Origin of the sequence: Alicyclobacillus sp. SP_1 (genome assembly GCF_024706985.1) — a bacterium.
Lineage (GTDB): Bacteria > Bacillota > Bacilli > Alicyclobacillales > Alicyclobacillaceae > Alicyclobacillus_I.
This window is the reverse complement of sequence record NZ_JAMCCX010000028.1, coordinates 115,343-173,013: the sequence shown is the minus strand read 5'-3', so window position 1 is coordinate 173,013 and position 57,671 is coordinate 115,343. Positions and strand designations below refer to the sequence as shown.

The 57,671-nt window shown below is 53.1% G+C and carries 46 protein-coding genes, 16 tRNA genes and 1 riboswitch (2 of these 63 running past the window's edge); of the genes, 14 read left to right on the top strand and 48 right to left on the bottom strand.

The window, feature by feature from the left end; translation table 11 throughout:
- From M4I36_RS09100 to M4I36_RS09075, 6 genes are all read right to left on the bottom strand, one after another.
- Positions 1-1,114: the 5' portion of an NAD(P)/FAD-dependent oxidoreductase gene (locus M4I36_RS09100; protein WP_258111402.1), read on the bottom strand. The gene continues 101 nt to the left of window position 1, outside the view; only the first 1,114 of its 1,215 coding nucleotides appear in the window; it begins with the start codon at positions 1,112-1,114; its stop codon lies beyond the left edge, outside the window.
- The gene (locus M4I36_RS09095; RefSeq protein ID WP_258111401.1) at positions 1,107-1,451 is read right to left on the bottom strand and encodes a Rieske (2Fe-2S) protein; all 345 of its coding nucleotides are present in this window, start codon (positions 1,449-1,451) and stop codon (positions 1,107-1,109) included. Before M4I36_RS09095 ends, M4I36_RS09100 begins: the two co-directional genes overlap by 8 nt.
- A 76-nt stretch (positions 1,452-1,527) precedes the next feature.
- Entirely contained in the window at positions 1,528-3,579 is a 2,052-nt protein-coding gene (locus tag M4I36_RS09090; RefSeq protein WP_258111400.1) for a (Fe-S)-binding protein, read from the bottom strand.
- A 49-nt stretch (positions 3,580-3,628) separates the two neighbouring features.
- Positions 3,629-4,528, bottom strand: a complete 900-nt coding sequence (locus tag M4I36_RS09085; protein ID WP_258111399.1) for an electron transfer flavoprotein subunit beta/FixA family protein — start codon at positions 4,526-4,528, stop codon at positions 3,629-3,631.
- Positions 4,529-4,541: 13 nt separating this feature from the next.
- Positions 4,542-5,603: an electron transfer flavoprotein subunit alpha/FixB family protein gene (locus M4I36_RS09080; RefSeq protein WP_258111398.1), complete on the bottom strand. Its 1,062-nt coding sequence runs from the start codon at positions 5,601-5,603 to the stop codon at positions 4,542-4,544.
- 88 nt (positions 5,604-5,691) lie between these two features.
- On the bottom strand, positions 5,692-7,668 hold the full coding sequence (locus M4I36_RS09075; RefSeq protein ID WP_258111397.1) for an oxidoreductase: 1,977 nt from the start codon (positions 7,666-7,668) through the stop codon (positions 5,692-5,694).
- A gap of 499 nt (positions 7,669-8,167) precedes the next feature.
- On the opposite strand from M4I36_RS09075, the gene M4I36_RS09070 reads away from it, so the two are divergent.
- From M4I36_RS09070 to fdhA, 4 genes are all read left to right on the top strand, one after another.
- On the top strand, positions 8,168-9,397 hold the full coding sequence (locus tag M4I36_RS09070; RefSeq protein WP_374985854.1) for a quaternary amine ABC transporter ATP-binding protein: 1,230 nt from the start codon (positions 8,168-8,170) through the stop codon (positions 9,395-9,397).
- Positions 9,360-10,205: an ABC transporter permease gene (locus tag M4I36_RS09065; RefSeq protein ID WP_258111395.1), complete on the top strand. Its 846-nt coding sequence runs from the start codon at positions 9,360-9,362 to the stop codon at positions 10,203-10,205. Before M4I36_RS09070 ends, M4I36_RS09065 begins: the two co-directional genes overlap by 38 nt.
- Before the next feature lie 12 nt (positions 10,206-10,217).
- Complete coding sequence (locus tag M4I36_RS09060; RefSeq protein WP_258111394.1) at positions 10,218-11,168, top strand: glycine betaine ABC transporter substrate-binding protein; 951 nt, start codon at positions 10,218-10,220, stop codon at positions 11,166-11,168.
- A 67-nt stretch (positions 11,169-11,235) separates the two neighbouring features.
- Positions 11,236-12,456, top strand: a complete 1,221-nt coding sequence (gene fdhA / locus M4I36_RS09055; protein WP_258111393.1) for a formaldehyde dehydrogenase, glutathione-independent — start codon at positions 11,236-11,238, stop codon at positions 12,454-12,456.
- Positions 12,457-12,577: 121 nt separating this feature from the next.
- Here the strand turns inward: fdhA and M4I36_RS09050 are convergent, their stop codons facing one another.
- The 15 genes from M4I36_RS09050 to M4I36_RS08980 all read right to left on the bottom strand — a co-directional run bounded on the left by M4I36_RS09050 (position 12,578) and on the right by M4I36_RS08980 (position 33,082).
- Positions 12,578-13,528, bottom strand: coding sequence for a D-2-hydroxyacid dehydrogenase (locus tag M4I36_RS09050; protein WP_258111392.1), 951 nt, complete (start codon positions 13,526-13,528; stop codon positions 12,578-12,580).
- A 295-nt stretch (positions 13,529-13,823) separates the two neighbouring features.
- Positions 13,824-13,898, bottom strand: a tRNA-Thr gene (locus M4I36_RS09045).
- A gap of 30 nt (positions 13,899-13,928) precedes the next feature.
- Positions 13,929-14,005: transfer RNA gene (locus M4I36_RS09040), tRNA-Met, on the bottom strand.
- A 5-nt stretch (positions 14,006-14,010) separates the two neighbouring features.
- Positions 14,011-14,104, bottom strand: a tRNA-Ser gene (locus M4I36_RS09035).
- Between the two features lie 70 nt (positions 14,105-14,174).
- Positions 14,175-15,395 carry an HAD family hydrolase gene (locus tag M4I36_RS09030; protein ID WP_258111391.1) on the bottom strand — a complete coding sequence of 407 codons (1,221 nt, stop codon included), beginning with the start codon at positions 15,393-15,395 and terminating at the stop codon, positions 14,175-14,177.
- A 48-nt stretch (positions 15,396-15,443) separates the two neighbouring features.
- Positions 15,444-16,532 (bottom strand): 3-phosphoserine/phosphohydroxythreonine transaminase, encoded by a 1,089-nt coding sequence (gene serC, locus M4I36_RS09025; RefSeq protein WP_258111540.1) that lies wholly within the window; start codon positions 16,530-16,532, stop codon positions 15,444-15,446.
- A gap of 26 nt (positions 16,533-16,558) precedes the next feature.
- Complete coding sequence (serA, locus tag M4I36_RS09020) at positions 16,559-18,145, bottom strand: phosphoglycerate dehydrogenase (RefSeq protein WP_258111390.1); 1,587 nt, start codon at positions 18,143-18,145, stop codon at positions 16,559-16,561.
- A 76-nt stretch (positions 18,146-18,221) separates the two neighbouring features.
- A riboswitch (ZMP/ZTP riboswitch) is annotated at positions 18,222-18,304 on the bottom strand.
- 66 nt (positions 18,305-18,370) lie between these two features.
- Positions 18,371-19,201, bottom strand: a complete 831-nt coding sequence (fdhD, locus tag M4I36_RS09015) for a formate dehydrogenase accessory sulfurtransferase FdhD (RefSeq protein ID WP_258111389.1) — start codon at positions 19,199-19,201, stop codon at positions 18,371-18,373.
- A gap of 10 nt (positions 19,202-19,211) precedes the next feature.
- Positions 19,212-19,910: a helical membrane plugin domain-containing protein gene (locus tag M4I36_RS09010; protein WP_258111388.1), complete on the bottom strand. Its 699-nt coding sequence runs from the start codon at positions 19,908-19,910 to the stop codon at positions 19,212-19,214.
- Positions 19,911-20,082: 172 nt separating this feature from the next.
- On the bottom strand, positions 20,083-23,007 hold the full coding sequence (fdhF, locus tag M4I36_RS09005) for a formate dehydrogenase subunit alpha (protein ID WP_258111539.1): 2,925 nt from the start codon (positions 23,005-23,007) through the stop codon (positions 20,083-20,085).
- 184 nt (positions 23,008-23,191) lie between these two features.
- Positions 23,192-24,448: an aspartate kinase gene (locus M4I36_RS09000; protein WP_258111387.1), complete on the bottom strand. Its 1,257-nt coding sequence runs from the start codon at positions 24,446-24,448 to the stop codon at positions 23,192-23,194.
- A gap of 5 nt (positions 24,449-24,453) precedes the next feature.
- On the bottom strand, positions 24,454-25,851 hold the full coding sequence (gene argH, locus M4I36_RS08995; protein ID WP_258111386.1) for an argininosuccinate lyase: 1,398 nt from the start codon (positions 25,849-25,851) through the stop codon (positions 24,454-24,456).
- Positions 25,848-27,233, bottom strand: coding sequence for an argininosuccinate synthase (locus M4I36_RS08990; protein ID WP_308661160.1), 1,386 nt, complete (start codon positions 27,231-27,233; stop codon positions 25,848-25,850). The genes argH and M4I36_RS08990 overlap by 4 nt, the downstream gene beginning before the upstream one ends.
- Entirely contained in the window at positions 27,218-28,300 is a 1,083-nt protein-coding gene (gene argF / locus M4I36_RS08985; RefSeq protein WP_258111385.1) for an ornithine carbamoyltransferase, read from the bottom strand. Before argF ends, M4I36_RS08990 begins: the two co-directional genes overlap by 16 nt.
- A 225-nt stretch (positions 28,301-28,525) precedes the next feature.
- Complete coding sequence (locus tag M4I36_RS08980; RefSeq protein WP_374985848.1) at positions 28,526-33,082, bottom strand: glutamate synthase-related protein; 4,557 nt, start codon at positions 33,080-33,082, stop codon at positions 28,526-28,528.
- 96 nt (positions 33,083-33,178) lie between these two features.
- Between M4I36_RS08980 and M4I36_RS08975 the strand changes: the two genes are divergently transcribed.
- Entirely contained in the window at positions 33,179-33,676 is a 498-nt protein-coding gene (locus tag M4I36_RS08975) for an N-acetyltransferase (RefSeq protein ID WP_258111383.1), read from the top strand.
- A 224-nt stretch (positions 33,677-33,900) separates the two neighbouring features.
- Here M4I36_RS08975 and M4I36_RS08970 read toward each other — a convergent pair whose 3' ends face one another.
- The 3 genes from M4I36_RS08970 to argC are packed head-to-tail and all read right to left on the bottom strand — an operon-like array spanning position 33,901 to position 36,964.
- Positions 33,901-35,097, bottom strand: coding sequence for an aspartate aminotransferase family protein (locus M4I36_RS08970; RefSeq protein WP_258111382.1), 1,197 nt, complete (start codon positions 35,095-35,097; stop codon positions 33,901-33,903).
- Positions 35,094-35,891, bottom strand: a complete 798-nt coding sequence (argB, locus tag M4I36_RS08965; RefSeq protein WP_258111381.1) for an acetylglutamate kinase — start codon at positions 35,889-35,891, stop codon at positions 35,094-35,096. The genes M4I36_RS08970 and argB overlap by 4 nt, the downstream gene beginning before the upstream one ends.
- Before the next feature lie 11 nt (positions 35,892-35,902).
- Positions 35,903-36,964: an N-acetyl-gamma-glutamyl-phosphate reductase gene (gene argC / locus M4I36_RS08960; protein ID WP_258111380.1), complete on the bottom strand. Its 1,062-nt coding sequence runs from the start codon at positions 36,962-36,964 to the stop codon at positions 35,903-35,905.
- A gap of 229 nt (positions 36,965-37,193) precedes the next feature.
- Between argC and M4I36_RS08955 the strand changes: the two genes are divergently transcribed.
- Complete coding sequence (locus tag M4I36_RS08955; protein WP_308661182.1) at positions 37,194-37,397, top strand: hypothetical protein; 204 nt, start codon at positions 37,194-37,196, stop codon at positions 37,395-37,397.
- A gap of 72 nt (positions 37,398-37,469) precedes the next feature.
- Complete coding sequence (locus tag M4I36_RS08950; protein ID WP_258111378.1) at positions 37,470-37,895, top strand: CoA-binding protein; 426 nt, start codon at positions 37,470-37,472, stop codon at positions 37,893-37,895.
- A 104-nt stretch (positions 37,896-37,999) separates the two neighbouring features.
- Here the strand turns inward: M4I36_RS08950 and M4I36_RS08945 are convergent.
- The 20 genes from M4I36_RS08945 to hutU form a co-directional block, all read right to left on the bottom strand.
- Positions 38,000-38,075, bottom strand: a tRNA-Arg gene (locus M4I36_RS08945).
- Between the two features lie 228 nt (positions 38,076-38,303).
- The gene (locus M4I36_RS08940) at positions 38,304-39,014 is read right to left on the bottom strand and encodes a PspA/IM30 family protein (protein WP_258111377.1); all 711 of its coding nucleotides are present in this window, start codon (positions 39,012-39,014) and stop codon (positions 38,304-38,306) included.
- A gap of 153 nt (positions 39,015-39,167) precedes the next feature.
- Positions 39,168-39,977, bottom strand: a complete 810-nt coding sequence (locus tag M4I36_RS08935) for a heavy metal-binding domain-containing protein (RefSeq protein WP_258111538.1) — start codon at positions 39,975-39,977, stop codon at positions 39,168-39,170.
- Positions 39,978-40,001: 24 nt separating this feature from the next.
- Positions 40,002-40,943, bottom strand: coding sequence for a heavy metal-binding domain-containing protein (locus M4I36_RS08930; RefSeq protein ID WP_258111376.1), 942 nt, complete (start codon positions 40,941-40,943; stop codon positions 40,002-40,004).
- A 27-nt stretch (positions 40,944-40,970) separates the two neighbouring features.
- Positions 40,971-41,357, bottom strand: coding sequence for a hypothetical protein (locus tag M4I36_RS08925; protein WP_258111375.1), 387 nt, complete (start codon positions 41,355-41,357; stop codon positions 40,971-40,973).
- Positions 41,358-41,440: 83 nt separating this feature from the next.
- Positions 41,441-42,985 (bottom strand): anthranilate synthase component I family protein, encoded by a 1,545-nt coding sequence (locus tag M4I36_RS08920; RefSeq protein ID WP_258111374.1) that lies wholly within the window; start codon positions 42,983-42,985, stop codon positions 41,441-41,443.
- 12 nt (positions 42,986-42,997) lie between these two features.
- Positions 42,998-43,555, bottom strand: a complete 558-nt coding sequence (locus M4I36_RS08915; protein WP_258111373.1) for an anthranilate synthase component II — start codon at positions 43,553-43,555, stop codon at positions 42,998-43,000.
- Between the two features lie 220 nt (positions 43,556-43,775).
- Positions 43,776-43,852 (bottom strand) — tRNA-Ile (locus tag M4I36_RS08910).
- Between the two features lie 29 nt (positions 43,853-43,881).
- Positions 43,882-43,958, bottom strand: a tRNA-Asp gene (locus M4I36_RS08905).
- Between the two features lie 3 nt (positions 43,959-43,961).
- Positions 43,962-44,037 (bottom strand) — tRNA-Met (locus M4I36_RS08900).
- A 129-nt stretch (positions 44,038-44,166) separates the two neighbouring features.
- Positions 44,167-44,241 (bottom strand) — tRNA-Val (locus M4I36_RS08895).
- A 1-nt stretch (position 44,242) separates the two neighbouring features.
- Positions 44,243-44,317: transfer RNA gene (locus tag M4I36_RS08890), tRNA-Glu, on the bottom strand.
- A gap of 5 nt (positions 44,318-44,322) precedes the next feature.
- Positions 44,323-44,397: transfer RNA gene (locus M4I36_RS08885), tRNA-Asn, on the bottom strand.
- A gap of 8 nt (positions 44,398-44,405) precedes the next feature.
- A tRNA-Ala gene (locus tag M4I36_RS08880) sits at positions 44,406-44,481 on the bottom strand.
- Between the two features lie 4 nt (positions 44,482-44,485).
- Positions 44,486-44,568 (bottom strand) — tRNA-Leu (locus M4I36_RS08875).
- 1 nt (position 44,569) lies between these two features.
- Positions 44,570-44,646: transfer RNA gene (locus M4I36_RS08870), tRNA-Arg, on the bottom strand.
- 68 nt (positions 44,647-44,714) lie between these two features.
- Positions 44,715-44,791: transfer RNA gene (locus M4I36_RS08865), tRNA-Ile, on the bottom strand.
- 146 nt (positions 44,792-44,937) lie between these two features.
- Complete coding sequence (locus tag M4I36_RS08860) at positions 44,938-45,951, bottom strand: agmatinase family protein (RefSeq protein WP_258111372.1); 1,014 nt, start codon at positions 45,949-45,951, stop codon at positions 44,938-44,940.
- The gene (hutI, locus tag M4I36_RS08855; protein ID WP_258111537.1) at positions 45,948-47,168 is read right to left on the bottom strand and encodes an imidazolonepropionase; all 1,221 of its coding nucleotides are present in this window, start codon (positions 47,166-47,168) and stop codon (positions 45,948-45,950) included. Before hutI ends, M4I36_RS08860 begins: the two co-directional genes overlap by 4 nt.
- A gap of 46 nt (positions 47,169-47,214) precedes the next feature.
- Entirely contained in the window at positions 47,215-48,873 is a 1,659-nt protein-coding gene (hutU, locus tag M4I36_RS08850) for a urocanate hydratase (RefSeq protein WP_258111371.1), read from the bottom strand.
- 401 nt (positions 48,874-49,274) lie between these two features.
- Here hutU and M4I36_RS08845 point away from each other — a divergent pair, with 401 nt between their 5' ends.
- From M4I36_RS08845 to M4I36_RS08820, 6 genes are all read left to right on the top strand, one after another.
- A complete protein-coding gene (locus M4I36_RS08845; protein ID WP_258111370.1) occupies positions 49,275-50,597 on the top strand; it encodes an NRAMP family divalent metal transporter in 1,323 nt (440 codons plus the stop codon).
- 95 nt (positions 50,598-50,692) lie between these two features.
- Positions 50,693-50,941: a hypothetical protein gene (locus M4I36_RS08840; RefSeq protein ID WP_258111369.1), complete on the top strand. Its 249-nt coding sequence runs from the start codon at positions 50,693-50,695 to the stop codon at positions 50,939-50,941.
- Between the two features lie 169 nt (positions 50,942-51,110).
- Positions 51,111-51,392, top strand: coding sequence for a hypothetical protein (locus M4I36_RS08835; protein WP_258111368.1), 282 nt, complete (start codon positions 51,111-51,113; stop codon positions 51,390-51,392).
- A 238-nt stretch (positions 51,393-51,630) separates the two neighbouring features.
- Positions 51,631-51,888 carry a hypothetical protein gene (locus M4I36_RS08830; protein WP_258111367.1) on the top strand — a complete coding sequence of 86 codons (258 nt, stop codon included), beginning with the start codon at positions 51,631-51,633 and terminating at the stop codon, positions 51,886-51,888.
- Positions 51,889-51,992: 104 nt separating this feature from the next.
- Positions 51,993-52,550, top strand: coding sequence for a COG4315 family predicted lipoprotein (locus M4I36_RS08825; protein WP_258111366.1), 558 nt, complete (start codon positions 51,993-51,995; stop codon positions 52,548-52,550).
- A 127-nt stretch (positions 52,551-52,677) separates the two neighbouring features.
- Positions 52,678-53,280, top strand: coding sequence for a hypothetical protein (locus M4I36_RS08820; protein ID WP_258111365.1), 603 nt, complete (start codon positions 52,678-52,680; stop codon positions 53,278-53,280).
- 544 nt (positions 53,281-53,824) lie between these two features.
- Here the strand turns inward: M4I36_RS08820 and M4I36_RS08815 are convergent.
- The 4 genes from M4I36_RS08815 to M4I36_RS08800 form a co-directional block, all read right to left on the bottom strand.
- A tRNA-Ser gene (locus M4I36_RS08815) sits at positions 53,825-53,914 on the bottom strand.
- Between the two features lie 53 nt (positions 53,915-53,967).
- Positions 53,968-54,042, bottom strand: a tRNA-Gly gene (locus M4I36_RS08810).
- Positions 54,043-54,145: 103 nt separating this feature from the next.
- Positions 54,146-55,564 (bottom strand): ammonium transporter, encoded by a 1,419-nt coding sequence (locus M4I36_RS08805; protein WP_258111364.1) that lies wholly within the window; start codon positions 55,562-55,564, stop codon positions 54,146-54,148.
- Between the two features lie 223 nt (positions 55,565-55,787).
- Complete coding sequence (locus M4I36_RS08800; RefSeq protein ID WP_258111363.1) at positions 55,788-56,324, bottom strand: HPP family protein; 537 nt, start codon at positions 56,322-56,324, stop codon at positions 55,788-55,790.
- Positions 56,325-56,467: 143 nt separating this feature from the next.
- Here M4I36_RS08800 and M4I36_RS08795 point away from each other — a divergent pair, with 143 nt between their 5' ends.
- Positions 56,468-57,671: the 5' portion of an MFS transporter gene (locus M4I36_RS08795; RefSeq protein WP_258111362.1), read on the top strand. The gene runs 35 nt beyond the window's last position; only the first 1,204 of its 1,239 coding nucleotides appear in the window; its start codon is at positions 56,468-56,470; its stop codon lies beyond the right edge, outside the window.

The following is a 57,671-nucleotide window of genomic DNA, read 5'->3' as shown; positions in this document are numbered from 1 at the left end:
GATTCGCGACCAGTGCTGCCAAGAGCCTGTTTTCTTCATCGAGATACATCTGTGTGAACCGATGCTCCGCCTGCGAACCCCGCGTCACGGTTTGTGACCACTTCGCAGCATGACCTACGTACTGATAACGGTTACCATATTGGTCTGACCAAAAATACGGAACCGTGTCATATGGAACCATCTCTTCGGCCAACATGTTTCTTGCAATCGTTTTCGCGTGTTGAACGGCGTGATCCCAATGTTCAACATGAATCATGTGGCCGCGATACGGCCAAACAGTGCAGTCGCCAGCCGCAAACACGCCGGGCAGGGACGTCCTTCCAAAAGCGTCCACGACATATCCTCGACTCACCTCCAACTGCTCGTGCAAAATAGGCGTGTTGGCCATCACGCCAACTCCCACCACGACCGCTTGGCAAGAGATCGTCTGCCCTTTAGAAGTCTCAACTGACTCAACTCGCGTCTTACCATGAACGGCAACAATCGACTCTTCCGTGCGCAGGTCGACATCGTGCGCTTCGTGGAGACGAGCGAAGTAGTGTCCTAAATCTTCACCTAGAATGTGCGCCAGCGGATACTTCATCATCTCGAGAACCGTGACGTGAAGGCCACGTTTTCGACACGTAGAGGCTACCTCTGCACCAATAAACCCAGCTCCAACGACCACCAATTCTTGAACCTCCGACAAGGCGGCACGCAGGCGAGCGGCGTCTTCCAGCGTCTTGAGATAAAAGACCCCGTCGAGCGTTATTCCTGGTACCTTCAATTCTCGAAGGGTCGATCCCGTCGCCAACAACACCTTATCCCACGCAATGACGTCGCCACTCGCAGTGGTGAGGGTGTGCTCACGTGGATCGATCTGGGTCGCCTCGACCGTCAGTCGCAAATCGACATCCCACTGATTCCAATGGCCCGGCGAGCGCAATGCGATGTCTTCTGCAGTAACCGTACCGGCAAGAAATTCTTTTGACAGTGGCGGCCTGTCGTAAGGAATCTCGGCCGCTTTGTCGACCACCGTCAGTGCACCTTCATACCCTTCTCTGCGCAGTGTCTCGACCGCTTGCACACCAGCAACTCCTGCGCCTACGATGACAATGGACGTCGGACTATGCACCCTGAACCCTCCGTTCGCGTCGCAGCAAAATATCCCCATCTTGTTCAAACACCGGATAGACGCGCAGCGGGTGCTCTGCTGGCCCTTCCAACACGGCACCCGTCCTCACATCAAAACATGCAAAGTGAAGAGAGCAGTAAAGCCGAGTTCCGTCCAGCTCTCCGTCCGCCAATTCTGAATATGCGTGGGTGCATATACCGCTGACCGCATGCAACTGCCCGTGCACACGTGTGAGTAAAATCACTTCGCCATCCGACACCACAGACGTTGGCTCTCCTTCGCGGACGTCTTGGCTACGAGCAAGCACCAAATATTCTTGTTCTTCCACGGTCGTCACTCGCCTTTCCCACTCCTTCGTGTCTTTCCATTGCCAGCTTTGCGAAGTCATAACTCGGCCTTTGAAGCGGCACACGTCAACTAGCAGAAGTTCTCGCAAACTGCCAACCCGTCGATTCAAGCACTAATTCTCCGACATCTACCACCGACAGACGGTCCTGACAACCGAGCGCGGTCACGGCTGCCGAGTACATCACCATGTCCTTAGGACAGCTCACCACAAAATGAGTAACCCCCGGCAGCTCCAGCGCTTCGCGAATTCGTGCTTCTGAGGGGCGTTCCTTCATGCCTGCCTCATTCATCCACATGCGACCTCCACCGGCGCCGCAGCAAAAGCTGTTGGCAAAACTGCGAGGCATCTCAACAATGTCGACGCCACAACGCCGCAAGATGTCACGAGGCGCTTCGAAAACTTGGTTCCACCGCCCTAAATAGCAAGGGTCGTGGAATGTCGCTCGAATGCCCAGAGAATGTGTGGGAGCAACTTTCCCTTCTGTCATCAACTGTTGCAAGACCTGGCTATAGTGGTAAATGGGCTTTTTAAATCCCAACTGTGGGTAATCGTTGCGTAGTGCATTGAAGCTGTGTGGGTCAGAGGTTAGGACACGCTCAAACTGCGCCCGCTCCATGGCTCGCATATTTTCCGTCGCGAGTTGCTCAAACAAACCGTATTCACCCATCCGCAAGACGTCGTTACCAGAACTGCCTTCCCAGTCATAGAGAAGTCCTACATCCAGACCAGCGCCGCCGAGCAACGTGGCAATCGCATCCACTGACCGTGCCACCCCTAAATCGTTGTCAAAGGAAGCCACGTCTCCAACGAACCACAGCCACTCGGCGGACTCACGGCGCAAATCTTTGAAATGGTAAGTCACTCGATTGCGCCAAGCTGGACGAGTTTCTGGCATCTTTCCGTAAGCGTTGCGTTCCTCGCCCCAGTGCTCGAGAACTTCTTGCGGTCTTTCCTCGACTTCACCTCTCTCCACAAGAGCGGCTCGCAATCCGACGATTTTCGGCACATGTTCAATGAATACAGGGCAAGCCTCTTGGCATGCACCGCAAGTCGTACACGACCAGAGCGTCTCGGCCGAAATCACGTCACCTGCCAAAGACAGCGAACGGACCACTGAAGACTCAACTCCACGCGTCTGCTGAACGAGAGCGTCTCGCAAGTCGAGAATCAACATTTTGGGAGACAGTGGTTGACCGGCTTGATGCGCCGGACAAACGTCTTGACAGCGACCACACTCGGTACACGTGAACAAGTCGAGCACATCTCGCCATGTCATATCCGCAAACGATTGAATAGGCTGGACCGTCATGTCCCTCGTCGCGCTTATCCCACTGTCACCCGACGAATGCACCTCCGTGGCGGTTGGCAAAAAACGTCCCGGAGTACCAAGCTTACGAAAGAAGACGGCGGGAGCTCCAAAAAACACATGCAGATGTTTTGAAGTGGGTAGATATGCTAGAAACCAGAGAATGGTGCCAATGTCGAGAGCATACCCCACACTGTATCCGATGGAAGCAGCCATGGGCGTACCCCATCCCAGGCGGACCCAAAGTGGATCGAGCAGATAGGACAGGAAATGACCATCGGCACTCGTGGTCATACCAAACACGGGGTGCTCCAACAATCGGAAGAATGAGTTATGAATGGCAATTCCCACTACAATCAGTGTGATCATTCCAAGAATCAACTCTCCATCCTTCTCGTCCGAACCTTCAAACCGTTTGGGGTGCAGCACTTTGCGCTGATACAGCGCAAGAACCACGCCCGCTAGGACCAGTAGGACAAAACAGTCCACGAGAAAACCAAGCACTGGCCCAATCGAAAACTCCGGATAAACAAGTTGTCCGATGGTTTCGATAATATCGAGCAAGAGGACGACAAAGCCGCTAAAAATGAACAAATGAAGTATCCCGGAGAGTCTCTGGCGCAGTAGTCTTTTGTGACCAAACACTTGAGCCGCGGTCGAGCGAATGCGGTATAGCGGCTGGTCCCACCGAACAACCTGGCGAGCACTGGCCATAGCCCGGAGAATCGGACGCATCCGGACGATGAGGAGTCCCAACATGGTGATCGCGAGAACTAGAGTGAAGAGTGCCAACACAATCCGTAAAGCCATTCAAACTCCTCCTTTCTGCTTGTCGCCGTCAAAGGACAAGCCATGTCGTTTAGGAGTTGGACAAAAATTCTTTTTTGCGCAAGAAGCGAAGCAGTTCTTCTGCCAATTCCACCGCGCTTCCTTCCACCACGCGCGGTCCTTCGTCTTCCTTCGGCTTTTCCACTTTTTTAGTGGCTGCCGGACCCATCAAAGATTTTAGTCGATCCGCTGCGCTCGACTTGGCGTCCGGCACCGCTGTTCGCTTCGTTCTCGGCTTCGGTGGAGTCAACGCTTGAAGAACCGCCGGAGCATGCCCATCCGTCCACACGGGCAGTTCGCACTCCGTGACGTTTGACGCGAGACCGTGCACTGCCTCTTTGCGCCGACGCACCGACACATATTGCGGAGGGATAAAGCCACTCTGAACTGAGAGCACGACCGGGTAGCGGGCCAATACCTGCCGCTTCCAACCCGCATCAAGCCGCTGAGTCAGCTCGATAGCGCGGAAGCTGTCATCCTGCGGCAGAAACTTTTTGAATCCATCAACTCGCGTCACCACGGGCCAGCCTAGGTGGCCCGCAACGAGAGCTGGGACTGGCCCGACACCACTCGAGTTTCCACACACGACTACATCGAACGAGCGTTCGCCAACCCATGCTGCCAGTGCCCGTGCAATGGTGTTCCCGTCATGGCGCAAGGACCCCTCTGCGCTTTGCAAGTGCACGGCGTCAACGGCTCCGTAGGCTCTTGCAACCTCCAGCGCGGCTCTACACTCTCCTCTACCGTACGAGAGCGCCGTAAACCCACCGGATGGACCAGACAAGTCTTTCGCCAACTGCAACGCACTGCGGCAGGAAGGCTCCAGCACCCCCGCCCACTCGGCAGACCACTCCTCCATCAGGCGTTGGATATTGTCCACTCTTGCCATTGGCGCAGGTAGATCTGAACGAACACACACCAGTACTTTCATGGCCTTCCCTCCCTCACACGTTCGACAGCGCTGCGGCGGCACCCGCACGCGCCCCTTCTGCTCGCTCCGAAGGTTTCAACAGGCGGACTAATTCTTCAATGACTGCCCGTGCATCGCCAACCAGCCCCAATTCAGCGACGGAAAAAATAGCTGCCTCTTTGTCGAGATTGACGGCGACCACCGTCTCCGCATCGCGCATGCCGTCCAGATGTTGGGAGGCGCCAGAAATACCAAAAGCCATGTACAGGCGCGGCCGCACCGTCTTGCCAGTTTGGCCGACTTGACGAGAGTAGGGAATCCAACCGAGATCGACCGCGACTCGACTGGCCCCAACTGCAGCATGAAGGAGTTCCGCGAGCTGCGTTAATTCGGCAAATCCTTCGGGACCGCCAATGCCACGCCCGCCCGCGACCACTCTCTCTGCTTCCACCAAATCCAGTCGACTTGGATGCGGAGGAAACCATTCCAGAGTCTCAACGTTTTCTTCCAAAACGATGGCTTGATGCCGCTCGACGGGAGCAGATAAAGCCGGATTTGGCCGACCCACACCTGCAACTCCTGGATGCAAGCAAACGACCCATGGTCTTTGACCAGAAAAAGTCCACGTAGCGTGCGTTTTTTGATTCCAATAGTTTCGAACGAGTTCAAGGTCTGAACGAACGTTTAATTTCACGCTGACACAGTCGGATGCCACCAGCGCTCCGTACGGTGCCACTGCGGCGGCCACGCCTTCCACCCATAGAGGAGTGGACGGACAGAGGATTAATCGTGGCATACTCTCGTCGAGATAAGAGCGCAGAGTATGAGTGTACTGTGCAGGCACCAGCACAGGACCAAACTTCTCATGCTCCCAGACATGTACTTCCTTCGCTCCGTGCGCTGCAAGTTTTCGGGCATCCTCGTCGCGCACCGCCCCTGGTGCGGCGAACACCATAACCTTGACCGTCCACCCCACTTTATTGGCCAACAGCTCTGCATCACCGAGCAACTCCAGCGTGACAGTCGACCAATCTCCCGCCGACTTATCCGCCAGCACGAGCACGGTCGGTTCTACTATCGCTCCATCGAAAGACATCGTCTGTCCCCCCAGACATCAGGTAACTCGGATGAACGGGAATCCCGGTCATGCATCTGTTCGACCATTCCGGCTGAATCGGTGCATCTCAGACCACACGCGCCACGCGAGTTCCTTCAAGAAGCGCGTCATGCAGCCCCCGTGGAGCAACCGCATCGCCAATAAGATGCAACTCGGGAACTTTGCCTTTCAGTTTTTTCCACAGTCCGTCATTCGCTACGCCTTTCGCAGCGACCACGATGGCATCATACGGACCCATCGTCCACTCTCGATGGGAATGATAGTTTTCCACCAGCACACTGCCGTCTGCTTCCACTTGTTTCGCCAACACGTTAGGGTGAATCACCACCCCTAAATTGTCCAGCCGTGCGTACAAATCTGGTCGAAGCGTTCCATCAATTTCCTCGCCGACAATCCACAGGCGTGAAATGACGGTCACCTCATGTTCACGCTGCGCCAAATATTCCGCTGTGGAGAGCCCCTCTTGATGATGGTGCTCGTCGATGAAGAGAACCTTGTGCCCAATGTCCTCCCCTCCCTCCAGCACATCTCTCGCCGTAAACACAAAAGGAGCATCCGCACCGGGCAGATGAAGTCTTCTTGCGGTCGATCCCGTTGCAATAATGACCGCCTCTGGCTGCAAGGCCAAGATGTCCTCCTCATCAGCGTTGACACCGAGCCTTACGTCGATACCGAGTTTGCGAATCTGACCCTCTAGCCAATCAACGGATTGCGTATAAGCATCGCGGTTGGGAGCTTTCCCGGCCAGGCGAATTTGCCCTCCAAGTTGGCTCGATTTTTCCAAGAGCGTGACCTGATGTCCGCGTTCGGCCGCCATTCTTGCAGCCTCCAGTCCACCGGGCCCACCACCAACCACAACAACGCGTTTTTGTGCAGTCGCGGGACGCCAGGGAATGAGTTCACTCTCGCGGCTGATGACAGGGTTTTGTACACAAATCATCGGCTTGCCGACATAAATTCGGCCAATGCAGCCCTCGTTCGCACCCATACATAAGCGAATGTCGTCAATTCTGCCATCCATGGTCTTTTGCGGCATCTCCGGGTCGGCAATGATGGCACGGTTCATGCCCACAAAATCAGCCTGACCTTCTGCTAAAATGGTCTCCGCTTGAAGCGGGTGGACAATTTTCCCACATGCCAAAACCGGAATATCGAATCCATTCTCTTGCAAAGTCGCTCGAATTGAAGCGGCAAAGCCGGTAAAAATACCCGCCGGATAATTCATGGAAGGTACAGTGAGTGCTTGATGGTACTCAGTCGTGCCAATGGAGCCAATCACATTCAAAATGTCTATTTTCCCGGTCTCCGCTATCTTGAGTGCAATCTGTTGCATATCTTCGACCGTCAATCCGTTTTCAATCAATTCGTCTCCAGTCATGCGCAAGCCGACTAAAAAGTCGTCCCCAACTGCATCGCGCACAGCGTCAATCACTTGCATTCCAAAGCGCATGCGATTCTCAAGAGACCCTCCATAGGCATCCGAACGGTGGTTGGAGATGGGAGACCAAAATTGGTCAATGAGGTGTCCATGCGCAGCCGAAATTTCCGCGCCGTCAAATCCACCACGTTTCAGCCGCAATGCGGCTTGAACATAAGCATCAACGAGCCAATCAACATCCTCGGATTGAATTTCGTGAGGCATGTCTCGGTGCAGCGGCTCCGGGTCGTCCGACGGAGCATAAATTGGCAACCACGTCACATCCCGATTGGCGCGCCGGCCCCGATGCGAAATTTGCGCCATTAAAATCGCGCCATGCGGCTTGATGGCTTCGGACATTTTTCGGAGATAAGGAAGAATGGATTCGTCCCAGTTGTGAATGCCCCCCCAGTCTGAATTAGGAGAAGTCGGGTGGACAGAACCGGAACCCATGGTCATCAACAAGCCCACACCATTCCGGGCTTTCTCGGCATTGTAAGCAATGAACTTATCGGATGGGTAACTATTGGGATTCAGCCCTGTAGCATGGGCTGTGACCGCAATGCGGTTTTTCACCTCCACATGACGGATTTTGGCCGGGGACAGCAACATGTCGAATTGTCCCATTCTCATCTCTCCTCAAACGTTACAAAATGTCTTGACCATCCATCCACCGCGTGTATCGGACCTCTTTGCGGTTTCTGTAATCATGATTATATTTTGAATATTACGATGTCTAATCAAGATTGTAAATAGGGACATAGAAAAAAATATGATTGACCGAAACGACAAGCATCGCTATACTTGCGTTATTCAATCATGATTACGAACATACTCACTGAGAAATCACGATTTTTAAAGCGCAGTTTAAGTTCATCACATCAGTATCCACCTACGACCATAGTCAGACACAATCACCAAGTCAGACACAATCCATCGAAATAACTAAATATTTTAACTGAACAAAAAACACAGAGAAGTGGTGATGCATCCCTGCGAGACAGTTCACTTTTTTAGCTTGCAAGCTTTTTTAGTTCGCCTTCGTCGAGAACGTATTCCATCGTCCCGAAGACCGGAAGTTGCCGGACAGCAACTTACTCTATTCAGAGAACAAAGGGGGATGGCCTTGGACAGCTCTATTGAAGTCCATCAGGTGACAAAAATCTTCGGCTCCAAGACGGAACAAGCGCTGCAGTTACTGCGGTCCGGTGTGGACAAAGGAGAAATTCGCGAGCGGTGCGGCTGTAACGTTGGAGTCAACCAGGCCAGTTTCAACATTCAGCATGGAGAGTTATTCGTCATTATGGGTTTGTCGGGAAGCGGAAAATCGACCTTGCTTCGATGTCTCAATCGTCTGATTGAGCCAACTTCAGGAAACATCATCATTAATAATCAAAATATTGTGACCATGTCTAAGCAAGACCTGCTGAAATTCCGACAGAAGCAGGTATCTATGGTATTTCAGCAATTCGCTTTGCTTCCTCACCGAACGGTCGCTGAAAATGTCGCCTTTGGGTTGGAGATTCAAAACGTGCCCAAGTCGGAGCGCCAGAGAGTGGCCGAAGAAAAGTTGAGCCTAGTTGGATTGGAAGGCTGGGGCAACCAATACCCAGAAAACCTAAGCGGTGGTATGAAACAGCGCGTGGGACTGGCACGCGCACTGGCGAACGACCCAGCCATTCTACTGATGGATGAAGCCTTCAGCGCGCTGGATCCGCTGATTCGAGACGAAATGCAGCGTGAACTTTTAAATTTGCAGGACAAGTTACACAAAACTGTCGTCTTCATTACACACGACCTCAACGAAGCCTTGAGGCTCGGTGCGCGCATCGCACTGATGAAGGACGGCGAAATTGTTCAAATCGGCACACCGGACGACATCATTGCAAATCCCGCCAACGACTACGTAGCCAAGTTTGTCCGAGGAGTGGACATCACGAAAGTGTTGGTCGCATCCGACGTCATGCGCCCGGCGCTGCCGCTGCTGTCTCAAAACGATTCACCGCGGATTGCCCTTCGCGTCCTCAATGAAACAGGTCTGTCCAGCGGTTTCGTCGTCGACTCCGCGAAACGATTGCTCGGCATTGTCAGTGCCGACCGACTGGCCAACGCAATCGCCCAACAGCGTGAAGTACTCACCGAGAGCGACATAGAAGTCGTGACACCTGTGCACGCGAACGCGCACCTCGACCATTTAGTCAACATGATTTTACGCTCTAAGTATCCACTTCCCGTTATCGACGACGAGGGCGTTCTCTGTGGATTGATTTTTAAAAGTTCAATTTTGGAGGCTTTTGCCTCCCAAGGAGGAGACGCTTATGCTCCCGCGGTTGCCGCTAGCAGCATGGGTCAATGACATTGTTCACTGGCTCTATGTTCTCATAGGTCCGTTTCTGGGCGATGTGGCCAATGTCATTCGCGTAGTCGTGGACGGAGCAACCAATGGCCTCAGCGCCGTACCGTGGTGGATTGTTGTCCTCGTTCTAGCGGTTCTAGCTTACCTGTCCGGAAAATGGAAATTGACGCTAGGTACGATCATCGGGCTCACTCTTATCTTCGACCTTGGGCTCTGGGATGACATGATCACCACGTTAGTATTGGTCATTTTATCCGCCCTCGTATCTGTGGTCATCGGTCTGCCACTCGGGATTTGGTCGGCAAAAAGCCGGAAGGCGTATCGCGTCATCGCTCCGCTGCTCGACTTGATGCAAACTATGCCGTCCTTTGTCTACCTCGTGCCTGTCCTTATTTTCTTCGACATCGGACTCGTACCTGCAATTTTTGCGACGGTCATCTTTGCGATGCCACCGGCAATTCGCCTGACGAGACTAGGCATCCTTCAAGTGCCGGGAAATTTAGTGGAAGCTGCTACCGCTTTCGGCACGACCGACTGGCAATTGCTGTGGAAAGTGCAAATTCCATTGGCCATTCCCAGTATTAAAGCCGGTGTGAACCAGACCATCATGCTCTCCCTGTCCATGGTGGTCATCGCGTCCATGATTGGCGCTGGCGGTCTCGGCGCGGACGTTATGTCCGCTCTGGAAACGGTCAACGTTGGTCAAGGCTTTGAAGCCGGCATCAGTATTGTCATTTTAGCCATCATTCTCGACCGGGTCTCCCAAAAACTCGGTAGAGACAAACCAATAATGGTGGAATCCGATTGAGGAGGGTGTCAAATGAACAAGAAGACAAAGGCAGTATTATCGCTGTCGAGTGCCATGCTGGTATGTCTCGCCCTGTCTGGATGCGACAATTCAAACAGCAATCAACCGAGCAATTCAGGTAGTTCGAACACGTCCACCACCACCACGTCTACCAGCACATCATCCACTTCCTCACCAGGGGCCGGCAAGACTGTCATCATTGGTTACGTCGACTGGCCGGAAGATGTTGCGACTTCGTACTTATGGCAAAATTTGCTGCAGTCCAAAGGCTACAAGGTCGAGATGAAAATGCTAGACGCTGGTCCGCTGTTTGCTGGACTGTCAGAGGGTGGACTGAATGTCTTTTTTGACACATGGCTACCCACGACGCACGCAGTATATATGAAGAAATACGGCGCGAATCTGACCGACCTCGGCAAATGGTACGAAGGAACCACGAATGAGGGATTTGTTGTTCCCCAATATGTCACCAATGTCAACACCATTCAACAGTTGAAAGCCAATGCGTCTGAATTCGGGAATCAAATTGTCGGAATTGATGCTGGCGCGGGTGAAATGGGTCTTGCTGCGAAAGCCATCAAAGTCTATGGTCTGCCGATGAAATTGATAGCCAGTTCCAGTCCTGCCATGGTCGCAGCATTGGAAAAAGCTTATGCGGCAAAGAAACCAATTGTTGTCACCCTCTGGAGTCCCAATTGGGTCTTTTCAAAATATAAATTGAAATACGTTACCGACCCGAAACTTATTTTTGGTGCAAGCGGCTGGATTCAAACCGAAGCGAACAAGGCCTGGGCTGCTAAAAATCCCACGGTCAGCGGTTGGATTCAAAACTTCAAATTAACACCGGACCAGCTGGGGGCGCTCGAAGAAGACATCAACAGTTCTTCGACACCAGCAGAAGGGGTTTCAACGTGGTTGTCCAACTCTGCCAATGAAGCTGCTGCTATGAGTTGGTTGAAATAAATGACCTAATGGGTCTTTCATTTCGCACGAACAACCAGAGATTCGACACAGAGGAGGATGTCTATTCATGAGTGGAAATCGCGCAGTCGTCTACAAGGGAGCAGGTCAAGTTGCAGTGGAAAACACAGAATATCCGGAATTGGTGGTCAAGGACGGCCCTGGCGTCAATCCGTTAAATGTTGGCCGCAAATGCGAACATGGTGTTATCCTCAAAGTCGTGTCGACCAACATCTGCGGAAGTGACCAGCACATGGTGCGGGGCAGAACTACGGCGCCTTCAGGTCTGGTGCTCGGTCATGAAATCACAGGCGAAATTATCGAAATAGGGCGGGATGTGGAATTCATGAAAAAGGGAGACCTTGTCTCCGTCCCCTTCAATATCGCATGTGGTCGGTGTCGCAATTGTCGTGAGCAAAACACGCACGTCTGCCTCAACGTCAATCCGGATCGGCCAGGGTCGGCATACGGTTATGTCGACATGGGTGGATGGGTCGGTGGTCAAGCTGAGTATGTCATGGTCCCATACGCTGACTTTCAACTTTTGAAATTTCCCGACAAAGACGCGGCGATGGAAAAAATTCTCGACCTGACCATGCTCTCGGATATCTTTCCTACCGGGTATCACGGAGCAGTGAGTGCAGGGGTCAAAACCGGATCGACCGTGTACGTTGCAGGCGCAGGACCGGTTGGATTAGCTGCCGCACATTCCGCACAAATACTTGGAGCATCGGTCGTGATTGTCGGGGACCTCAATGAAGAGCGCTTGGCTCAAGCGCGTAGCTTCGGCTGTGAAACCATCAATTTAGCGCAACACGCCGACATTGGCGAACAAATTGAGCAAATCCTAGGGGTTCCAGAAGTAGACTGTGCCATCGACTGTGTCGGCTTCGAGGCTCATGGTCACGGGCAGAATCATAAAGAGTCCCCAGCCACCGTGCTCAACACCATCATGGACATCACACGAGCTGCGGGTCGTTTGGGTATTCCCGGTTTGTATGTAACGGGCGATCCCGGTGCCGTGGACGAAGAAGCGAAAATCGGGTCTTTGCGCATTCGAATTGGTCTTGGTTGGGCGAAAGCGCATACCTTCACCACAGGCCAGACGCCCGTCATGCGTTACCACCGTGATTTGATGATGGCTATCCTCAACGATAAAGCGCACATTGCGAAAGCTGTCAACGCAACGGTTCTGCCACTGTCAGAGGCTCCCACTGGGTATCAAAGTTTTGACCGTGGCGTGGCGCGCAAATTTGTGCTTGACCCACACGGACTGTTGCAACGCGCATAAAGAATGCCAGAGAAAACGGGGTCCACAGACTGCGGACCCCTCCCCGCATGCTTTTATAAACAACCCTTTCACTCTTTTCGACGTGATTCACACACCGCAAAGACGGACAGAATTCTGTACTTCAATAGCCACGCTTTGGCTCCACTACTCCTTGTAACGGAAGACCCTCCAAATATCTCTGTAAATTCCCCAAAAAGAAACGTGCAGCATTTTCGATGCGCGTCGGACCTGACATGTGCGGAGTCACATAGACATTCGAGAGAGTCCAGAGCGGACTGTCCATCGGAAGAGGTTCCGTTTCAAAAACATCCAAGATGGCAGCACGAATTCGCCCTTTCCTTAGAAATTCCGTTAAAGCCGACTCGTTTACCAATTTTCCCCGCCCTACGTTGACGAGCACAGCATTCGACGGAAGGGCTGACAAAACCGTTGTATCTATCACATGGTAGGTGCGTGTAGTCAGAGGCAAGGTGAGTACGAGAACATCGAGATGTCTCGCGAATTCTGTCCATTCATCTGGTGTAAAGTGACGATCCACAAGATGTGCGCGCTCACCTGTACGGCTCAATCCGTAAACTTTCATGTCGAAAGCGCGTGCAAGACGCACCATTTCTGCCCCGATGGACCCAAGTCCGGCGATGCCGATGGTTTGTCCGCCAAGCAATCCGGTCCATCGCGGTTTCCAAACACGTTCCATCTGTTGCTGGCGAATGGATTCTATTTCCTTTTCCAACGCCAACAAATAGGCAAAAACATGTTCCGCCATAGCATGTCCGAACTGCCCGACCATGCGGGTCAACGTAATTCCCCTTTCTGTCATGTCATCGGCAACCCAGTCGTCCACGCCAGCGCCAAGCGATTGAATCCAACGAATCTTGCCTGCTTCGTTGCTTGTCAGCAAGTGAATCGGAAATCTCCAGGCTAAAAGGATCTCTGCTTCCCGCAAACTCGTTCGCGCTTCTTCCAAATTCTTCGCACACGTCACTCGCTCGCAACCGTGTGCGCGCAAGATGTTAGCATATTTTTCGCTGCTTTCACCCGCATACACTGCAATCTCCAGGGAATTTCCCACGCACTTCCCACCTTTCCTCATAGCCACATTTCAATGCGCCTCCAAGAACAGGCGTTCGATGCATCCTAAATCGCAGCGTAGCCCATTCGAACGGTTGAATCAAAGTACAACGACTTTGGACACATACAGACACGATCTTCCGGACATGGAGGACGAAGCCACAGAAGAACTAGAAACACAATTGGATGACTAGGTTGCCGAGAGGCTTGACACGCAAGCGACACACAAATCCGGGAAAAAGGCCACCCATCTCTGGATGACCTTCCCGAAATCCTTGCTATAACAGATTTCTTTATGGAGCCACTTCCCGGATTCGAACCGGGGACCTGCTCATTACGAGTGAGCCGCTCTACCCCTGAGCCAAAGTGGCACATAGGACGGACTGACAACCCAAGTCTAATGGTAGCGGCGGAGGGACTCGAACCCCCGACACCACGGGTATGAACCGTGTGCTCTAACCAGCTGAGCTACGCCGCCTTACCTGGCGGAGAGAGAGGGATTCGAACCCTCGAGACGGGTTTAAACCGCCTACACGATTTCCAATCGTGCTCCTTCGACCAACTCGGACATCTCTCCAAGCCCGTCACATCTGTTTCCTCGAAAACTGAAGTTCAGCCCGAGACGACAAGGTGTATCATAGCATGACCTATAACACTTTGCAACCACCTATTTTCGCCAATTCCAGCACATCCGCAAGGATATAATCAGCTTGCAAGTCTTCAAACTCTTTGCGCGCCAAATCACCCGCAGGGCCCGTCAAAACGGCGGCAAATCGACAGCCAAGAGCTCTTGCAGCGAGTGCGTCGGCCACAGAATCGCCGACAATCAGCGTGGCCTCGCCTACTTCGCGCGGAACAGGTAGCACGGTTTCGAGCAACTCTGCAGGTTGACTGCGGCCCATGAGGCTCCGCAGATAGCTGTACGGATGTGGCTTGGACAAAGGCGCCGCTTGAGGGCACTCGGCTTCCGCCACGAGGACGTCGGAAGCGGTGGAAATCCGATTTGCATCAAAATAGGATAAAATCCCAAGCGCCTCTAACGGAACTTTCGTTTCCAACTCTGGACGACCGGTGGCAATGCCAAGCGTCACCCCGCGAGCCGCCAACTGCTTCAAGATGTCAGCCAACTTCTGCATGTCCACGATGGCAACTTCGTCTCGAAGGAACCCTCGTTTGCCCGTCTTGTGCACATCCAGTGGTCCAGACGTTGAGGACTGTTCCATAAGATACTCATCCCCTAAATACCACTGTTGGAAGACCTCCCTACCGAGTTCCCAGAGGTCCTCCGGAAGCGACGCAAACCAATGTGCTCCGAGCGCTGTCTGCAACGCACTGTTCACCGCCGCAAACAGTTCCGATTTGTTCGAACACGCGTCCACAACCTCGACGAAGGCGTGGAAATCGGGATGATACACTGCCCCTTTTGCGCGTACTACCTCGGCCATGCGCACCATCCAAACGCGCAACTTCTCTCGGCGAGCACCCCCGTCTCGAAGCGTCTTCTTGACTGTTGTCGAGCCTCGTTGGTCCACATCTTCAGCTGTAACTTGATGGAATCGATGAACCTCCCCGAAACGACAAAGTTCTGCGAATTGCCAAGCGAAAAGCAGATAAACCATGTCCCAATTTGCATTGATACCCCGACTTTTCATGTGGTGTAGCGCCCTATCCCCATCCATCACTTGCGTTCGAATCGCACGCATCTGCGCCTCCGTCGGCGCTGGCGTAAAAGGGACAGTTGACGCAGCAGCGAGGTCCAAGAAGTTTGCAGAGAAGCACAGTTCATGCACAGTCAACGCAGTCGCATCAAAGTATCGTTCCTCACTCAACAGCACTCCGTCGACATCGAACAAAACCGTTCGAAACACATTATCCCCTCCGTGAAATTGTCTCTTGGAGAAACGTCCGCTATCGCTTTAACGGCTGTGAGATCGTGCAAACGAACGCATGTAATCAGCCAATCGATAGGCTGACTCTAACGGTACCGCATTGTAGAGCGAAGCACGGCATCCACCGACAGAACGATGCCCCGCCAATCCCACAAAGTGTCGCTCCGAAGCTCCTTCCAAAAATCTCTGAGTCAACTCCTCAGACGAGAACCGAAACGTGACATTCATGGTGGATCTCGCTGACGTCACCGCATGCCCTTCATAGATATTCGGAAACTCATCCATCACGCTATAGATAGCGTCCGACTTAGCCCGGCTCCGCAGCTCCATTTCTGCCACTCCGCCTATTTTTTCTGTCCACTCCAGGACCAATTTTAAAAGGTAGACGGCAAACGTCGGAGGTGTGTTGTATCGAGAATCGTGCTTCACATGAGTCGCGTAGCGAAGCATGACGGGCAACGAGTCATTGGCACTTGCCAGCCAATCTCGGCGGATCACGACTACAGTTAGTCCAGAAGGACCCAGATTCTTTTGCGCACCCGCGTAGACAAGATGAAAATTGTCGACCGGCAAAGGTCGTGAGAGGATGTCGCTGGAGGCATCTGCTATCAACGGCTTGCCGACATTTTCGGGAAGCAGCTTCCACTGTGTTCCAAAAATCGTGTTATTTGTCGTGAGGTGAACGTATGCATCCTCCGCCTGTGCAACAACGTCTGAAATCTCGGGAATGGAGCGATAGTGACCCTCCGCTGTCGAACAGACGACTCGGGTTTTTCCCACAGTGCTCGCCTCAGCCAACGCTTTTTCCGACCACGACCCAGTGAGCACGTACGCGCCGACCGTTTCCTTCGTCAAAAAATTCATGGGTATCGCGGCAAACTGGAGGCTTGCACCACCTTGCAGAAAGAGCACCTCATACTCGGATGAGACGTTCATCAAACGGCGAAACGCAGAAACCGCCCCCTGATGAATCTCGTCAAATAGTGCATCCCGATGAGACATTTCTAAAATAGATAGTCCCTGATGTCGATACGACAACAACTCCTGCTGCGCAAGCTGAAGAACTTCTAGCGGCAAAGCGGCCGGACCTGCGCCAAAGTTGTCTACTCTCTCCATGGTCATGACGACTCGTCTCCTCTACTTTACAAATCAATCCCTCGCGCAACGCGAATGCCGCCCACCGCTGTCAATTCAGCGAGCAATTCCTTGGGTATCGGTTTGTCGACACTTAAAATCATAATGGCCTCGCCCCCACTTTCGCGGCGTCCCACTTGCATACCAGCAATGTTGATACCCGCATCACCAAGAATGGTTCCCATTCGTCCAATCATTCCGGGTTGGTCCGTATGTCGAGTAAACAACATACTGCCCTCAATAGGCGCATCGACAGCATATCCATCAACTTCGACAATCCGTGGTCCAAAACCGTTGTAGAGCGTACCTGCAACACGCACTGTCCCGCTTCCATGTGCGAGTTTGAGAGAAATCAAATTGGTGAACACTTTTCCCTTCGCTTCGCGAACCTCCCGCACTCGAATGCCGAGCGAGTCTGCCATCAACGGAGCATTCACATAGTTGACTTCATCTTGATAGCGATACCACAACAATCCTTTAATCACGGTTCTTGTAAGAAAGGACGCGTCTTGATGGGCTAATCCCCCACTATACACAATCTCCACATCATCGGGTGCACCAGTGGCAAGTTGCGCCGCAAATCGGCCGAGTTGCTCTGCCAGTGAGAAGTAGGGCGACAATTCTTGGGTCTGTTCCGCACTGAGCGAAGGGAGATTGACGGCATTGCGAAAAGGGAGCCCCAAGAGAACGCGCCCAACCTCTTCGGCCACGTCGATGGCAACGTTCACTTGTGCTTCCACCGTTGAAGCCCCTAAATGCGGCGTCAGAATGACATTGGAGCGGCCGACCAGAGGGTGCGTCGATTCAACTGGCTCGTGTTCAAACACATCCAGCGCTGCGCCCGCCACCGTGCCAGCGTCCAATGCAGCCGCTAAAGCGGTCTCATCGATGATGCCACCGCGCGCACAGTTGATGATGCGTACCCCAGGTTTCATGGTAGCAAAGGCTGCCGCAGACAGCAGATGATGCGTCTCTTTCGTCAGTGGAGTGTGCACGGTGATGAAGTCCGCTTCCGCAATCGCATCCTCCAGTGACTTTTGTTCTACTCCCAATGACTTTGCGCGATCCGCTGTCAAAAACGGATCGTACCCAAGTACTCGCATACCGAACACCCGCGCACGTTTCGCTACCTCCGAACCAATGCGTCCCATGCCAAGGACCGCCAGCGTCTTGTCTTGCAACTCTACTCCCACAAACCGCTTGCGGTCCCAACCTCCGCCTTGAACGGTGGCGTTCGCTTGGGGAATGTGCCTAGCCAAAGCGATCATCATCGCAAACGTATGCTCCGCGGCAGAAATGGTGTTGCCATCGGGAGCATTGAGAACCACTACTCCGTGACGAGTCGCCGCAGCAACGTCGATGTTATCCACACCCACGCCAGCTCGTCCAACCACTTTTAAGCGCTTGGCCGCCGCAAACACGGTTTCCTGAACCTTCGTTTGCGAGCGAACCAGAAGCGCATCACAATCAGCCACTTCCGCAAGGAGTTGCTCCGTGGACAGGTCGTTGCGGACGACCACCTCGACATCTTCCAATTTCTGAAGCTTCTCGACACCTAACTGTGAAATACCGTCTGTTACTAAAATCTTCATCATACATTCTCCTCATTTCCATCCGTTGGTTTCGAAGGAATCGACAACAACAAACCGCCTGAATCACCCCAAAACGCGATAAAGGTGCCCAGGCGGTCGGCAAAGAAATCTCCATCGCACTCCCCTGTGGTCATTCCACTTCCGCCAGTCATGCGACGTGTACTATGCAGTTTCGAAAAAATACGATATTCGTAAACATACCCTATAGCCCATATGAAGTCCATCTCGTCAAGAACAAGACTGTTCAACACGCCACGAATGGGTGTAGACATTGAACGACGTATTGCGCACAAACCCCACCGTTGTGATGTTGAGTTCCTCGGCCATCTGAAGAGCCAGTGCCGTGGGCGCGCTGCGAGAAAGTACGATGCCAATCCCCATTTTCGCCACTTTGAGAAGGACTTCCGAGGAGATTCTGCCACTGAATGCAACGGCTAATCCAGAAGGCGTTCTATCTCCCATCATCATGTAGCCGTACAGTTTGTCGAGCGCGTTGTGTCTGCCAATATCCAATCTCGCTGCCTGCTGCTTCCCAGCCTGACACAGGCAAGCAATGTGCACTCCACCTGTGGCATGAAACAAGCACGCTTCTGCGTCCATCGCGTCCATCGACTGAAAAATTTCCGCTGGGGAAATTTTCGTCTCATCCTCGACAAACTTAGCCGTTTGAGCATCGTTAAAAAAGTAAAACGACTGTCGGCTCTTCCCGCAGCAAGAACCGATATACCGTTTGTTATAAAAGTCTTGATTGATGTTCAAGTCGTGCTTCGTCTTGACGCGAACTACGCCGCGGTACGTGCTGATGTCCATCGATTCAATTTGACCGTAATTGCGAATCACACCTTCGGAAGCCAAAAAGCCCAAGATGAGTTCGTCCATATGGTCAGGTGTACAAACCATCGTGGCCAATTCGCGGTCATTCACAAGGATGGTCAGCGCGTATTCCGTGGCAATTTCGTCGCGGATGACCGACATTTTGCCTGCTTCATATCGCCAAATGTTTGCCGCCGTCCGACCGGGTAAATCCCTTACCGAACGTGCGCCGTCGACAGGCCTCATGATGGCTCACCTAGTTTCTTTCTCCCGTCTGGCGTAAAGCCTGCCCCATACCTTTGAGGAAAGCGAAGCCACTTTGCAAAGCAGCACTGACGTCCGGGTCTTTCATCATGCGCAACAGTTCAAAAAACCCCATTGGCCGATTCGTGGGCGCGGTTTCCGTCATCTTAGCAAGACCAGCGGACACGCCTTTGAACGTCTTGCCGAGCGCTTCTGCATCGAGCGACCCAACGTCCTCCATCACTGCTAAAAGAGTTTGAATCGACTTGGACTGTGCCGCTTTCGCCGCGATATCCAAGGTAGCTTTGACGATGTCGTTACCATGCTCTAAAAGTCCCACGACAAAATCCAATAAGCCTTTGTCGGAAAGTTCCTGAAGCAAGCGAATGACACTCTTCATCGCCGCCGCCAAGCTTTCCGAATTCACCTCAGAAAGCCCTTGTACTGTCCCAACAACTTTCTTGACACTGTTCATGTACTCTTCTTTCGTAAGCAGTTCCACAACGATGCGGACAATGTCATTACCTTGGCGAACTAACCCTACCAATAAGTCGAGCAAGCCTTTCTCATGCAACTCTTGAAGCAGTACCGCACCTGTAGAAATTCCTTCAGAGTTTTGCATCAGAACATCGAACAACTGCTCCATCATCTCTGCTTGTTGCTCTTGCAGCGATGGTTCGTTCGTCGCAATGGTCGTTGTCGCTTGTGCCATACATACACTCCTCCCCTGAGAATCCAACCGCTGACCCTACGCAAGCCAAGTCAGCGTTCGCCTAAGCCATTCTCTAGTTTACCTGAATCCATAGTGCATTACATAGCCAAAATGAATTCGCAGAAAAGTCCGGTCCTTGGCACAGCGGCGACTTTCACCGCTGTGCCTCTTCTCAGGATTGAAGAAGGTCCACATAGTCTGGTCGCGACCATTTTAACTCCACGCGGACACCAGGTTGCGGATTAGGGTGACCTAGGCGAAAATTTCCTTTCTTCATCGGAGACTCGCCGTCCGTTTCTAAAACTTCCATCCACACGCTTGTTTCTTTATAAGCTGGCGTGTGCGTTACAGAGTCATGATAACTACTGGTCAGATAGTTCACAGCCTCTTCGTCCCGCGACGTATTCATTGGCAGATACAATTCCTTGCCTTGAACACGATGGGTGACAACGGCACGCACCTTGATTTTCCCGTAGGGCGACACCAGGCGAACCAGCGCGCCATCGGTAATTCCCCGCATAGCCGCCAATTCCCGCGAGATTTCCACATAAGTCGAGGGTACCTTCTGCTCGAGCCCAGGCACTCGATAGGTCATGTTGCCCTCGTGAAAATGCTCCAACATACGCCCATTGTTCAAATGCAAATCGTACGAGTCCGGCATTTCAATCGGCCTCTTCCACTCCACTGGATAGAGCACAGCTTTACCATCCGGTTTGGAAAAGGACTCCTTATAGAGGAGTGGGCTATCCGTGCCATCTTCAAATACGGGCCATTGAAGGCTTTTGTAACCCTCCAACCGCTCATACGTAGCACCGCGCATCAACTCCGTGAGAGAAACTGCCTCCTCGAAAATTTCCTGCGGATGCGTGTAAGTCCAATTCGCCCCCAAACGATTTGCAAGTTCCATCAAAATCATCCAATCCGGCTTTGACTGGCCGAGCGGATTGAGCACCTGATACAAACGCTGAATGCGACGCTCTGTGCTCGTGAAAGTACCTTCTTTCTCAAGACTTGGGCTTGCTGGGAAAATCACATCTGCGTACTGAGCAGTTTTGCTGAAAAAGACATCTTGCACGATGAAGAATTCGAGCTTGGTGAACGCATCATGCACATAGTTCGCATTTGAGTCGACCAGCGCCATGTCTTCTCCAAACAGGTACATCGCTTTTAAGGTCCCCTTATGAATTGCATCCACCATTTGATGATTGTCCAATCCTGGGTTGGTCGGTAGATGCACCCCCCATGCCGCCTCATACCGTGCGCGAACAGCAGCATCATCAATCCGCTCATAACCCGGCAAATAGACTGGTGCACAACCAAAATCGCCTGCGCCTTGAACATTGTTATGCCCACGCAGTGGATACGCACCCGTTCCTTCCCGACCAGCGTTGCCAGTCACCAAAAGAAGATTGCAAATCGCGGTCGACGTTTCACTGCCACCAAGATGTTGCGTAACCCCCATTGCCCAGGCAATGCAGACGGAATTCGCCGCCCGAATCATGTCCGCAGTGCGAATTAACTCTTCTCGCGTCAAACCCGTCATCTCAATGGCAAACTCAAGCGTGTAACGCTCTAGAGATGACTGGTAATCTTCCAATCCGGTCGTCCGTTCACGCACAAATTCAGAATCCGCATATCCGCTGTCTAACAAGTACTTTGTCACCGCTTGTAGCCAAACAAAATCCGTCCCTGGCCGTGGATGCAAAAAGAGGTCGGCACGATTGGCCATGTCATTCTTGCGCAGGTCAGCCACGATTAACTTCTGTCCAAATTTTTTCTTAGCTCGCCTCAATCGAGTCGAGAGTACCGGGTGGGACTCTGCTGGATTGGCTCCAATAATGATGACGAGTTCGGCTTTTGCCAAATCGGTCATCGATCCGGTGTCTCCCCCCAGTCCCATCGTTCTTCGCAATCCTTCTGTTGCTGGAGCTTGACAGTACCGCGAACAGTTGTCGATGTTGTTGGTCCCCATCACGGCACGCGCCAGCTTTTGCATCAAATAGTTCTCTTCGTTGGTGCACTTTGAAGACGAAATGTAACCGATGCTGTCTGGGCCGTGTTCATCGCGTATGGCGAGCAATCGTTCTGCTGCATAGGAAAGGGCTTCCTCCCATGTAGCTGGATGAAATTCGTTTCCACGGCGAATCAGTGGCGTCGTCAGGCGCTCCTCGGAGTTGACAAAATCCCACCCAAATTTACCTTTCACGCAAGTCGAAATCGAATTGGCTGGCGCCTCGATTTGAGGCTCCACCTTGAGAATTTGACGACCTTTTGTCCACACATCAAAGGAACAACCCACGCCGCAGTATGTACAGACCGTCTTGGTCTTCTGAATGCGATCTTTGCGAAGCGTGGCTTCCATCTCCGACACCGCAAAAATGGGCCCATAACCGGGCTCGACCACTTTCGTCAACTCAATCATCTTCGAGAGCGTGCCCTCTTCGATACCCGTCAAATAACCGGCCTCTCCCAACATGTGCGTCTCCATGAGCGCATTGCATGGACAAACGGTGACACAATGACCGCAACTAACGCAGGACGACTCGTTGATGGGGACATCATTGTCCCAGATGACGCGCGGATTCTCTCTGGACCAGTCAATGGACAACACCTCACTGACCTGAAGATTTTGACAGGCCTCCACACAGCGTCCGCACAAAATGCATTGACCGGGATCGTAACGATAGAAGGGATTGGAAAAGTCTTTTTCATACGGCTTCTCTTCGAAGGGATACTTCTGATGTTCGATGCCCATCGACATGACCGTATTGTGAACGACGCAATTTTGGTTGTTGTTGTCGCAAACCGTACAATAGAGCTCATGGTTGTGCAGAATGCGATCCATCGCCTCTTTGCGCGCAAATCGAGATGCCACCGACTTCGTGCGTACCGTCATTCCCTCTTGAATCGGCGTGGCGCAAGCACGGACCAAATTTCCGTCGACTTCGACAATACACGTATCGCACGTCTCAATTGGGCCCAAAACCGGATGATAGCAGACATGGGGAAGGTCTTCTCCGGTCTTCAGAACTGCCGCGAGTACGTTCGCGGATGGACTGACTTCGACAGGCTGTCCATCCACGTGAACCATGCACATTGACTCTGTTTTCTCCACAGACGCACCTCCGCACAAGCTCAATTTTCACGAACACGTGCCGTTCTGCTGGATGAACGGACGGACGCAGACTCAACAGGCAAGAACTGCTGGTATCACTTCACACAGACACCAACCAAGCACTCTTACGAAAGTTGCTTCGCTTCTTTTTATATTGTAAGCCAGATTAGAGAGCAGTTTCAATCGCAGTGAAGAACGAGGCGTGGAGTGCTTGAACTGCAGTGTCTACCAAGTCCGCGGCAATGATGCAAGACACCTTGATTTCAGACGTACTCACCATCCGAATAGGGATGGACGCATCGGCCAAATAGCCGAACATCTCCGCCGCCACCCCTGGGTTGCTGATCATCCCAGCACCCACTATCGAGACTTTGCCAAGGCCTGTTTCGAGAACCACATCACGAAATCCAAGACGGTCTTGCAGATACTGCACAAGGTTGAGCGTTCGCAGAGCATCGTCTTCCTGAACCGTGAACGACAAATCAATATCCGACTCGGTGACAACACTTTGGACGATGACGTCGACATTAATGCGCTCGCTCGCCAAGGCCCCAAAAATGACGGCCAAGCCGTGCTTCTCGAGCGGCAAAGACACTACCACTACTTTCGCAACATCTCGCAAAAAAGCAATGCCCGTTACCGATTCTCGTCCCTCAATACGGCTCCCATCATCTTCTATTTCCGACACGATTTCCGTCCCTCCATCGGATTCAAAAGTCGATTTCACGACTAATGGAACGCCAAAGTGCTTTGCAACCTCGACGGCGCGAGGATGCAGCACCTGCGCACCCAGTCCTGCCAATTCAAGCATTTCATCGTACAGAACACATGGCAATTTGCGGGCATCCGAAACTACCCGCGGGTCTGTTGTAAAGACGCCGCGCACATCGGTGTAGATTTCACAAACGTCCGCTCGCAAATGAGCAGCCAAGGCGACGGCAGTGGTATCTGACCCACCTCGCCCGAGCGTCGTCACGTCGCCACTCGCTATTCCTTGAAACCCGCATAAAACCGGAACGTCTCCCGCTTCGAGCAGAGTCTCGATGCGATGACCAACAATTCTGTCGATGTGCGCCGCTCCATGCACTTCATCCGTCAACAAGGGAACCTGCCATCCGGTCAGAGACACCCCGTGCATCCCGCGCTTACAGAGTGCCATCGCAAGCAGTGCCGCGGACACCTGTTCACCCGTTGCAAGCAGTGCGTCAAGTTCTCGCGGCACTGGAATCGGCATAATTTGCTTAGCCAAATCCACCAGTGCATCGGTGCTATGGCCCATTGCCGATACGACCACAGCCACCCGGTGGCCATTCCTCACGGTTTCGGCAATGCGATCCGCTACCCGCTCCACTCGCTCGACGGAACCGACCGAAGTTCCTCCGTACTTTTGCACGATGGTCCGTCTCTGCCCTGCTCGTCCCACTGCGACTAACTCCTTTCGCTTGAGCTTACAAATGCCGACGACTGCTTGGCTGCAGCCAATTGCTGAACCACTGCACAAGTCGCTGTACCACCCACCGCACTCCGAGAGTCCACGACATGCCTCAATTGCAATAGGTCGTGGACGCGTTCGTCAAAAAGAGGAGAAAGTTCGCGAAAATCCTCTACCGACAAGTCTGCCAAACCAATCCCTCTGGAGAGTGCCTTCTGCACCAGTTGACCGACCACCGCATGGGCTTGGCGAAACGGCAGTCCACGCCGAGCTAATTCATCCGCCAAATCGGTTGCCGCTGAAAAATCTTTGTCAAACGCAGTCTGCAACCGTTCTGAGTGGACGGTCCATGTGGAAATCATTCCTCGAAAGATGCGCAGGGCGGGAAGAAGCGTATCCAAGGTATCAAATACTCCTTCTTTGTCTTCCTGCAAATCCTTGTTGTAGGCGAGCGGTAACCCTTTCATCACAGTCAACAAAGCGATAAGATGCCCATAGACCCTCCCGGTTTTACCACGAACGAGTTCGGGAACGTCCGGATTTTTCTTCTGAGGCATCATACTCGACCCGGTACAATATCGGTCTGCCAACTCGATATACCCAAATTCTTCGCTCGACCAAAGGACTAATTCTTCCGAAAAACGCGACAAATGCATCATACAAATGCTGGCGTTAGACAAAAACTCCAAAAGATAGTCTCGATTCGAGACCGCATCCAACGAATTTTGATAGAGTCCGTCAAACTCCAATTCCGCCGCCACCAACTCACGTCGAATCGGAAAAGTTGTCCCCGCCAAAGCTCCAGCTCCGAGAGGCAGCACATTCATTCGCTGCAAAGTCGATTCCATGCGGTCTGCGTCTCGCTCCAACATCCAAAAATAGGCGAGAAGATGATGCGCGAGCAGGACTGGCTGTGCTCGTTGCAAGTGCGTGTAGCCAGGGATGATGACATCGATATACCGCTCTGCCTGCTCCACCAGTGTGACTTGCAACGCTCTAATTTCTTGAACTACCTCCCATACGGCAGAGCGCATAAACAAGTGCATAGAGGTAGCCACCTGGTCATTTCGACTTCTCGCAGTATGCAACTTACCAGCCACAGCCCCAATCCGCTCCGTCAACAATCGCTCGACATTCATATGAATGTCTTCATCTTCAACGCGAAATTTCAAGGTTCCCTCAGTCGCTTCGCCGAGCATCTCTTCTAGGCCAAGAACAATTTCCTCCGCATCTCGATCCGGTATAATGCCAGCCTGGCCCAACATTCGCGCATGGGCAATGCTACCTCGAATGTCGGCGACAGCCAGACGAGCATCAAACCCGATGCTCGCAGTGAACGCATCCACTTCGGCGATGGTGGCTTCGGTGAATCGACCGCCCCATAATTTCGTCACGCGGGCAGTCCTCCCTCACTCCAGACAGCCACAGAATCTTCATCACTGGCCTGCGACATCGTCCCCGACGCCTCGTCTCTAGCATCTTGATGTTCCTCTTTCACAGGCCACTCACCTCCGTCCTTGGTGTCCAGGATATCAAGAACAGACCATCCTTGATGAAATTCTTTCGCGAATTGTGAGTCTTTCGCCTCGGTGTGCAGCGCGGCATGAATACGTGTTGACATCCCCCAGAGTGAGATGAAACCCACGGCTGATTGGTGGTCAAACGTGTCCCCGACCGAATAGGTCGCAAGGTCGTGACGATAAAGAGAGTACTGGGAGCGCCGACCTGTAGCTTGAATCGACCCTTTGTAGAATTGCAACCGCACATCTCCCGTCACATGTTGCTGAGTCTCTTCGACAAAAGCATCTAAAGCTGTGCGCAGCGGTGAAAACCACAGCCCATTGTAAATCAGTTTATGGTAATGCAATTCAACCATTGCTTTAAACTCGGACACTTCCCGCGTGAGAGTCAGCGCTTCCAACTCTTTCTTTGCAGCGAGTAAGGCAATCGCAGCTGGTGCCTCGTAAACCTCCCGAGACTTAATGCCCACAAGTCGGTTTTCGACGCAATCAATCCGCCCGACACCATGTGCACCTGCCAATTCGTTTAATTGATGAATCAGAGAAACGAGTGAAAGCGACACGCCGTTCAACGCCACCGGTTTCCCGCTTTCAAATGAAACCACAACTTCCGAAGGCGTGGCCGGAGCCTCCATTGGCGACTTCGTCCAAAGAAATGCCTCTTCTGGTACAGACGCCCATGGGTCTTCCAACACACCGCATTCAATTGCCCTGCCCCAGAGATTAGCATCAATTGAGTATGGACTATCGACCGTGACGGGCACGGGAATACCGTGCTGTTCAGCAAAAGCTATTTCTTCATCCCGATGAAATCCCCATTCCCGCACCGGCGCCACGACTTTCAAATCAGGGTTCAATGCCTGAACGGATACTTCAAACCGAACTTGGTCGTTTCCTTTGCCCGTGCAACCATGCGCGACCGCTGTGGCTCCTTCTGCTTTGGCCACCTCGCAGAGGTATTGTGAAATGAGCGGTCGCGATAAAGCGGAAGCGAGTGGATATTTCCCTTCATACATGGCTCCCGCCTTCAGCGCCGGCAGGATGAACTCCTCGGCAAATGCATCGACGCCATGGATGCAGTACGACTTTATGGCACCAACTTTCAGAGCTTTTTGCTGTACAAAATCTAAATTAACACCTTCACCAACATCCACACACATGGCAATGACGTCATAGCCGTATTGTTCTTTGAGCCAGGCGATGGCCACCGAGGTGTCCAAGCCTCCGGAATATGCGAGTACTAATTTTTCTGCCATTCTGATTCCTCCCCAAATGCGCCCGCATCTGCCATCAACGCGGCGATAATGGCCTTCTGTGCATGCATCCGATTCTCTGCCTGATCAAACACCACGGAGTGAGGTCCATCAATCACCTCAGCCGTCACTTCTTCTCCACGATGCGCTGGAAGACAATGTAGAAAGCGAAAATTCGGATGCGCTCCCGCTACCAATTCGGCATTGACTTGGTAAGGGGCGAAGCGTTCTTTTCGGTCTTCCGCTTCCGCTTCATCTCCCATGCTCGCCCAGACGTCGGTATAGACGACGTCTGCCCCATCCACTGCGCGCCCTGCATCTGTGGTCACAAGGACCTGTGTTCCGTGAAAGATTGCATCTCTCTTAGCTTGCTCAACAATCTCTGGCAATGGCAAATATTCTTTCGGGGATGCAATGCGGATGTTCATCCCGAGTTTCGGAGCCAATTGCAGCCAAGAGTGAGCCATATTGTTGCCGTCTCCCACATACGCGACGGTCAAGCCACTGACCGTCCCGAACTGCTCGTGGATGGTCAAGGCGTCAGCAAGAACTTGGCAAGGATGATGTTCGTCCGTCAAGCCATTGATGACTGGGACTGAAGCATGCCGAGCAAGTTCCTCCACGGATGCATGAGCGTAGGTGCGTATCATAATTCCATCCACATAGCGAGACAGCACCTGAGCAGTGTCAGAAATCGGTTCCCCGCGCGACATCTGCGTAGACTCACCAGGTAAGAACACAGCGTGACCGCCGAGTTGAAGCATGCCGACCTCAAAGGAGATGCGCGTTCGCGTCGAGGCCTTGTCAAAAATCATCGCGAGTGTTTTATTGGCCAGCAACTGGTGAGTAAATCCAGTCTGATGAGCTTCCTTGAGAACGAGGGAGAGTCCCAGCAGCCGTCTCAATTCCTCGCCTTGATAATCGGAAAAATCGAGTAAATCGCGTCCACGCAGGCTGCGATGAGCTTCAAACAAGGCAGTTTGCAACCGCACCGACAAGTAACCGCGGCCCAGCGGAACAATGGACTTCGTTCCGCGTCCAACCAGACCAGTCATTGGCCACACGCTCATCAATGTTCCCCTCTTTCTTCGCGTCGCAGCAGGTAAGCATCCATTAGCGTCCTGACTGCAAACCATCGTTACTCGAATTATTATACATCAATATGTATATTTATCAACAAGAAAATAAGACCCATTAAAAAAAGGACACAGTCCGCAAACACCCATGGCGTTTGTCAGTCTGTGGCCGCAGTCTCATGTGCCAACGCCTCGACAGGCGCTTGCCGAGCGCATCCGTCACTCTGTCGCGATATCTTGGTCCGTAATATCCGACCCGGGTCGAATCATCATGAAGTGGTCCGCTGGGCGCAGCAGCAAGTCTGTGGAGTCTGCCGCCTCTTCCCACTGACCGCTCCGACGCAATTCTCGCACATACGCTTCGAGTAGTTCGCGAACATCGTCCTCTCCACGACCATCCAAATAGGAGAGACGCACCTTCGCTCCCTTGGCAATGCGTCGACGAATCGCATCTTCGGTGAGACCCAACTCTGCATCCATCCGCAAGTAGACCGAACCGCCAGTCATCCCGGAACATATCCAAGGACCGGGATCTCCCAAAACTAAAGCGCGCCCATTGGTCATGTACTCAAAGGCGAATCCTTTCACATTGGCGGTTGTGCTGAGAAATGCTCCCTTTCCGACAGAACGCAGTGTGCCGCCAATCACCACGTCTGCTCCTGAAAGCCGAATGCCAGCGCGCGCATCTGCGTCTCCTTGAATGAGGAACATGCCACGCTGGGCGCCATACGCCAGCCCCTTGCCCACACTGCCACCGCGCCAGACTCCATCGGCACACCGGTCTTTGAGCACTGTGATGCGTCCACCGAGGGCACCTTTTCCCACGCCGTCCCCCGCTCCACCGCGCGCCACGTGAACCATTCCCTCCGTGCTGAATGCTGCAAAGCCTGCACCAGCCACGGACGTCGATTCCAAGAGTGCGGATGCTCCTTGTGCGCGCTGGCGAACAGCCAAACCACTCTCACGCGCGCCTGCTGCTCTTCCTCTATCCCGCACTGCAAGCGAAGAAGACGCGCCCGCAGACAGAGACACCGTGGCAGATGTTCCAGAACTTCTGGCAGAGTTTTGGACATCTTCGGACACGCCGGACACCCCAAAGGTGCCAGTTGCATCACCGACGAGGGAGACCTCATCCCAATCTGCGGAACGGAATTGGATGGTCGTGCCGCGGCCTTTCGAAGACTCTGCGTACTTCGTCAACCAAGCCGCATCGACTTGAGAGATTCCAGCGCGAGCTTGAAGCAAATCTCGCCGACCGACTAAGTCCTGAGTGCGCGTCGCCCCGAGCGCTGCCGTTAACTCGGCAATGTGCTCGCCAACAGCGGAAAAAAAGCGCACCAATTTTTGAACCGAGTCTTCAAATTCTCGTGGAGAGAATGCCGTGAGACCTTTTTCATGCGCTTCAGCCAAGTCCGTCATCTGCGTGGCAATGCCCACATGACAGGTGTCTTTGTGGCAAGCGCGACAGGACGTACAGCCAATCGCAACCATGGCCATCGTTCCAAATCCCACGCGGTTGGCCCCGAGCAGAATAGCCTTCATGGCATCCGCACCAGACTTCAATCCTCCGTCCGCCCATATCTCTGCAACGTCTCGAAGGCCCGATGCAGACAAAGCATCGTGCGCCAAACGCACGCCAATTTCCATGGGCAATCCAACATGATGGATGGCATGAGCCCGAGCCGCCCCCGTGCCGCCATCAAATCCAGACAGCGTAACAATATCCGCTCCTGCTTTAACAATGCCGACTGCGATTGTTCCTATATTTGGGACAACCGGGACTTTGACTGCCACCTTGGCATCCGGGTTGACCTGCTTAAGTTCGTAAATCACTTGTGCCAGGTCCTCGATAGAATAAATATCGTGATTGTTGGAGGGGGAAATCAGGTCCACTCCGAGCGCCGCATTGCGGGCAGCCGCCACCTGTGCCGTCACTTTTGATCCCGGTAGATGGCCGCCTTCCCCAGGTTTTGCTCCCTGACCAATTTTGATTTCCAGCAGATACGCGTCGTTGCACAATTCTGCATTGACCCCAAATCGTCCGGAAGCAATCTGCCGACCGCGATGACGAGGATACTTGTGCAACATGTCTTTAATTTCCCCGCCTTCACCGTTCACGCAGACCACATTCAACCGATACGCCGCTTCCGCATAGGCGCGAAACGCCGTCTCTCCCTGAGAACCGAAAGACATCGAAGAAATGACCAGTGGATGGGAGTGAATGTCCACCGAAGTATCGACGCACGACTTGGACAACCTCGTCTCTGCTCGCACAAAATCGAGACTATGCCGAAGCGAGATGGGTTGGCTTTGCTCCAATTCCTCAAGCTTTTCCACATAGCTTTGATAGTCCACTTCGCCACTGGCCACTCGTCCCGCAGATTTCCAAATCCGGGGATAAAGTTGGAATGATTTGTTGCGCGGCATCGCTCGATCCTTATCCGCAGAGTATCGCTCTTGCCGCACGGCCGCTTCCTCCTCGAGATGAGAAAACGAAAATCCACTACTGGAACTGCCACAAAAATTCGGTACGCCAAGGATTTCAGCAATCTCGGGGGACAGTCCAATACCCGAAAAGAGCCGCTCGTACCCTCGCAATTCATGAATACCAAGCGTCGAAATGACTTTTTCCAGACCCTTGTCCAGTGCTTTGTAGAGGTTCTCCAAAGCGGGCAACCCGCCTTTATCGGCGACAAACTCCCACATGAGATACGGTACTAAAGCATCCGCCCCAAGCCCAAACGCAATGACCAAATCGTGCAAGTTGCGCAGTACGCCGCTACGGAGCACTAACCCTGTCTGTCGGCGCAAATGCTCTCGCCCGTTCGGTTGCGGACAAAGCAACGCTTTGTGGACCGAGGCAAGGACGAGGAGCGGATCGACAAAAGCACCTCTCCGAAATTGCAAACGGTCATCCAGCACAATCAGATGCGCACCGCGTGAAACGGCCTCTACAGCCTCTGCAGAGATGCGCGCGAGAGACGCCTCAATCGACTCCTCTGGATGGCGATGAATGAGCAATTCCACAGTGGCCTCTTGCGACGTGTGCAATTGGTCGAGAACATCCTCATAGAGGAGCGTTCCCAGCTTGTGCGCTGTAGCTTGAATGGCAGCCCCATCGACCGCAGTGTACTCCGGTAACTCTTCGAGCAGCAGCGGCGATTGAACTTCCAAACGAGGGCTATTTGATTTCTTAAGGTCAAACGATGGTCGGCAACCAACGATAGACCTCGTACTGAAATGTTCCACTTCTCGTTCCCGGTCAATGGCCGGATTCGTCACCACGGCCACAGTCTCTTGAAGAAAATCTGCAACGGAATGAATGCCCTCCGCAAAAGCTGCAATCGGGCTGTCAAAACCGAGCGATTTGATGGGTTCAACACCCGTATGCATCTCAAACTCCAGCATCTTAAAGTCCTCTTCTCGAAATCCGAACGCCGCAGCTCGCGCCGAAAAAGGGCGACTGTCGCGGTGCGGATGCATCACGCTGTGCTCTCGGGTCAGCAATCCGGGAAAGCGCAGCGTTCGCCGCTCCCCGTGGATGGCATAGCGCAGCGAGACGCGGCGCAAGACTTCTTGCTGCATCTCTTGATAGGTCCAAAATTTCGGCTCATTCCCCAAGGTTACCGCGAGTTTTTCACCAGGCGCCAGCGCTTTCGGAGAAGCAACCCACTCTCTCAGTGGAACAATGCCCTGCTCGGAAGCGACGGCAAAATACGATGCCGTCTCCATCCACCACAGGGGTCGCAGTCCGAGCGCATCAACCGACACGACGACTTCATCACCGTAGCGGGCAAGAACGCCAGCCGGACCTTGCGCAAACGGTCCCCAGAGAGCTCGAAAGAACATGTAGAGGTCCGAGAGGTCGGATGGCATGCTCTTGATTTCGTGCAGGATCGGCGGAAACACGAGTTCCATTGCTTCCATAAGCGACCAACCACGTTCCGCAAGGAGGCCTTGCAAGACCCGGTCAATCATCTGTGAGTCACTGCTTTCAGAGGACAGCGGCACTCCAATCATGTGTGCCTCCGAATAAAAGCGAGAAATCGTGTTAATTTCTCCATTGTGGCCGAGCAGCGAGAACGGCTGGACGCGTGCGAACGAGGTGGACGTATTGGTAGAGTATCGCGTATGAGCCATCACAAAAGAGCTTGCAATTCTCGAATCTTGCAAATCTTTGTGGTAATTATAGAGAGTTTGGTCGTCTCCAACCACCTTGTAGACCACCGAGTCCTTGCTTAAAGACGCGACGTGAACCCCATCCATCTTCTCCAATTCGGTGAGAGCAGCATACAGCGGGTCGATCCCGTTTCCATCAAACGCAACAATTCCAGCAACCTGCCAGAAGACGGGCTTCTCCAATCCGGCCGAAGCTCCCAGCGCAGCGGAATTCACCCCATCCGTCTGAACCACCAATAGGGTCAACTGGTGTTTTGCAAAAATAGAGCGAATGGCAGCTTCGGAAGCTGCGTGATTTTCCCGTTGTAGAAAGAGATGTCCGACGAAAAACGACGGATGGTCGACCAACTCAGGATTGACTCCAGCGCTCGCGAGTCGACTCTGCCAAAGCGCTTTTGGCACGTCCATCTGGAGGCCACATCCGTCTCCCTCGCCGGCGACGTAACCGGCGCGATGACGCATGGCAGACAGCGCCTGAACACCGGCCACAACGACTTCGCGTTTGGCCACACCCGTCTTTTCAATTCTTGCAAAAATGCCACACGCATCCTGTTCTTGATTCACTTTTGTGGTCCATGCGTTCAAGTGCATTCTCATTCACTTCCTTTGTTATGATGAAATAATATACGTTATCTTGCATATAAATACTACATCGTGATATAACTACGTCAAGCAGGAAAGGGGAGACTCGTCATGGAAATACGCAAAGCCACCGTCCGCGATGTGGACGCCATGCAATCTTTGATTCAGACATTCGCCAACCAAGGACTGATGCTGCCACGAACCGCAAAATCTTTGTACGAACATCTGCACTGTTTCACCGTCGCAGCCGAGGGTGACAAAATATTAGGTGTCGCTGGATTGCATATCCTTTGGAAGGATTTAGCGGAAATTCGTTCACTAGCGGTAGACGCGGAACAGCATGGGCGCGGAATTGGCCGACTCATCGTCCGGCAGCTAACGCAACAAGCAGAGCAGATGGGAATTGCCCAAGTTCTTTCCCTGACCTACCAAACCACCTTTTTCGAAAAATTAAGTTTTCAAACAGTGAAGAAAGACGAGCTTCCGCACAAAGTCTGGAAAGACTGCATTTACTGCAAAAAATTCGATCATTGTGACGAAGTAGCGATGGTTTATTATACATCAATTCACTCTCAAATAAAAGAACTGGAGTACGTGCAAACTTCTTGAACCGCGGCTGCTTCGCCATTTATCGTGCCTTTACAGCGGAATTGCCCTAAACTCATCCCATCTCGAAGCTCCTCCGATGCGCATAATTTTTAATCAGAGCGAAATTTTATGCTAAGGCAAACAGAGACCTCTCATGTCTGCCTTAGCTCGATTTGAACGTACAGTGCCACTGCTGCTCCGTTCCTTCGGCAGAGGCTTTCCTGAATCTTTGCGTGTCTCTATTTCTACTGTCGCCGAGCAGGTACTGTTACCTGCGGGAGAGCCAAGATGGAGTCCATGCACCGTGCGAATTCATCCACATGCTGCTTATCTAAGATAAGAGGCGGAACCGCACGCACCCGCGTTGGCCCCACGGCCGTCAGCAGACACCCGTTCTCTTCTGCCAAGCGAACGAACTCTTTTGCATCGATTGGTACATCAAACCCCCACATCAAACCTCGTCCTGTCACGTTCGTGAAACGTTCCTCCAAAGCTGCCCGCAAAACTTCCCCTAGTTCGCGGACATGCTTTAGAAATGCTGGTTCCGAGACAACTTCCAACACTGCTTCGACAACCGCCATCGCGAGAGGATTCCCGCCAAACGTCGTTCCGTGCGAACCCGCATCAAACACGTCCGCAACCTCTTGGCGAGCAACTATGGCACCAACTGGCACACCATTACCAAGCCCTTTCGCTAAAGTCAGGATGTCTGGTTGAAGAGATGCTTGCAAAAATGCAAACATTTCTCCCGTTCTACCAATTCCCGTCTGAACTTCATCGACGATAAGCAGAGCTTGATGCTCTCGCAGCTTTGCTTGCAGGTCTCGAAGAAAAGACACGGGAATCGGGTGCACCCCGCCCTCACCCTGTATAACTTCGACGATACACGCGGCGGTCCGTGCGTCAATTTCCTGCAATACGTCGGCCAAGGAAGGCGGAGACGCACAGTCCGGCAAGAGCGGCAAAAAGCCAGCCTGATAAGCTGGTTTCGGAGTGACCGATAAAGCACCAAACGTGCGCCCGTGGAATGCACCGGGGAGCGATATCAGCTTCGTCTTGTCTGCTCGAATGCGCGTTCCATAACGACGGGCCAACTTCAGCGCTCCTTCGTTTGCTTCCGCTCCCGAGTTACAAAAGAGTACACGTCCCAGCCCACTCTCCTCCGTCAATTTCTTGGCGACCCGCAGTTGAGCAGGAACCCCGTACAAATTTGAACAGTGAATCAAGGTCTGCGCTTGGCGAACGATGGCTTCCGTTACCGCCGGGTGGGCGTGGCCGAGACTACACACCGCAATTCCCGCCGTAAAATCTAAATACCTGCTGCCTTTATCGTCATAGAGCCAGACTCCATCGCCACGAACCATGGACAGCCTGTGTGTCCCATAATTCTTGAACAACACATCTTCCTTCTCGATGGTTGGTTGTTCCAGTCTCTCTGTCACGAATGCACACGTCCCTTCACTCGCGTTCCTAAAGCTACCTCCTGCCGACTGCATGAGTCGCCTAGCACCGCCCACGCTACGCTGTCTGAATTCCAACCATCCACGACATAACAACACGAAACGCCTGCTGCGAGCGCATGGAGCACAGCATCCACTTTAGGAACCATGCCCCCAGTGAATTCTCGGTTCCGCCGTCGCTGTTCGAGCTCATCGAAATCCATCTCGGTGAGCATCTCTCCCTGCGGCCAGTCCGCATAAATGCCAGAAACATCCGTGCAGAATACTAATCGCTCTGCCGAGATTCCCCCTGCAAGTGCGCTGGCCGCAATATCCGCATTGACATTCATGCGTTCACCACGACCATTCTTCGCAATCGGAGCGACCACTGGGATTTCTCGCCGCGACAGCGGCCCGTCTAATGCGCGAGTATTGGCTCGCACCGTCTCGCCAGTCCGGTCTGAATGCGCGGATTCCGCTAAAAACAGGCCAGTTTTCGCGCCATGCACAGAAATCGCGGGTAGACGTGCCGCACGTAAGGCATTGACCCACTCGATATTGACCGTCGTTCCAAGTGTCGCATCGACAATCGACATAGCTTCCGGCGTCGTCCGCCTCAATCCATCGGCAAAAGAGAGCGAGATACCTGCAGACTCCAAAGCTTCGCTAATCCGTGGTCCTCCACCGTGAACCACGACGAGCGGTACACCTTCTTGCCACAGACGCACAAGCGCCGCCATAAGGGCTTCGCCATTCCCCTGAAGTGACCCTCCAACTTTGACAACAACTCCCGGCACAACGTCACCTCCTACAGAGCGGACGCAATAACAGACAGTCCACTGATTTCCGGCCAACCGAAGATTCGGTTGCAATTTTGCACGGCCTGCCCCGCTGCACCTTTTTGCAAATTGTCGATCACGCTGAACACCTGCAACATGTTGTTGCGCGCATCGACATGGATACTGAGAAGACACTGATTCGTGCCTCGGACGGAATGCAGGTCGGGCCAGCTTCCAGGCGGAAGCATAGACACGAAGACTGTCTCTCGGTAAGCATCCTCGTAAAGAGTCCGAAGTTCCAAGTCTGACACCGGACCGACAAGCGGCACGTAGCAAGTTGCGAAGATCCCACGAGCGACTGGCAACAACTGTGTTGTCATACAGATGGAAACGGACTTACCAGTGAGTTGAGTCAACGTCTGTTCAATTTCCGGGAGATGCTGATGACGGCCTACACGATACGCGCGAAAGTTCTCCGTCATCTCGGAAAATGTCAAGTGCGCCGCAGGCGACTTCCCTGCCCCGGTTGTGCCCGACTTCGCATCCACCACCACCGATTGGCGCGCATCCATCCACGGACTCTGAACGATAGGCAACAAGGCCAATTCCACGGCAGTCGCATAGCAACCTGGATTGCTGACCAAAGTCGCGCCCGTCACGGCATGGGAAAACCACTCTGAGAGGCCGTATACAGGGGGGGCTTGATCTGCAGGGAGCGGTGACCGATGCGGATACCACTGTTCGTAGACCTCTTTCGGTAGACGTAAGTCACCAGACAGGTCGATCACCACGACCCCCTTGTTCGAGAGAGAGAGAGCAATATCCCCAGAAACCCCAGAAGGTAACGCCACAAACACCACGTCACAAGCGTCAACACAGTCCGTCTCGCAAAAGGGATGGACCAAGAGCGTTCCTGAACAGGCTGCAAAGGAAGGAAGCAGAGTGCCTACTGGTGTGGCCGCTGTGACTTGGCGAGCGGCCAAATACGTAACCTCAAGGTGCGGATGTTGCAACAAAATGCGCAGCAGTTCCGTGCCAGAATATCCAGTCACACCGATAATGCCTGCACGGACAGGAGGTGTCACCACCATGTCAAGACACCTCCTCGTTTGAATTTTTATTCATTATACATGAATTTTTATTCAGCGTGTATATGGCGAACGAATTTTGTTCGATTTCACTTCGGTTTCTCCGCGAATGCCCGTGCCCGGGGGCGGATGTCCCAGCATTTTGTGAACTATCCAACGAAGGAGGAGTGAGTTCATGGGAGCATTCGGAGTGTATACGCGTTGGGCCGTAGTCTTTCTGATTATTTTCGTTCTGTTCTTCCTGCTCTGCCCAGGTGACGACGGAATATATGTAGGAAAGCACGCCTCAGTCGCCCATTTTGATGCCACTTCCATTCATGCCCACGGTATGCCGATGTATCACATGCCGCACATGGGATATTCCATGGGATACCCTATGGGCGGCATGCATGGCATGCATGGTACGTACGGATCGTCCGCCAGCTCCATTGGTTAAGAGAACTGCCTTCGGCTCGCAACTTGTGTCTGGATTCTCTGCGGAGTATGCTCGGGCCGGAGGCGATTTCAGATGTTTGAAAACCCATCAAAAGAATCGTTGAGAACCATCTTACAAAAAGCAAAGCGGATTGGCGTTGTTGGAATTTCTGACGACCCTAACCGCCCAAGTTACAGCATCAGCGTCGAGTTGGCGCGCCGTGGATACGAAGTCATACCAGTCAATCCTCATCTTCAATCTTGGCGTGGTCTGCGCGCCTATGGAAGGCTTCAAGACGTCCCCTCGGCCATGGATATCATCAACATCTTTCGCCAGAGTGACGCACTGCCGGACGTCGTTGCCGACGCCTGCTCCATCTCCGCCCCCGTACTCTGGGCTCAAGAAGGGGTATACCATGAAGCGGCAGCAGAACAGGCAGCGCGTTGCGGCAAAACCATGGTGATGGATTATTGTATTCTCGTAGCACACTCGGTGTTGCTAGGTCATTCGACCCCATGAGCACAACACGATAAATGTATCAAGTTAAAATAAACGCAAACAGGACACCCCTTTCGGGTTGCCCTGTTTGCGGCATGTAGAAATCTCGGAGGATGTTCGCTCCGTGGCGCGTCCGGAGGGATTTGAACCCCCGACCTCTGGCTCCGGAGGCCAGCGCTCTATCCACTAAGCTACGGACGCACGCGACTCAAAGATTATAGCACGCACTCGCGCGAACTACAAGAGAACGCTGAAAAAGAACCAGCACCTGCCAGAAAACCAACGATTGCAAAGAGACAGACGGAGCCTCATGCTTCGTCTGTCTCTAGACATTTCCTGAAACCAAGTCTCTCTTAGCTCTCTCTATACACTGTTCTTAGTCTATCTGCTCACGAAGCAGTGCACTGAGAAAGCACATCAGGGAAGACATCAGCTACCGCTTTTCGCCTTCATTTCTTCCTTTAAGCGAGCCATTTCCTCCGACACTGCCGAATCCTTGCGAATTTTATCCAGCTCTTTCTGGACAGAATCTCGATTGTCCATCGCATCGTCTAAAATCCCATCGTCCTGCAAGGACTGCATAGCCTGTGCGCGAGCAGACATCTGTTCTGCTTTGTCATTCGCACGCCGGACAGTCTCGCCAACATTGCCGATTTCTTTACCGATGCCAGACATCGACTCACCGATGCGAACTTCTGCTTGCGCTGCCGAGTAAGTCGCCTTCGTGACTTCCTTGGTCGTCTTAAACTGAGAAATCCGGTCTTGGAACTTCCTCTCGGCATCTTTCAGACGTTCCACTTGCTCGGTTATCCGCTGATGCGATTCTTGCAATGTGCTGACCCGCGACACGGCTGCCTGCTTGCGCTCCAGAGCCTTGGCCGCCAAATCCTCGCGGTCTGCCTTGAGCGCCGCACGAGCTTCTTCCTCGCGTTCCTTGACTTCACGCTCAGCACTTTGAATCTGCATCTCGAGTGCCTTTTGCTCCGTCACGACATCCGCCAGATGACGTTTTACCTGTTGCAAACCATCCAGCATCTTCTCATATGACAAGTCCAACGTCGCGTTTGGGTCTTCCACGCGATCTAGGAACTTGTTGACCTGCGACTCAACGATTTCCGTAGCCCGTTTGAACAATCCCATCTCGTTCATCCTCCTCGGAGTTTCCGAAGCCGACATCAAGAGCAGGACATCTGTCACTTCGGGTGAGTACAGTCTCAGCATATCACAGTCACCGGATTTTGCCAGCGTTCTAGAGCGGAAATTCTAGAGCATTTCGTGAACCTTTTGTCCGTTCTAGTCGTTCAATGACAAAATCATCTGCGGGCGAGCAATGCTATGATCTTCCCGCATAGGAGTTACAGCAGTCCCAACGGCAAAAAACTCAATGACGTGAGACCCCCATCCATGCGATTTCTCTTCTAAGCGCACCCCGACAATGCCTTCTGCCTTCTCTTCATGAGCTTCCATTTGCATTCTTTCCATTGCGAGCTCGCGTGCGTCATACAGCGCTTGCGTGAAATTTGTCAACTCAACATTTTGGCCAACATTGCGCATGGCCTGCAGCATTCCTTGATGCGCAACATGGTATACGCAACTCCCCATAACGAGCGAGAGTGGGCGATAACCTGCCTGCAGCAGCGTCCAAAAATCTTGTCCTGACAAATCGGATGTAAACGGCTTACCCGTATTGGAGCGAAACTTACCTGGAGTTTCACGAGACGCCACCGCGGTTCCAATCGCCATAAATTCGGCCATATCCGCGCCCCACTCGTATCGGTTGACCTCAATGCGGACGCCAACCACTCCATCTGCTCCCAAAGCCTGTGCCTCTTCATCCATTCGGCTCATGGCGAGTTCGCGCGCATGGTACATTGCTTGGGTCAGTACATCCATCTCCATGCTCTGGCGCCAGGCCCCTTGTTGATAGCCGATGTGATATATTGACGAACCTACCACTAAGCCAATGGGCTCAAACCCCGCATCCCGAACAAGAAGATATTCATTGACGGACAGGTCTGAGGTGAAAACGCCCCCTGGATGCCCCTGTCTTCGCAAGCCTTGCAAGCGTTCCAGTGCGTGTTTTGGTAAATCCTCTCCATTCACCGACAAACAACTCGCCTCCTCATGTTATGAATTTGAATCGTTGAGGGACACGACCAGTTGCGGCCGCTCCGGATGAACTTGACCGCGATTCGATACAATCGTTCCCATAGCGAAAAATTCAACAATGTGATTCGTTCGGCTATCGACTTCTTCGAATCCCACTTCGACCTCGACTTCGACTTCTTCCACATGCATGGACGTGTGATGAGCTAGAACCACATTCCCGCCGACATCCGCCGCATGATGCTTCATTGCCGTAATCGCACGATGTCTCGCCTGATAGACCGCATCCGAATACGAATACATCTCTTGATTGTAGTAGCTACCCATTTGCCACATGTCTTGACGGTCGCTTTGTTGATAGTAGATTCCCACACCCATCGCCAAGCCGACTGGCATACTCCCGGCATGCAACAGGCGAACTAAGTCCTGACCCGACACGGTACACAGGAGCGGACTTGAAGGAACAGATAATCCCTCTACCACAATAGCAGTTCCGAAAGCACGAAGCTCTAAGGTTTCTTGCTCGAGTCCCTCACGAATTTCCAACTCTACTCCGACCACCGCATTGGCACCCAACAAGGCGGCCTCTTGACTGAGCCGGTGAAGCGCCAAAGCTCGCGTATCGTACATCGCCTGTTCCTGCTGCACAAACGAGTACGACCCGTAGTAGCTCGCTGCGTTCGCTTTACCCCGCGTTCCCAGGTGATACACGCAGCATCCCATCACCAACCCAAGTGGGCGAAGCTTGTACCGGGACAAAACCGCCCATTCACTGACAGTCAAATCACTCGTCCATGGTAATTCGTGAGCTAGTTGCTCTTTTGCTCGGTCATAGACGTAACGCGGCAGTTCCCCTCGTTCCAGAGCGGCCTCCGCGTTGGCCGCGCGCTCCGCGCTGCGACGAATGCGCTCCTGCAATTCTTCTCGCGTCATCCCACCAGGGTTTTTTCGGCGAAACCACACTGGTCAACATCCCCCCTTTCGCCGTTATTAGGACATTAAAAACTCCAGCAACTTGGCGTGCAGTTCGTCGTGTCCTTCGGCATAACGAGAGATTTCCTGAGACAGAGCATCGAGCCAGTCCGGAAATGGCACGGTCTCTGTTTTCAAGCGAATCCCGCGAACCACTTTGCTAATTTCCGTCCTAATACCATGCTTACCAGAAAAGTGCAATGTGTATTCCTCACTGTCAAAACTAATACGAATACACTCTACCCGCGGCGACTTGACAAACAAGCCGTGCTGCCGTTCAATGACTGTTTTATCGGGCAGCGCTCCCTCGAAACGTGTTGCCAATGCCTCGACGAAAGCTCTTTCGTCCGCAATACTGTTGCGCCAAGCAGCCGCCGACAAGTCAAACTGAAACCCGTTCTCCATGTGCTTTCCTCCTCACGCTGGAGTGTCCCAAAAGACTGGAGGAGCTTCCTCTCCATTCGCAGATGGATCTCACAACCAGTATATCACTTTTGCACGGTCAACGGACGTGACAAAATATCTACAAGTGCGCCCGCCTTCCGATGACACTCCTGCCACTCTGTGCTCGGGTCACTGTCTGCCACAATTCCCGCGCCCACTTGAATATAATATTGCCCGTCTGTCTCCACGATGGAACGGATGATGATAGCGGTATTGGCATTCGACTCTAAGTCGACCATGCCAATCAGTCCACCATACGGTCCACGGCGCAACGTCTCGAGTTCATCAATAATCTCCATGGCGCGAATTTTTGGCGCCCCCGACAGCGTGCCCGCCGGAAACGTGGCGAGTAGCGCGTAGAAGACAGAGACATCGTCTCGCAATCGAGATCGAACAAGAGAGACCAAATGGAACAAATGAGAATAGGGTTCGACGACAATAAACTGCGGAACATGGACGGACCCGATGACGCTGATGCGGCCTAGATCATTGCGACAAAGGTCGACGAGCATCACATGCTCAGCGCGCTCTTTTTCATCAGCGAGTAGTCTGTTCATGAGTTCGGCATCTTCTTCGGGAGTCTGACCGCGCCCTCGCGAAGTTCCTGCGATGGGTTTCATCTCCGCCGACCCGTCGACCGTTCGAAATTGAACTTCAGGACTAGCGCCAAAAAGTCGCATGTCCGGGTATTCGGTCATGAACATATACGGGGACGGATTCAATTTGCGAAGTTGGTCGTAAGCGACGTAAGGGTGAAGTCTGGCTTCGGTACGCATGCGCTTCGAAACCACAACTTGAAAGATGTCGCCTGCGCGAATGTATTCTCGAGCGCGATTGACATTATCCATGTAAGTCTGCGGAGCGACATCATCGATGATGTCAGTCGGCGATTGCGATTGGTCTCTGGCACTTGCAAGGAGTTCCGGCTCGTCTGCCGTATAGACATCGACTAACCGCGAGACGTTTTTCACCAACGACTCCAGCCTTGACGCGTCTGCTCCCGTGAGATACTGAATCATTTGGTTCGGTATCGAAAAAATCTTTGCTTCGTGACCGCGCAAATGAACTGTCAAGGCGTGAAATTGCAGTCTGATGTCGGGAAGCTGCCGGTCATCAACCGTCGTCTTCGGGAGTTTTTCCAGGTAGTGCACGGCATCGTACCCTAAGTACCCGAGAAAGCCTGATGAAAATGGTTCCCAGTTCTCCGTACCCACCATGCCGCGAAGGGTTTGACGCAACTGTTCCAAAATAGGAATTGGGTCCCCGGCTAACAAAACACTCGGCTCCATCCCGACGGAAGACGGGCGAAACATAGGAGCCTGTGCTGGGCGCGGCGCCGCGGCAAACACTTCCTGAACCACTCGGTCTAAGCCATGCCGGACATAGATGGCTGTACATCCGTCCTTCACTTGCACTTCCAACAGCGGCATCAGTCCGAGAATCGACAATTGATAGCGAGTATCTGTCTCGCGATCCTTTGCCGCATCGAGCAAATAGACATCGTGGTCGCCCGCCTGACGAACACACTGCAAATAAAAGTAAAAAGGGTCTATATCCACTTTTGCCACACGAACGGTCTCGTTCAACACGCCATCACCCCCTCAGCTTGCAAGAAAATTCGCCAGTATCGTCTTGCCAGACTCCGTCAAGATGGATTCTGGATGAAACTGCACTCCGACTGCGCCCGTTGGTCGATGGCGAAGAGCCATGATGGCATCGTCGGTCTCTGCAGTGACTGTAAAATCGCTCGGCAGAGTGGCGCGATCTACCACCAGGGAATGGTAGCGCGTCGCTTGAAATACTGGAGGGACCGAAGCAAACAGCGGATCGGCCACATGCCGAACCATGGAAGTTTTCCCATGCATCAGTCGATCCGCTCGAACGACCCGCCCTCCAAACGTCTGCCCGAGGGCCTGATGCCCCAAACAAACACCAAGTACCGGCACGCGCCCAGCAAAATGGTGAATGGCTTCCAACGATATTCCAGCCTCTGAAGGAGTGCAGGGACCAGGCGAAACAAGCACATGGGTTGGGCGTATGTCGAACGCTTGCGCCAGAGGGGCAGAGTTCCGAATGACTCTCACCTCTGCGCCAAGTTCTCCGCAATACTGGACCAAATTGTAAGTAAACGAATCGTAATTATCAATGACCAGCAACATGTTGACACCCTCCTAAAATCGGGGGGCCGGACGACGAAAAGACACAGCCGTTGACTGTGTGCGGCAAACCGTTCTCTTCACAGACTTTGCCAGACGCTCTCGGCTCCACCAAACTCAACTCATCTATGTTCCATCTCTGCTCGACTCTCGTTCAGCCTACCGCAGTGCGAGGGATTCGTCAATCCGACAGAAATGGAGAACATAAAAAAAGGACCACCTATGGTGGGCCTAAGAGGACTTGAACCTCTGACCTCACGATTATCAGTCGTGCGCTCTAGCCAGCTGAGCTATAGGCCCTCGCAGAGGGTGCGGCTACGATAAAACAGTGGCGGAGCTGACGGGATTCGAACCCGCGGTCTCCTGCGTGACAGGCAGGCATGTTAGGCCACTACACCACAGCTCCATGTGGTTGCGGGGGCAGGACTCGAACCTGCGACCTTCGGGTTATGAGCCCGACGAGCTGCCAACTGCTCCACCCCGCGACGAGTTAAAACAAACACTTCACATAACAACGTTCATGTACCTGTAGGTAAGTCGTACAAGAACCAAAAGCCTTCCAAACCGAAGTACTTCCAATAAAGCGATGAGCTTCAAGAAGCGAAGAGGCTCACTGGTGGGCGGTGGCAGGATCGAACTGCCGACCCCTCGCGTGTGAAGCGAGTGCTCTCCCGCTGAGCTAACCGCCCATGGTGACCCCAGCGGGACTCGAACCCGCGTTACCGCCGTGAAAGGGCGGTGTCTTAACCGCTTGACCATGGGGCCTAAAGTGGCTCCCCGAGTAGGATTCGAACCTACGACCCTCCGGTTAACAGCCGGATGCTCTACCGCTGAGCTATCGAGGAACATCCATTGGTGGAGCTAACCGGATTTGAACCGGTGACCTCTTGAGTGCGATTCAAGCGCTCTCCCAGCTGAGCTATAGCCCCGCTATGGTGCCGAAGGCCGGACTCGAACCGGCACGGTTTCCCGCACGATTTTGAGTCGTGTGCGTCTGCCAATTCCGCCACTTCGGCATGGCGTGCCCGGAGAGATTCGAACTCCCGACCTCTTGATTCGTAGTCAAGCACTCTATCCAGCTGAGCTACGGGCACATTTCGAAAATAGCGACCTTACCATTATACCACATCCTGCAGTTTCACGCAAGAGCTTTTCGTCTTCTTGGTGGGCCTAAGAGGACTTGAACCTCTGACCTCACGATTATCAGTCGTGCGCTCTAGCCAGCTGAGCTATAGGCCCCGGCTCCCGCGGAAATGCTACTGTGCTCGTTCGTCCTTTGAAAGCGACGCCCTTGATAATAACAAGCTTCCGAGGGGATGTCAACGCTCGATGGGCCATTGAGCGAAAAAAGTTTTCCCCATCCGCAACACGCACTGCAGGCACCATCATTGGCTCCCTTTGCCCTTTGCGCGCCCCAAGCAAAAATGCAACAACAGGGTGGTAGCCAATCGCGATGTTGTTTGACGAACGTCCACCAACGGATCGGCGCAGACTAAATCGAGTGCGAAAACACGATGGTCCGCGCCAAGGAACTGGAGAACATCATAGACCTCGAAGAGGCCCAGTCCGCCCGGAGAAGGCGCTGGAACCCCCGGAGCAATGGCAGGATCGAGCACATCGAGATCGAACGAAACATAGATGGGCCAATCGGGCTCGGGCGCGATGGCGTCCAAGGCACGTTCCACGACGGTTTGCAGCCCATTTCGGCGGACTTCCCCCATCGGCACCAAATGTACGCCGTGGTCGCGCGCGTACTGCGTGTAGGCCCGCACATTGACGAAGTCCCTCAGTCCCACTTGAGCCAGCCGCGCCCCTTGCAAATGGCCGCCCGAAAGCAACCGACGAAACGGCGTCCCATTCGTGGGACCGCCATCTTCGAGATTCCTCAAGTCGTGATGAGCGTCAAAGTGCAGGACGGCGAAACGAGAGTCGACGGCAGCACGGGCCGCCAAAATCGGCGCCGTGATACCGTGATCTCCGCCCAGAACGAGCGTCAATTTTGCACCCGGACGGGTCCAGTAGTCGAAAAACGCCTCCTCGACCTGGTGCAAACAGCGCTGAAGATCCGTTGGATGCATAGCCACGTCGCCAAAATCCGCTGCGCCCAACATTTCTGAGAGGTCGATGTCCGATTCCACACTGTACGTCGAAAACGCTCCAAACGTTTGGCGCACAGAGGCTGGAAACATAAACGCGGCCGAGTGCGAGATGGACGTCTTCGAGAGTGGCACACCAAGCAGACCTACATCCACGGTGCCTACGTCCACGGTGCCTACGTCCACGGTGCCTACGTCCACGGTGCCTACGTCCTTGGAGGTCTTAAACCAGTCGACTACTTTGCGGTCTTCTGTATCTCGATAACCGCCTTTTCCGGCCGGTACTAAGTGGCGATAGTTCACAGCACGCACCCCCGTTTCGCGACCAGACGACCGTCGATATACACTTCTGCTGCCTGATTGGTGCCAAAGTGATAGACCAAATGCGACACATCTGGAACGTCCCAAATCACAAAGTCCGCAGGCCTGCCCACTTCGAGCTGACCGGATACTGCACCGCACCCAATCGCGTACGCAGCGTTGCGCGTCACTGCCGCCAAGACTTCGATGGGCGTCATCCGCATCTGATGCGCAGCAAACTGCATGACCAATTGAAGGTTCTCGGTCGGGCTGGAACCCGGATTACAATCGGTGGCGAGAGCCACCGCAAGGCCGCATTCGTCGATCATCCGTCGGGCTGGTGCCATCTCTTTGCCCAGATACCAAGTAGTTGCCGGAAGCAAGACTGCGAGGACACCCGCCTCGGCCATTTTTATTAAATCCCCGGTGGCGGCGGCACACAGGTGGTCGGCAGAGGCCGCGCCCAATTCGGCGGCAAGGGCGGCACCGCCGAGCGGGTTGATTTCGTCCGCATGAATTTTTACGCCAAGCCCAACCGCCTGTGCCGCTTGCAGAATTCGCCGAGAATCTTCCACAGAAAAGACGCCCGTCTCGCAAAAAACGTCCGCATACGCGGCGAGCCCTTGCTCAGCCACACGTGCCATCATCCCTACCACTGCATCCACGAAAGCACTGGGGTGCTCACGAAACTCTGGAGCCATCGCATGGGCTCCAAGAAACGTGGAGACCAAGCGTTGCGGCCCTCGTTGAGCCAATTCACGAACCGCCAGCATCTGGCGCTCCTCTGTAGCCCAGTCTAAGCCATAACCACTTTTTGCTTCGACACATGTCACCCCATACGCCAGCATGGTCTCTAAGCGACCCTTGGCAGCGGCAATCAGCTCTTCCAGTGAGGAGGCACGCGTCTGCTCCACGGTTGACAAAATCCCGCCACCTGCCGCTAAGACATCCAGATACGGAACACCGTTCAATTTTTGTTCCAGCTCCGATGCGCGCGAGCCGGCGTAGACCACATGCGTGTGCGGGTCGACCAAGCCGGGCGTAACCAGTCTGCCCCCTACATCCACACGATTCACATCCGCTGGCAGTGCCGCCTCCACGTCAGGCCGCTCCCCCACCGCCACCAGCCGTCCGTCTTTGACCGCGATAGCTCCGTCGCAAATCACTTGCGCGGTTCGCATCGCTTTGCCGCAAAGCGGCCCCGAAGGCCCGCCTTGCATCGTCGCCAATTGTTTGATCCCGCTGTACAGTGTGACCGTCAACGTCTCAGCCCTCCAGCATGGGTATGCGCAGTTTTGTCCGTTCCGCCGTGGCAATGGCCGTCTCATATCCAGCATCGGCATGGCGCAAGATGCCCATGCCTGGGTCTGTTGTCAAAACCCGCTCCAGCTTTCTCCGAGCAATCTCGGACCCATCCGCCACGACGACCATCCCGGCATGAATAGAAAATCCAATTCCCACTCCACCACCGTGGTGTACAGAAATCCAGCTTCCGCCAGCCGCTGTATTCACCAACGCATTCAAAATGGGCCAATCCGCAATCGCATCGCTACCATCTTTCATGCTCTCGGTCTCTCGGTTCGGACTTGCAACGGACCCTGTGTCGAGATGGTCTCTGCCAATGACAATGGGTGCAGAAATCTCTCCAGTCCGCACCAGTTCATTGAGTGCTAATCCGAATTTTGCACGTTCCCCGTAGCCAAGCCAACATATACGCGCGGGCAATCCTTGAAATTGGACTCTTTCTCGAGCCAATCGAATCCAGCGGCACAAACGCTCATTTTCCGGAAACATCTCAAGCACTAAATCGTCTGTCCTCGCAATATCCGCCGGGTCTCCAGACAATGCCGCCCATCGAAACGGACCTTTCCCTTCGCAAAACAGAGGCCTGATGTAAGCAGGCACAAAACCCGGGAAATCAAACGCATCTTTGACGCCTTCGTCAAACGCGACTTGGCGAAGATTGTTGCCATAATCGAAAACGACAGCTCCGCGACGCTTCAGTTCCAACATCGACTCCACATGCCGCGCGATGGTTTGCCGGGACAGTCGCTCGTACGCAGTTGCATCGCTCGACCGCAGTGCTGCCGCCGATTCCACTGAGTAACCCGTCGGGACATAGCCATTCAGCGGGTCGTGCGCAGACGTCTGATCCGTCAAAAAGTCAGGAGTTATGCCACGCCGCACCAGCTCCGCCAGCACATCGGCCACGTTTCCAATGAGGGCGACACTCTTTGCTTCCCCACGCTCCGCAGCCCCGCGCACACGCGCTAGTGCATCGTTCAAGTCATAGGCAATCTCGTCGCAATACTTCGTCTCCACCCTTCGCTTTGCCCGCTCGGCGTCGACTTCTACAGCCAAGACCGCCCCACCGTTCATAGTGACAGCCAACGGTTGAGCACCTCCCATTCCGCCAAGGCCTGCCGTGACGACCCACTTGCCAGAAAGAGACTGCAATCCCGCTTGAACGGCTGCTTCAGCGAACGTTTCGTACGTTCCTTGAAGAATCCCTTGCGATCCGATGTAAATCCACGACCCTGCCGTCATCTGACCAAACATGGTCAAACCCATTCGCTCATACTCTCGAAAGTTCTCCCACGTTGCCCAGTGCGGGACGAGCAGGGAATTTGCAATCAACACTCGAGGTGCTTCTCGATGGGTGCGGAACACGCCGACTGGCTTGCCGGACTGCACAAGCATGGTCTCGTCATCTTCAAGGGTCTCGAGCGTCCGAACCAAAGCCTCAAACGCGGGCCAATTACGAGCGGCTTTGCCACTTCCACCGTAAACCACTAAATCATCAGGACGTTCAGCCACTTCCGGGTCCAAGTTGTTCATCAACATCCGCATGGCCGCTTCCTGCTCCCAGCCTTTGCAACGCTTCTCTACTCCCCGCAAAGCTCGAATGACTTTTGCTACCGCCACAAAGCAACACCTCTTCTTCCTTATACTAATGGTCAGAAACTTCTTGTGGACAACGTCATTGACAACCTCTTCTCCTCAGTATATCACTCCAAAACCCGTCCCCCATAGAGTGCGATTCAGGCTAGCATGGGGTGAAATGCCATCAAGAAATTTTCTTTTTACAATTTCACTTTGACCAGTTGACGTCGAGAAGCGAAGAGCATACCATGAAAGCGGATGTTGGCTCAGGGAAACACTTTTAGTCCGTCCTAGTGACATCATACCTGTCGTAAGCCTGTACCCAACCGAAACGGTTCCACTTTGTTACGGGTCTTTTCCATAAGGAGCACCTGCGCCCATCATGTTTCCTTCGGCAAACAAACTGGCTCTAACCTAAAGATGACTTCTCGGAGGTGTCAAGCATGTCAGTGAAAGCAGCAGACCGTGAGGATGCAGCCCGCGCATCCGACAGACTGCAGGTTCTTCAAGCCCGTCGAAACCGTCGATGGCTGTGGCTATTCTGGTTACTGATTGGACCAGGGATTTTGGTCATGTTGGGGGAAAATGACGCACCGTCGATGCTGTCTTACGCCGCGACCGGATCTCAGTTTGGCATAGGCTTCTTCATCCCGTTTATCATTTTCACTTTCTTTCTAGCATTCATCGCTCAAGAAATTACCGTTCGACTGGGAGCTGTATCAAAAGCCGGTCACGCGGAATTAATTTATCGCAGATTCGGCCGATTCTGGGGCAATTTTGCCATGGGAGACCTTTTGGTCACCAACTTGATGACACTTGTTACAGAATTTGTTGGCGTGGTCGCTGGCGCAGGATATTTCGGAATTCCGGCTTGGGCCGCCGTTCTTGGGGCTATCATCATCATCAGTTGTGCGTATTCTTTCCGAAGGTACTGGTCGTGGGAGCGAATGGTCATGGCGCTGGCCGCCTTTAACCTCATCTTCATTCCACTAGCCATTATGGCCCACCCTAATTGGGGAGAAGTTGCTCACGCAACTTTGACTTGGAGTCCACTACCCGGCGGTAGCAGTTCAAACACCATTATCATCTTGCTGTCCGACATCGGAGCGACCATCACGCCGTGGATGTTGTTCTTTCAACAGGGAGCCGTCAGCGACAAAGGCCTCTCCATCCGAGATGTGTTTCAGGGCAGGCTGGATACTGGCATCGGGGCAATTCTGGCCGCTTTGACGGCCATTGCAGCCGTCATCGCGACTGCGCCGCTGTACATTCACCACATGAACGCCAGCCAGTTTGGCGGAGCCCAATTCGCTCAAGCGCTCGTTCCCTACATCGGACACGTGGGCGGCGCGATGTTTGCCTTAGGCATTATGGAAGCAGGCCTCGTTGCCGCGACGACCATCTCGACATCATCCGCTTATGCTTATGGAGAAGTTCGCCGACAAACGCACAGCTTAAATAGTTCATTCAAGGGAGCAAAATCGTTCTACGGCATGCTGTTTCTGACGTTGATTGTCACTGGTGGAGTGGTCGTCATACCACACTTCCCACTGGAATATGTCGTCATCATCGTCAACGTAATTGCCGTACTGACCATGCCTCCTGCGATTGGATTCCTGCTCATCCTCGTCAACGATAAAGAGGTGATGGGCGAACACCGCAACGGTTGGTTCTTAAACGTCTTGGGAATTGGCGTAGGTGTCTTCGTCTCCTTAGCGGGCATCGTCTACGCGCTCACCGTCATTTTCCCGTCACTTCATCTATAAAAATCCGTAGCATGCCGATTCCTTGACAGCCGTAGTTTTGCGGCAGTGACAGACCACGCACAGTCTTGATAAACTCATGTGAGGAGGGCTCGAACATGTTGTCTAAAGACTTTCCTGAAACGGAACCGTTGGATAAACTCAACATGTCCAGACTAGCTCAACAGCCGGAAAAAATACGAGAATTACTCAAAGAGCATGCAGAGAGTGAAGAAAAGACAAAAGCTTTGACCCTGCGCAAACTCGGTCCAGGATTGAAGATGACCATCTGGTTACTGCGTATTTACGTAATTTTTATGGCGGTCGTCGTCGTAATCAATGTGGTTCAAACGGTACACGGTTCGTGACTTGACGGCCCTCTGCAGCATCTCTGGTCACGACATGCTCCGAGGTGCCTCCTAACGATGCCTCGGGGCATGTGTTCCTAACGAGTTCTCCCGTGCTTCATCCACTCGCACCAGAAGAGAGAACGGGGGCAGTCGCAAACAATTGCCGCTGGCGATTGAGGAGGTTTCCATGCGGGCATATCTCATTTTACTTCAAGTTTTTTACGCAGTTCTGTTTGTTCCGTGGTGGTACGCGCTGACAATTGCACCTACTATGTTTAACCATGGAGCCACGAGTTGGGCAGTTCACACAAGTACCGCGATTGTGACCTACCCGCTGTCCGTTGTTGCATGCTCTCTATTGTCTTGGATTCAATTCCACCGATGGCCACGAGCTGTTCGGTGGATTATTCTCGTCCCGATGCTCTGGCCTGCGGCTGCATTGACGGTCTTTCTCAGCATTCGAGCCTGACTGCCTCGACGCACGAGAGGAAAGTTGGCTCGTCACCCTTTCCAGTTCCTGTACTTTGCGCCCAAAGAGCCATGACGTATGTGTGAAATTGACGCCACAAGACCGTTTTCTCCGTGCACGAGCCTATTCGCCCTATGCGGACCTTTCATTTAATGAATCGACGTCGTTCATTTCTACCCTTAGTCTTCACGCTTTGCATGGGCCTTTCCATGAAATCTCTAACGAAGAGCTGGTGGACATGAAAAAAACCTCTGAGGCGGATTCGACATTTTCTCGCTCTCAACGGTACACACAGGAAAAAGCACGGCTCGCCGGGCTTGGAGCCTTTATATTTTTAGCGCGTTTGAGCCTCGGGGAAGCACTTTTCGACGAAGAGTTCAAACGAAAACATCACTTTCTGCTGATTTCAAATTCTCTGTTCACTGTGCTTTTCATCGCCTTGCTCGTCATCCCCGAACGCGAGGCCCTTTTGAAAAAAGTTCTCATCCGTGATTAGATAGAAGTGGGTGAACGGCATAGACACTGACAATCTGACTTCATGAGCCTCTGCGTATGCACAGCGTGTGCTTTCCGCAATGACTAAACAAGGAGGTAAATCCCATGAAATCCCGAATTGCCTTGTGGACGGCCCCAATTCTCGCACTCGCTCTGGTTACGGGCTGTGGAACTGCGGCCGCGACAACGAGTTCTAGTTCAACCAGCAGTAGTTCTGCCAGCAGTGGCTCAAGTGGTGGAACATCCTCATCCACACCCGTACTGCGCGTCGTCAAAAACAGCCAATTGGGGAACATTCTTGTTAACAGTCAGGGTATGACTGTTTATCGCTTTACTGGGGACAAGAAGAATCACAGTACGGTCTACGGGGCCAACGCTGCACTTTGGCCGCCCGTCTTAGTGAAGCCGGGTGTTTCCCTGTCCGTCGGCCCTGGCGTCACAGGAAAAGTTGGAGAAACAGCGAGATCGACCGGAAAGGAGCAGCTCACCTACAACGGGATTCCGCTTTACACGTACAGTGCAGATACAACGGCTGGACAAACCAGCGGAAACGGCGTACTGAAGAAATGGTACGTTGTCCGTCCATCAGAAACTTTCTCGAGCAACCCGGTGATTGGTTCCAGCAAAGACTCATCTTCGTCGTCCACTTCCAGTGGGTGGTAACAGCACTCAACTACATGCCCCTACTTCAACCGTCGTTCTTCCGTTTCGCAACTCATGATTTTGCATGAGATGGGAACTACTACAATGTACCCTAATTGTGAAACGGCAGAAAGGCGGAACTCGCGACATGAACACAGCTAGGAAAATATTGCAAAGAGGGTTTGGCTCTGTCGCCTGCATAGCAACCACTCTTTTCGTCGGCATCTCGACAGAGGTTCCTGCAAGTCAAGCAACGAGTTCACCCACCAACACGGCACACATCCTAAAGACTGGGAGAGTTGAGTTTCGAGTCTACAGCCCATCCGACAAATCAGAGAAAAAAATACCCAAGGCACATGTCATCCTAATTGGTGCGGATGGAAGTATCGTGAAAATTGGCACGACGAACGCCGAAGGAAACTTTGTTGCGACCGTCCCTGCTCAAGCGGATCCACGATTCTCAGAAACGCGTCCTCTCGACACTACAACCGCAATTGTCTCTGCGGCTGGTTATCGAGAGACCGTCTTATTTGAAGTGCCAGTGGGACGACTGTCCGTCCAGCCAGTACCTATCTATCCGGTGACACCAGGAAAGCGAAACGAACCCATCTCGCTCCTAGGAAACTTAAATCGTCATGATGTGTTAGGAATGGTCGATAAGTACATGAGACTGGCCAAACTCCCCCAGCCCGAGACAAAGGATATCCCTTCTAAGGTCGTCAGTCAGACACCGCATGGACTACAGGCTTGAGGGAATATCCGTTAAGGTTTCTTGGAAGTGAGCAAAATGAATCGTACCGTCTAACATCAAGTCGGAAGATTCTGACCCGCAGTGAGGGCAAAGCGTGGGAATTTCTTCGGCGTCCCATTCTGTTTCACACTTCATGCAAACCAAGAAGTGAACTTTCATGCGTCAAACCTCCCTTGTCCAGCATGGACAGTGTATGTGATTTGTATTGAAGTTGTGTTGAAAGACGCCTAGGGCCATGAAGACTTCCCCATCGGGGCGCCAACTGAACAATATTTTGAAAGGTAAAGTTGCCAATGAACGCCTCAGACGGTGCTGAAACTGCGTAAAACCACTATGGAATCCGCGAAGCGCATGAAAAATGCGTTCTTAACCATGAGAAATGCGTTCTCGAACAGAGGAGTAACAAAGAGGCGCATGACACAATACGACGGGCGCAGTATGAACATGGTTCGTCAAAAAAATCGCTTTTCAGAAGAAATCAAAAGCGCGGCTTCCGGTCTCCAGTCGAGACCATCGGAACTCCGCGCCTTGTCTTATCCCTACGTGGCGGAGAGAGTGGGATTCGAACCCACGGTAGGCTTGCACCTACGGCGGTTTTCAAGACCGCTGCCTTCAACCACTCGACCATCTCTCCGAGAGGTGCGGCAAAGATAGCCCACCAATCGGACCATCTTTGCCGCCATCCTATGGAGCGGAAGACGGGATTCGAACCCGCGACCCTCGCCTTGGCAAGGCGATGCTCTACCCCTGAGCCACTTCCGCATACCGCATGCAGGCCTCCGTCTGAATACATCTTGACTTAGCATGCAAGCGGTAGTGTAACCGATGGTCGACGCACTTGTCAAGGCAACGCAATGACGCACCATCAATTCTCGGGACGACTCAGAGACACAGTCCGTTTCTTCGCATAGACCGGCTGAGGTACTCGAATGGGCGGACGTACTGGAGTCTGCATCTCTTCATCGCGGTCGTCCGATGTCTCGCCATGCACCTCCATGTCTCCATGTTCAAGAGCGGCGTCCGACAGACGAAGGGGTACCACAAGACTGATGAGCTTTAAAATACCGTAAGTCATGCCCGCATCATAGGCAACAATGACGAGTAAAGCTATCAACTGGTCAAGAAATTGTCGAGGATTCCCATAAAGCCAACCAGTAACCGAAGCACTTGGAGTCCCTTTCACTCCAATGTACTCAAGCAAATTCGGGTCCGCAAAGATTCCTGTCATCAGCCCACCAATGGCACCCGCAATGGCGTGTGTATGCACCACCCCGAGCGTGTCATCAACTTTCTTGAAAATCCCTTTGGAGCCAAGGCGATTCATAGTGTACCACGGAATGATAGCAGCTACGAGGCCAATCGCGAGAGCTCCGTATCCATTCACGTATCCCGCTGCTGGCGTAATGGCAACAAGCCCGCAAATCATGCCATTGATAGAGCCGACTAACGAAGCTTTTCCTGTATTGAAGTAATCCATAAAGAGCCAGGCAATCAGAGCCATCGCCGTAGCGAGATTCGTGTTCAAAACAGCCACAGCAGCGTCCGCATTGGCAAAGTATGGGTCACCGCCGTTGAAGCCATTCCAACCAAGCCAGAGAATACCCGCGCCCGCCATTGCCATCATCAGATTATTTGGATTGAAGTTCTTTCGGTCTTGTGCCAGTCTCGGTCCAACGACCGCTGCGGCAACAAAACCAGACACACCCGCTGCAACGTGAATGACGTAACCCCCACTGTAATCCACAGCGCCGAGTTGTGCGAGCCACCCGCCTCCCCAAAGCATGAACGCATTGACACTGTAGACGAGCGTAGACCAGATAGGCACAAACAACATCCACGCCTTAAAGCTCATGCGACCCAGCACCGCTCCAGCAAGGATGATTGGGGCAATGGCAGCAAAAACAAACTGAAAATAAATCATAGACGACATAGGAAAGCGCAGGGACGGCATGCCACTCGAAGCTAAGGGAACATTAGCTCGCCCAGATTCGAGAAGTCCATTTAAAATCGGATGAGGGCGACCGACCATATTGGATAGGATACCCGGCCCTAAGTCGAGTGGACTTCCAAAACCCATGCTGTAGCCCCACATGGCCCAGACAATCAAAACCACAGAAAATGCATAAAACGCCATCATTGCAGAGTTAATAGCCCACTTCTTTTTGACAATACCTCCATACAAAATCGCGAGTCCCGGAATGGATTGCAGTCCCACAAATGTAGCGGCGGTCAATTGCCAGGCGTTGTCTCCAGAATTAACGAAGGACGGTGACGGAAGGAACAAGATGATCGCCTCTCCTCTCCTGTTGTCAGCTTTTTTGCAACAATGCTGACTTTTCTGTTACCAGTACAGTACAGGATGAGCAAAGGCGTATCAAGAGGATTTGTCATGTAATCTTACATCCGGAATAAAAATTCATAAAACTTTATGTTTAACCCTTGCGAAACTTTCCCGAACATCATTATTATTGTCTGTATATTCCACTAAAACCTTTTCGAGGCATCCATCAGCTCTCTTGATTTTCCGTTTTTTTCGTTGAGTCCCTGAGTGCCACGGGATAAACAGGCCACCGTTTGGAGGCAAATCGACTGAGCAGTGCAGCGGAACACACAGCCACACAGGTAAAAGGAAGCACCACCTCAAGCGGAAACAGCAAGCCTGGCCGCAGTAGCAAAGGATACATCGACAGTGCCACACCAGGCGGGTGGTACAAGCGGATCGCCGGTAAGACAGCAAGTAATATCACCGCAGTCAGAGCCGCGACCATCGGCCCTCGAGCAAACAGAGAGACCAGCGTACCTACACTGGCACCCATGGTAGACCCACCGATGACCGTGAAAGGCTGTGCAATCGGAGACTCAGGTAGTAGCACCAGAATACTCAAAGTTGCGGCAAATGGCGGGACCAACCAGATGACTCCCATATGTGCGCCGTCCAGTAGGACAAGAACGGCCATCATAGCCGCAAACCAGAGCAAAGGAAGGGGCTTGGCGGAACCGTGGTAGAGCCAGCGTTCATAATGTCGACGATTTTGCCGTTGCAATATATTTCCTCCCATACTAAGAGATTCGAATTTGCATCTTGCGGACGACTCGGTGAAAGTATCTTGTTGACGAAAACTGTGCGCTAGAAATCGGAAGTGTGCTAGAATAGCAAAACCGACTTTCTAAGAGCGAGGTCTTTTCCTTGACGACGGCAGGTGCCCCACCCCTTTCAACTCGCTTCAGCATCCCTGTGTATTTCCTGTTTGGGCAGTCGATGTTGATGAACCTCGGGTTCTTTATGCTCATCCCGATGCTCTCCATTCACTATCTATCCCTGGGTGCCACAGCGCTCTTCGTCGGCAACCTGTATGCCGTTCGAATCCTCGCACAACAAGGTCTGCAACTCTTTGGCGGATACGTCTCCGACCGCGTCCCTTATCGTCTTGTGCTTTTCATCGGCTGTCTCATCCGCGCCATCGGATTTGCTCTCTTTGGCGTCATGAGACCGAGCGAATGGCTATTTCTTGCCGCCACCTTGTTTGGTATCGGCGGAGCTCTGTTTGGCCCTGCGCAAAATGCTGCCCTGGTGGCGCTCATTCCCGCCGACAAACAGGCGCGCGCTTTCACAATTCGCCAGGCGGCAAGCAATGTCGGAACGACGGTCGGACCCGTGCTCGGAGCCTTTTTAGTCTTCCATCATTTCTCGCTCATTTGTTGGATTTCCGGTCTGCTGTTCATGGTTTTGGGAATCGCGAGCTTATTCATTCTCCCAAAGAGACAGGCCCGTCCCGTAGAGAAGCCCACTTTTTGGCGCGGTGTACACTCCATTCGCAAGAACTACCTCTTTCTAGCATTCGTTGTTCTCTTCATGGGCTACTATGTCATCTACCAACAAATGTACATTGCGATTCCAGACCTATTGAGTACGTTACACGCCCCAAAGTCAGCGCTTGGTGAACTGTTCAGCCTAGAAGCCATCCTCGAGATTGCTGCCTCTTATCCTATGGTAGCTTTCATGACAAGGCGTGGCCACTTGTGGTCCGCGCCTCGTCTCATGGCGATTGGGATGCTTGTGATGAGCATCGGGTGGATCCCGCTGCTCTTCCACGTCAACCTCGCCACTTTGTTAGCTCCCGTGGTGACGATTTCCATCGGATCGGTCATTGCACTGCCAAATCGGCAAACCTACACGGCGGCCCTCGCCAACCCTTCCTACATTGCCACTTATTTCGGTGTAGCCTCGCTGTCCATGGCCATCGGCGCCTCTGCTGGAGCGAGCGGGGGAAGCTGGCTCATGCATGTGCTAGGCCATCCCGCTGGGCCGCTTGCCGTACCTGCAGCGGCAGTCTTTGTCGGCGTGGCAGGGCTGTGCGGACTGCTGTTTTTGCGACTCCCAGCGACCCGAC

What these genes read in the sequence shown, in the direction of transcription:
- M4I36_RS08975 (WP_258111383.1), top strand. Translation starts at nt 33,179, where the DNA reads ATGGAAATACGCAAAGCCACCGTCCGCGATGTGGACGCCATGCAATCT.
- M4I36_RS09075 (WP_258111397.1), bottom strand. Translation starts at nt 7,668, where the DNA reads ATGGGACAATTCGACATGTTGCTGTCCCCGGCCAAAATCCGTCATGTG.
- M4I36_RS08845 (WP_258111370.1), top strand. Translation starts at nt 49,275, where the DNA reads ATGTCAGTGAAAGCAGCAGACCGTGAGGATGCAGCCCGCGCATCCGAC.
- M4I36_RS08825 (WP_258111366.1), top strand. Translation starts at nt 51,993, where the DNA reads ATGAAATCCCGAATTGCCTTGTGGACGGCCCCAATTCTCGCACTCGCT.
- hutI (WP_258111537.1), bottom strand. Translation starts at nt 47,168, where the DNA reads ATGCAAGGCGGGCCTTCGGGGCCGCTTTGCGGCAAAGCGATGCGAACC.
- fdhD (WP_258111389.1), bottom strand. Translation starts at nt 19,201, where the DNA reads ATGAGGCCTGTCGACGGCGCACGTTCGGTAAGGGATTTACCCGGTCGG.
- M4I36_RS08840 (WP_258111369.1), top strand. Translation starts at nt 50,693, where the DNA reads ATGTTGTCTAAAGACTTTCCTGAAACGGAACCGTTGGATAAACTCAAC.
- M4I36_RS08835 (WP_258111368.1), top strand. Translation starts at nt 51,111, where the DNA reads ATGCGGGCATATCTCATTTTACTTCAAGTTTTTTACGCAGTTCTGTTT.
- M4I36_RS09060 (WP_258111394.1), top strand. Translation starts at nt 10,218, where the DNA reads ATGAACAAGAAGACAAAGGCAGTATTATCGCTGTCGAGTGCCATGCTG.
- M4I36_RS08940 (WP_258111377.1), bottom strand. Translation starts at nt 39,014, where the DNA reads ATGGGATTGTTCAAACGGGCTACGGAAATCGTTGAGTCGCAGGTCAAC.
- serA (WP_258111390.1), bottom strand. Translation starts at nt 18,145, where the DNA reads ATGATGAAGATTTTAGTAACAGACGGTATTTCACAGTTAGGTGTCGAG.
- serC (WP_258111540.1), bottom strand. Translation starts at nt 16,532, where the DNA reads ATGGAGAGAGTAGACAACTTTGGCGCAGGTCCGGCCGCTTTGCCGCTA.
- M4I36_RS09010 (WP_258111388.1), bottom strand. Translation starts at nt 19,910, where the DNA reads ATGGCACAAGCGACAACGACCATTGCGACGAACGAACCATCGCTGCAA.
- M4I36_RS09085 (WP_258111399.1), bottom strand. Translation starts at nt 4,528, where the DNA reads ATGAAAGTACTGGTGTGTGTTCGTTCAGATCTACCTGCGCCAATGGCA.
- M4I36_RS08830 (WP_258111367.1), top strand. Translation starts at nt 51,631, where the DNA reads ATGAAAAAAACCTCTGAGGCGGATTCGACATTTTCTCGCTCTCAACGG.
- M4I36_RS08915 (WP_258111373.1), bottom strand. Translation starts at nt 43,555, where the DNA reads ATGTTGCTGGTCATTGATAATTACGATTCGTTTACTTACAATTTGGTC.
- fdhA (WP_258111393.1), top strand. Translation starts at nt 11,236, where the DNA reads ATGAGTGGAAATCGCGCAGTCGTCTACAAGGGAGCAGGTCAAGTTGCA.
- M4I36_RS08925 (WP_258111375.1), bottom strand. Translation starts at nt 41,357, where the DNA reads ATGGAGAACGGGTTTCAGTTTGACTTGTCGGCGGCTGCTTGGCGCAAC.
- argF (WP_258111385.1), bottom strand. Translation starts at nt 28,300, where the DNA reads ATGAGCGTGTGGCCAATGACTGGTCTGGTTGGACGCGGAACGAAGTCC.
- M4I36_RS08950 (WP_258111378.1), top strand. Translation starts at nt 37,470, where the DNA reads ATGTTTGAAAACCCATCAAAAGAATCGTTGAGAACCATCTTACAAAAA.
- M4I36_RS08820 (WP_258111365.1), top strand. Translation starts at nt 52,678, where the DNA reads ATGAACACAGCTAGGAAAATATTGCAAAGAGGGTTTGGCTCTGTCGCC.
- M4I36_RS08980 (WP_374985848.1), bottom strand. Translation starts at nt 33,082, where the DNA reads ATGAGAATGCACTTGAACGCATGGACCACAAAAGTGAATCAAGAACAG.
- M4I36_RS09090 (WP_258111400.1), bottom strand. Translation starts at nt 3,579, where the DNA reads ATGGCTTTACGGATTGTGTTGGCACTCTTCACTCTAGTTCTCGCGATC.
- fdhF (WP_258111539.1), bottom strand. Translation starts at nt 23,007, where the DNA reads ATGTGCATGGTTCACGTGGATGGACAGCCTGTCGAAGTCAGTCCATCC.
- M4I36_RS09065 (WP_258111395.1), top strand. Translation starts at nt 9,360, where the DNA reads ATGCTCCCGCGGTTGCCGCTAGCAGCATGGGTCAATGACATTGTTCAC.
- M4I36_RS08990 (WP_308661160.1), bottom strand. Translation starts at nt 27,233, where the DNA reads ATGGCAGAAAAATTAGTACTCGCATATTCCGGAGGCTTGGACACCTCG.
- argC (WP_258111380.1), bottom strand. Translation starts at nt 36,964, where the DNA reads ATGGTGGTGACACCTCCTGTCCGTGCAGGCATTATCGGTGTGACTGGA.
- M4I36_RS09080 (WP_258111398.1), bottom strand. Translation starts at nt 5,603, where the DNA reads ATGTCTTTCGATGGAGCGATAGTAGAACCGACCGTGCTCGTGCTGGCG.